At 47.0% G+C, this 57,671-nt stretch carries 53 protein-coding genes and 1 riboswitch (2 of these 54 only partly in view); of the genes, 39 read left to right on the top strand and 14 right to left on the bottom strand.

Annotation, left to right across the window (positions count from 1 at the left end; translation table 11 throughout):
• On the bottom strand, positions 1–768 hold the 5' portion of the coding sequence (locus tag ACH59B_RS24150) for a glycosidase (protein WP_017426153.1). The gene continues 432 nt to the left of window position 1, outside the view; 768 of the gene's 1,200 nt are visible here — the first part of the coding sequence; the start codon lies at positions 766–768; its stop codon lies beyond the left edge, outside the window.
• Positions 765–1,940, bottom strand: a complete 1,176-nt coding sequence (locus ACH59B_RS24145) for an AGE family epimerase/isomerase (protein ID WP_404302874.1) — start codon at positions 1,938–1,940, stop codon at positions 765–767. Before ACH59B_RS24145 ends, ACH59B_RS24150 begins: the two co-directional genes overlap by 4 nt.
• A 231-nt stretch (positions 1,941–2,171) precedes the next feature.
• Here ACH59B_RS24145 and ACH59B_RS24140 point away from each other — a divergent pair, with 231 nt between their 5' ends.
• From ACH59B_RS24140 to ACH59B_RS24075, 14 genes are all read left to right on the top strand, one after another.
• Complete coding sequence (locus ACH59B_RS24140) at positions 2,172–3,491, top strand: ABC transporter substrate-binding protein (RefSeq protein ID WP_016822700.1); 1,320 nt, start codon at positions 2,172–2,174, stop codon at positions 3,489–3,491.
• 67 nt (positions 3,492–3,558) lie between these two features.
• Positions 3,559–4,443 carry a carbohydrate ABC transporter permease gene (locus ACH59B_RS24135; protein WP_016822701.1) on the top strand — a complete coding sequence of 295 codons (885 nt, stop codon included), beginning with the start codon at positions 3,559–3,561 and terminating at the stop codon, positions 4,441–4,443.
• 2 nt (positions 4,444–4,445) lie between these two features.
• Positions 4,446–5,279 carry a carbohydrate ABC transporter permease gene (locus ACH59B_RS24130; protein ID WP_016822702.1) on the top strand — a complete coding sequence of 278 codons (834 nt, stop codon included), beginning with the start codon at positions 4,446–4,448 and terminating at the stop codon, positions 5,277–5,279.
• Positions 5,280–5,321: 42 nt separating this feature from the next.
• Positions 5,322–6,371 carry a glycoside hydrolase family 130 protein gene (locus tag ACH59B_RS24125; protein WP_045244715.1) on the top strand — a complete coding sequence of 350 codons (1,050 nt, stop codon included), beginning with the start codon at positions 5,322–5,324 and terminating at the stop codon, positions 6,369–6,371.
• A gap of 12 nt (positions 6,372–6,383) precedes the next feature.
• The gene (locus tag ACH59B_RS24120) at positions 6,384–7,343 is read left to right on the top strand and encodes an alpha/beta fold hydrolase (protein ID WP_017426155.1); all 960 of its coding nucleotides are present in this window, start codon (positions 6,384–6,386) and stop codon (positions 7,341–7,343) included.
• A gap of 55 nt (positions 7,344–7,398) precedes the next feature.
• A riboswitch (purine riboswitch) is annotated at positions 7,399–7,498 on the top strand.
• A 68-nt stretch (positions 7,499–7,566) separates the two neighbouring features.
• Positions 7,567–8,745, top strand: a complete 1,179-nt coding sequence (locus tag ACH59B_RS24115; protein WP_404302870.1) for an MFS transporter — start codon at positions 7,567–7,569, stop codon at positions 8,743–8,745.
• An 80-nt stretch (positions 8,746–8,825) separates the two neighbouring features.
• Positions 8,826–8,969, top strand: a complete 144-nt coding sequence (locus tag ACH59B_RS24110; RefSeq protein ID WP_016822706.1) for an RAxF-45 family protein — start codon at positions 8,826–8,828, stop codon at positions 8,967–8,969.
• Positions 8,970–9,072: 103 nt separating this feature from the next.
• Positions 9,073–11,157: a ribosomal protection-like ABC-F family protein gene (gene abc-f, locus ACH59B_RS24105; RefSeq protein WP_404302868.1), complete on the top strand. Its 2,085-nt coding sequence runs from the start codon at positions 9,073–9,075 to the stop codon at positions 11,155–11,157.
• Positions 11,158–11,459: 302 nt separating this feature from the next.
• A complete protein-coding gene (locus tag ACH59B_RS24100) occupies positions 11,460–12,188 on the top strand; it encodes an ABC transporter ATP-binding protein (protein WP_249506982.1) in 729 nt (242 codons plus the stop codon).
• Positions 12,185–12,985 (top strand): ABC transporter permease, encoded by an 801-nt coding sequence (locus ACH59B_RS24095; protein ID WP_249506981.1) that lies wholly within the window; start codon positions 12,185–12,187, stop codon positions 12,983–12,985. Before ACH59B_RS24100 ends, ACH59B_RS24095 begins: the two co-directional genes overlap by 4 nt.
• Positions 12,986–12,997: 12 nt before the next feature.
• Positions 12,998–13,765, top strand: a complete 768-nt coding sequence (locus tag ACH59B_RS24090; RefSeq protein WP_249506980.1) for an ABC transporter permease — start codon at positions 12,998–13,000, stop codon at positions 13,763–13,765.
• A gap of 202 nt (positions 13,766–13,967) precedes the next feature.
• Positions 13,968–15,200 carry an ABC transporter substrate-binding protein gene (locus ACH59B_RS24085; protein ID WP_016822710.1) on the top strand — a complete coding sequence of 411 codons (1,233 nt, stop codon included), beginning with the start codon at positions 13,968–13,970 and terminating at the stop codon, positions 15,198–15,200.
• Between the two features lie 16 nt (positions 15,201–15,216).
• On the top strand, positions 15,217–16,083 hold the full coding sequence (locus ACH59B_RS24080; RefSeq protein ID WP_016822711.1) for a carbohydrate ABC transporter permease: 867 nt from the start codon (positions 15,217–15,219) through the stop codon (positions 16,081–16,083).
• Positions 16,083–16,907: a carbohydrate ABC transporter permease gene (locus ACH59B_RS24075; RefSeq protein ID WP_016822712.1), complete on the top strand. Its 825-nt coding sequence runs from the start codon at positions 16,083–16,085 to the stop codon at positions 16,905–16,907. The genes ACH59B_RS24080 and ACH59B_RS24075 overlap by 1 nt, the downstream gene beginning before the upstream one ends.
• Positions 16,908–17,019: 112 nt before the next feature.
• On the opposite strand, the gene ACH59B_RS24070 is transcribed toward ACH59B_RS24075, so the two are convergent.
• The 3 genes from ACH59B_RS24070 to ACH59B_RS24060 form a co-directional block, all read right to left on the bottom strand.
• Positions 17,020–18,705, bottom strand: coding sequence for a DUF4179 domain-containing protein (locus ACH59B_RS24070; protein ID WP_257126430.1), 1,686 nt, complete (start codon positions 18,703–18,705; stop codon positions 17,020–17,022).
• The gene (locus tag ACH59B_RS24065; RefSeq protein WP_090888929.1) at positions 18,674–19,225 is read right to left on the bottom strand and encodes an RNA polymerase sigma factor; all 552 of its coding nucleotides are present in this window, start codon (positions 19,223–19,225) and stop codon (positions 18,674–18,676) included. The genes ACH59B_RS24070 and ACH59B_RS24065 overlap by 32 nt, the downstream gene beginning before the upstream one ends.
• A gap of 256 nt (positions 19,226–19,481) precedes the next feature.
• On the bottom strand, positions 19,482–20,489 hold the full coding sequence (locus tag ACH59B_RS24060; protein ID WP_404302863.1) for an acryloyl-CoA reductase: 1,008 nt from the start codon (positions 20,487–20,489) through the stop codon (positions 19,482–19,484).
• Positions 20,490–20,845: 356 nt separating this feature from the next.
• Here ACH59B_RS24060 and ACH59B_RS24055 point away from each other — a divergent pair, with 356 nt between their 5' ends.
• Together ACH59B_RS24055 and ACH59B_RS24050 are read left to right on the top strand one after the other, a co-directional pair.
• Entirely contained in the window at positions 20,846–22,255 is a 1,410-nt protein-coding gene (locus ACH59B_RS24055; RefSeq protein ID WP_404302861.1) for an MATE family efflux transporter, read from the top strand.
• 284 nt (positions 22,256–22,539) lie between these two features.
• Positions 22,540–23,553: a LacI family DNA-binding transcriptional regulator gene (locus ACH59B_RS24050; RefSeq protein WP_016822717.1), complete on the top strand. Its 1,014-nt coding sequence runs from the start codon at positions 22,540–22,542 to the stop codon at positions 23,551–23,553.
• Between the two features lie 181 nt (positions 23,554–23,734).
• On the opposite strand, the gene ACH59B_RS24045 is transcribed toward ACH59B_RS24050, so the two are convergent.
• Complete coding sequence (locus ACH59B_RS24045) at positions 23,735–24,691, bottom strand: sugar kinase (RefSeq protein ID WP_240753371.1); 957 nt, start codon at positions 24,689–24,691, stop codon at positions 23,735–23,737.
• Positions 24,692–25,031: 340 nt separating this feature from the next.
• Here ACH59B_RS24045 and kduI point away from each other — a divergent pair, with 340 nt between their 5' ends.
• From kduI to ACH59B_RS24005, 8 genes are all read left to right on the top strand, one after another.
• Entirely contained in the window at positions 25,032–25,862 is an 831-nt protein-coding gene (kduI, locus tag ACH59B_RS24040) for a 5-dehydro-4-deoxy-D-glucuronate isomerase (RefSeq protein ID WP_017428648.1), read from the top strand.
• Between the two features lie 74 nt (positions 25,863–25,936).
• Entirely contained in the window at positions 25,937–26,581 is a 645-nt protein-coding gene (locus tag ACH59B_RS24035; protein ID WP_013373614.1) for a bifunctional 2-keto-4-hydroxyglutarate aldolase/2-keto-3-deoxy-6-phosphogluconate aldolase, read from the top strand.
• Positions 26,582–26,630: 49 nt separating this feature from the next.
• Positions 26,631–27,407 carry a 2-dehydro-3-deoxy-D-gluconate 5-dehydrogenase KduD gene (gene kduD / locus ACH59B_RS24030; RefSeq protein ID WP_017428647.1) on the top strand — a complete coding sequence of 259 codons (777 nt, stop codon included), beginning with the start codon at positions 26,631–26,633 and terminating at the stop codon, positions 27,405–27,407.
• Positions 27,408–27,656: 249 nt separating this feature from the next.
• Positions 27,657–28,895 (top strand): MFS transporter, encoded by a 1,239-nt coding sequence (locus tag ACH59B_RS24025; RefSeq protein ID WP_025366103.1) that lies wholly within the window; start codon positions 27,657–27,659, stop codon positions 28,893–28,895.
• The gene (locus tag ACH59B_RS24020; protein ID WP_090888918.1) at positions 28,876–30,027 is read left to right on the top strand and encodes a winged helix-turn-helix domain-containing protein; all 1,152 of its coding nucleotides are present in this window, start codon (positions 28,876–28,878) and stop codon (positions 30,025–30,027) included. Before ACH59B_RS24025 ends, ACH59B_RS24020 begins: the two co-directional genes overlap by 20 nt.
• Positions 30,028–30,118: 91 nt before the next feature.
• On the top strand, positions 30,119–31,480 hold the full coding sequence (locus tag ACH59B_RS24015) for an MFS transporter (protein WP_025366101.1): 1,362 nt from the start codon (positions 30,119–30,121) through the stop codon (positions 31,478–31,480).
• A 70-nt stretch (positions 31,481–31,550) separates the two neighbouring features.
• Positions 31,551–32,138, top strand: coding sequence for a GNAT family N-acetyltransferase (locus ACH59B_RS24010; RefSeq protein ID WP_017428643.1), 588 nt, complete (start codon positions 31,551–31,553; stop codon positions 32,136–32,138).
• A gap of 315 nt (positions 32,139–32,453) precedes the next feature.
• Positions 32,454–33,614, top strand: a complete 1,161-nt coding sequence (locus tag ACH59B_RS24005; RefSeq protein WP_090888915.1) for a cation:proton antiporter — start codon at positions 32,454–32,456, stop codon at positions 33,612–33,614.
• Positions 33,615–33,725: 111 nt separating this feature from the next.
• Here ACH59B_RS24005 and ACH59B_RS24000 read toward each other — a convergent pair whose 3' ends face one another.
• Entirely contained in the window at positions 33,726–34,361 is a 636-nt protein-coding gene (locus tag ACH59B_RS24000) for an NAD(P)-dependent oxidoreductase (protein ID WP_016822726.1), read from the bottom strand.
• Between the two features lie 259 nt (positions 34,362–34,620).
• Between ACH59B_RS24000 and ACH59B_RS23995 the strand changes: the two genes are divergently transcribed.
• Positions 34,621–35,574 carry an alpha/beta hydrolase gene (locus tag ACH59B_RS23995; protein WP_031462426.1) on the top strand — a complete coding sequence of 318 codons (954 nt, stop codon included), beginning with the start codon at positions 34,621–34,623 and terminating at the stop codon, positions 35,572–35,574.
• A gap of 96 nt (positions 35,575–35,670) precedes the next feature.
• On the opposite strand, the gene ACH59B_RS23990 is transcribed toward ACH59B_RS23995, so the two are convergent.
• Positions 35,671–36,168: a DUF1036 domain-containing protein gene (locus ACH59B_RS23990; protein WP_016822728.1), complete on the bottom strand. Its 498-nt coding sequence runs from the start codon at positions 36,166–36,168 to the stop codon at positions 35,671–35,673.
• Positions 36,169–36,415: 247 nt separating this feature from the next.
• Here ACH59B_RS23990 and ACH59B_RS23985 point away from each other — a divergent pair, with 247 nt between their 5' ends.
• The 3 genes from ACH59B_RS23985 to ACH59B_RS23975 all read left to right on the top strand — a co-directional run bounded on the left by ACH59B_RS23985 (position 36,416) and on the right by ACH59B_RS23975 (position 40,448).
• Complete coding sequence (locus tag ACH59B_RS23985) at positions 36,416–36,973, top strand: glycerol-3-phosphate responsive antiterminator (RefSeq protein WP_031462425.1); 558 nt, start codon at positions 36,416–36,418, stop codon at positions 36,971–36,973.
• Positions 36,974–37,026: 53 nt separating this feature from the next.
• Entirely contained in the window at positions 37,027–38,517 is a 1,491-nt protein-coding gene (gene glpK, locus ACH59B_RS23980; RefSeq protein ID WP_029514464.1) for a glycerol kinase GlpK, read from the top strand.
• 227 nt (positions 38,518–38,744) lie between these two features.
• The gene (locus ACH59B_RS23975; protein WP_277508302.1) at positions 38,745–40,448 is read left to right on the top strand and encodes a glycerol-3-phosphate dehydrogenase/oxidase; all 1,704 of its coding nucleotides are present in this window, start codon (positions 38,745–38,747) and stop codon (positions 40,446–40,448) included.
• Between the two features lie 151 nt (positions 40,449–40,599).
• Here ACH59B_RS23975 and ACH59B_RS23970 read toward each other — a convergent pair whose 3' ends face one another.
• Together ACH59B_RS23970 and ACH59B_RS23965 are read right to left on the bottom strand one after the other, a co-directional pair.
• Entirely contained in the window at positions 40,600–41,277 is a 678-nt protein-coding gene (locus tag ACH59B_RS23970; RefSeq protein ID WP_016822732.1) for a CidB/LrgB family autolysis modulator, read from the bottom strand.
• The gene (locus ACH59B_RS23965; protein ID WP_016822733.1) at positions 41,274–41,645 is read right to left on the bottom strand and encodes a CidA/LrgA family protein; all 372 of its coding nucleotides are present in this window, start codon (positions 41,643–41,645) and stop codon (positions 41,274–41,276) included. Before ACH59B_RS23965 ends, ACH59B_RS23970 begins: the two co-directional genes overlap by 4 nt.
• Positions 41,646–41,776: 131 nt before the next feature.
• Between ACH59B_RS23965 and cidR the strand changes: the two genes are divergently transcribed.
• Positions 41,777–42,682 (top strand): cidABC operon transcriptional activator CidR, encoded by a 906-nt coding sequence (gene cidR / locus ACH59B_RS23960; protein WP_349365379.1) that lies wholly within the window; start codon positions 41,777–41,779, stop codon positions 42,680–42,682.
• A gap of 63 nt (positions 42,683–42,745) precedes the next feature.
• On the opposite strand, the gene ACH59B_RS23955 is transcribed toward cidR, so the two are convergent.
• Positions 42,746–42,919, bottom strand: a complete 174-nt coding sequence (locus tag ACH59B_RS23955; RefSeq protein WP_013373596.1) for an aspartyl-phosphate phosphatase Spo0E family protein — start codon at positions 42,917–42,919, stop codon at positions 42,746–42,748.
• 134 nt (positions 42,920–43,053) lie between these two features.
• Positions 43,054–44,130 (bottom strand): diguanylate cyclase, encoded by a 1,077-nt coding sequence (locus tag ACH59B_RS23950; RefSeq protein WP_126666466.1) that lies wholly within the window; start codon positions 44,128–44,130, stop codon positions 43,054–43,056.
• A 168-nt stretch (positions 44,131–44,298) separates the two neighbouring features.
• On the opposite strand from ACH59B_RS23950, the gene ACH59B_RS23945 reads away from it, so the two are divergent.
• The 3 genes from ACH59B_RS23945 to ACH59B_RS23935 are packed head-to-tail and all read left to right on the top strand — an operon-like array spanning position 44,299 to position 47,817.
• Positions 44,299–46,671 carry an ATP-dependent DNA helicase gene (locus ACH59B_RS23945; RefSeq protein WP_126666465.1) on the top strand — a complete coding sequence of 791 codons (2,373 nt, stop codon included), beginning with the start codon at positions 44,299–44,301 and terminating at the stop codon, positions 46,669–46,671.
• Positions 46,661–47,170, top strand: coding sequence for a MarR family winged helix-turn-helix transcriptional regulator (locus ACH59B_RS23940; RefSeq protein ID WP_016822737.1), 510 nt, complete (start codon positions 46,661–46,663; stop codon positions 47,168–47,170). Before ACH59B_RS23945 ends, ACH59B_RS23940 begins: the two co-directional genes overlap by 11 nt.
• Before the next feature lie 38 nt (positions 47,171–47,208).
• Positions 47,209–47,817 (top strand): pentapeptide repeat-containing protein, encoded by a 609-nt coding sequence (locus ACH59B_RS23935; RefSeq protein ID WP_126666464.1) that lies wholly within the window; start codon positions 47,209–47,211, stop codon positions 47,815–47,817.
• Positions 47,818–47,893: 76 nt separating this feature from the next.
• Here the strand turns inward: ACH59B_RS23935 and ACH59B_RS23930 are convergent, their stop codons facing one another.
• Positions 47,894–48,487, bottom strand: a complete 594-nt coding sequence (locus ACH59B_RS23930) for a hypothetical protein (RefSeq protein ID WP_285693503.1) — start codon at positions 48,485–48,487, stop codon at positions 47,894–47,896.
• A gap of 214 nt (positions 48,488–48,701) precedes the next feature.
• Here ACH59B_RS23930 and ACH59B_RS23925 point away from each other — a divergent pair, with 214 nt between their 5' ends.
• Positions 48,702–49,658, top strand: a complete 957-nt coding sequence (locus tag ACH59B_RS23925) for a nucleoside hydrolase (protein ID WP_013373589.1) — start codon at positions 48,702–48,704, stop codon at positions 49,656–49,658.
• Positions 49,659–49,789: 131 nt separating this feature from the next.
• On the opposite strand, the gene ACH59B_RS23920 is transcribed toward ACH59B_RS23925, so the two are convergent.
• Positions 49,790–50,974, bottom strand: a complete 1,185-nt coding sequence (locus tag ACH59B_RS23920) for a HAMP domain-containing sensor histidine kinase (RefSeq protein WP_126666462.1) — start codon at positions 50,972–50,974, stop codon at positions 49,790–49,792.
• 368 nt (positions 50,975–51,342) lie between these two features.
• Here ACH59B_RS23920 and ACH59B_RS23915 point away from each other — a divergent pair, with 368 nt between their 5' ends.
• The 6 genes from ACH59B_RS23915 to ACH59B_RS23890 form a co-directional block, all read left to right on the top strand.
• Entirely contained in the window at positions 51,343–51,948 is a 606-nt protein-coding gene (locus ACH59B_RS23915; RefSeq protein WP_126666461.1) for a hypothetical protein, read from the top strand.
• A complete protein-coding gene (locus ACH59B_RS23910; protein WP_016822743.1) occupies positions 51,932–52,444 on the top strand; it encodes a hypothetical protein in 513 nt (170 codons plus the stop codon). Before ACH59B_RS23915 ends, ACH59B_RS23910 begins: the two co-directional genes overlap by 17 nt.
• A 14-nt stretch (positions 52,445–52,458) precedes the next feature.
• Positions 52,459–52,836, top strand: coding sequence for a DUF4280 domain-containing protein (locus ACH59B_RS23905; protein WP_017428631.1), 378 nt, complete (start codon positions 52,459–52,461; stop codon positions 52,834–52,836).
• 48 nt (positions 52,837–52,884) lie between these two features.
• Positions 52,885–55,632, top strand: a complete 2,748-nt coding sequence (locus ACH59B_RS23900) for an NlpC/P60 family protein (RefSeq protein WP_285693498.1) — start codon at positions 52,885–52,887, stop codon at positions 55,630–55,632.
• Positions 55,633–55,720: 88 nt separating this feature from the next.
• Complete coding sequence (locus ACH59B_RS23895) at positions 55,721–57,190, top strand: discoidin domain-containing protein (protein ID WP_016822746.1); 1,470 nt, start codon at positions 55,721–55,723, stop codon at positions 57,188–57,190.
• 26 nt (positions 57,191–57,216) lie between these two features.
• Positions 57,217–57,671, top strand: the beginning of a protein-coding gene (locus ACH59B_RS23890) for an NADase-type glycan-binding domain-containing protein (protein WP_285693493.1). Its footprint extends 961 nt past the window's final position; only the first 455 of its 1,416 coding nucleotides appear in the window; its start codon is at positions 57,217–57,219; its stop codon lies off the right edge, out of view.

The following is a 57,671-nucleotide window of genomic DNA, read 5'->3' as shown; positions in this document are numbered from 1 at the left end:
GCCGTTCTTAACTTCGTATACCGTATGATAGTAGCGCTCGTCAATGACTGTCTCATGTTCAATCACGGGCTGTGTAATATCTTTGCAGAGACCGAACGCGATGCCTCCGCCTGATCCGGTCGAAATAAACCCATCTTGGGGACGAGTATAGAAGGCATATTGGCCGTCCACAAATTCGGGATGCAGGACAACGTTACGTTGCTGCGGGGACTGGGTAGTGATGTTGGGGAGCCGGGTCCATGTGCGGAGATCACGAGTGCGGACCAGTCCAGCCTGAGCGACAGCGCTGGAGGTATCGTGGGATGGCGCGTCAGGGTCCTTTTTCTCCGAGCAATAAATACCGTAAATCCAGCCGTCCTCATGCTTCACCAGCCGCATATCGTACATATTGGTTTCTTCCGGGTCGATATCATCCCATACTAAGGGAGCGTCAACGAATCGAAACTGATCAATGCCGTTATCGCTCTCTGCTAAGGCAAAAAATGACTTTCGGTCCAGTCCCTCGGTGCGCGAAACAAGAATGTATTTTCCTTCATGATAGATCGCTCCAGGATTCAGTGCTGCATTGACACCCAGTCGTTCCATGAAAAAGGGATTGGTTTGTGCATCCAGATCAAACCGCCAGTGAATGGGAACATGATGGCGTGTGAGCACCGGATAGAGGTAGCGTTCATAGATACCATTGTAAAAGGAGGTTTTAACCTCATTGGGGCGCGTAATCAGTTCTTCTTGCTGCGCTAGCAGCTCATCGTATTTGTTATGAATCATTGTTTATCCATCCTTTCCAGCATTTCAATGCAAAATCGGCTGTTATGATATGGGCACTTCCAAGGGCCTGCAATCTCTCTCGCGTCAGGCTTACCGTCCGCTTGAACCGACCAGAACCATTCGCCTCCGGTGCGCGGATCAATGATATACTGCCGGGTATAGGTCCATAGATTTCGCACAATTTTCAAAAATCGTTCATCCTGTGTCCGCTGAAACGCATTGTAAAAACCAACCATTGCCTCGGCCTGTACCCACCAGATACGTGTGGTGTCTACCCGCTCTCCCTCCCGTTCATTGATGAGCGATCCGTCTGGCTGAACAGCCCGCTCAGCTACCGCGCTGGCAATATCCACCACCATATTCACATACTCGGATGGATGATAACCCAGCACATTCATGGCGTCCTCCATCAACCAGCTGGCTTCGATATCGTGACCATATGAGGTCAAATCAAGCAGAGAGTGCCATTCGCGGTCGAAGAATACTCCCAACCGCCGGGCGGAAGCATCGTAAACACGCTGGTATAAAAGGTCCAGCACGTTCTTCAGTGCGTCTCGAACCTCTTCGTTTGGGTAGGCGCGCAGCAATTGGGTATACGCTTCCAAAACATGAATATGCGTATTCATGGTAATATGCGCGGTAACTCCATTTTCGCTGAGTAGCTCATTAGGCTGCTCGTTCCACGATCGATCATATTGTTCTCCGTATGCTTGGAGAGCAGGATCATACCCTTTTTGCTCCACGAGGTGAAACAGTTTCATTGCCAGTGGCAATGCATTCGGGTCATCCGTAGCTCGTGCATATTCTGCCAACGCATAGATGGCAAATGCCTGCGCGTATACATGTTTACACGTATCCACAGGTTGCCCGGTGTAGTCCACCATCCAGTACATTCCGCCATGTAACGGGTCGAGCAGATGATTTTGCAGAAATGTAAAGGCATGTCGTGCCGCATGTGCATAGGCACGTTCCCCTGTTACACGGGCTGCTGCTGAGAAAGACCAGAGTAACCGCGAAGTGGCGATGCCACCTTTGTCCGCTTGTTTATGGATGTGCAGATCTGCGTCTACCTCGCCATAAAATCCGCCATGCGCTTCATCTTTCAAGCCGAGCCAGAATGGGAGTATGTGTTCCTGCCATTCCTGTCTAATTTCGTGTACTAGTGTTTCCAAGAGACAAGCCTCCTTCGGAAAATGAATTATTAGCTTATCGTTAACCTTACAAAAGGTATCTTATCTATGTATTTATAAACTGTCAACTATACTTAATTTGTGTTTCTGCATAACATTCGGGTGTTGTTATTACAAAAAAATATTGTAATTGACACAGTAAGCGCTAACATAATAAAATGATTTTGTTAGTTTAACGATAACCTTATTCAAAACAACAGGAGGGGTCGTCTCATGAAGTTGTCCAAGGTTTTAATGTCATTACTATCCGTGCTTTTGTTAGCGGGACTGTTTACTGGCTGTACCTCAAAGAAGGATGCGCCAGCTACCAGCTCTGATCCGAAGGGACCGGAAGGGGAAATTACGGTGATCACACAGCGGACAGATATTGTGGATACCGTATTTCAGGATTACGCCAAGGAATTTAACAAAATTTATCCGAACGTGAAGGTCAATTTTCAGGCATTGGCCGATTATGATGGTCAAATTAAAATTCGGATGGGGACTCGGGATTACGGAGATGTCTTGCTGATTCCTGGCAGCATTCCAATTGAAGAGTTACCCAATTTTTTCGAGCCTCTAGGTACTTATGAGGAGATGAAAAACAAGTATACCGGCATTGAAGAACGTACAGTGGATGGTAACAGCTACGGTATTCCGATTGCGATGGTTTACTCGGGTGTGATTTATAACAAAAAGGTGTTCAAGGAAGCAGGAATCACACAAATTCCTAAAACACCGGATCAATTCCTGAAAGCGTTACAGCAAATTAAGGACAAAACCAAGGCAGTGCCGCTGTTTACCAACTATGCCTCTGGTTGGGCACTGACTCAGTGGGAGTCTAGCCTGGCAACAGTAGCAGGTACGAAGGAATACGTGAATGTCACACAACCGACTACAGATGATAATTTCACGAAGGGTCAGCCTCACTATGAGCTGTACAAGGTCCTGTACGATGCGGCTAAAAATGGTCTGATTGAAAAAGATCCAACGACTACGGATTGGGAGACCTCCAAGGCGGATCTTGCTCAAGGCAAAATCGGTACGATGGTGCTTGGCTCATGGGCGATTGATCAGATCAAAAGCGTAGCTTCTAACAAGGATGATATCGGTTTCATGCCTTTCCCAACGAATGCCTCCAAGGTACTTGTACCGCTGGCTGGTGATTTTAACCTCGGTATTAATGTAAACAGTGAAAATAAAGAGGCGGCCCGTGCCTGGGTGGATTGGTTTACCGAAAAGTCCAACTATGCTGTAGAGCAGGCAGGCAGCATTAGTCCGCTGAAGGGTGCCGCAATGCCTGCCATTTTGAAGCAGTATGAGAATGAGGGAGTTGTTTTTGAAGCGCTCACTCCGTCACCGAAGGGGCAGGAAGGAATTGTCGATAAAATCGACAAAATGGGAGAAATCGGCTTGTGGCAACCTGATTTCAAGAAACGAATTATTGAGGCAGCGGTGGGTAACCGCCCGGAATCGTATGACACCATTATGAAGGATCTGAACGATGCATGGGTGAAGGCGCGTGCTGAAGTGGCAGCCAAGGAAGCAAAATAGCCATCTGAACTGACCATAAGAAGAGATTGAAGTGGCAGTTGATGGACGGATAGCCAGGAGGTGCAGCATGTTTAAATTTTCGAATCTCAGCTACTCCAAACAAAGATTAGCGATTATTGTTGCCTTTTCATTTATTCCGCTGGCGCTGCTGGTCACTTTTGCGTACTTGCCGGTGATCAATATGTTTAAATACAGCTTTTCGGACTGGAATGGTTATAGTAAGCGTCTGGAATATGTGGGCTTTGAAAACTATATCAAAATCTTTACCGACCCCGAGTATTTCTCGGTGTTTAAGGTCAGTTTGTATTACTTTGTAGCTACGTTTGTACAGATGGGTTTGGCCCTTTATTTTGCAACCATTCTCAGCTTTCAGACCTGGTTTAAAAATTTCTTTAAAGGCATTTTGTTCTTTCCCTCCCTGATGAACGGGGTGGCGATTGGTTTTATTTTTCTATTCTTTTTTAAGCCAGACGGTACCCTTGATACACTGCTTCAGGCAATGGGATTGGGTTCGTATGTCAAGCTGTGGCTGGGCAACCCGGAGATTATTAATATTTCGCTGGCTGGTACGTCTATCTGGAGATACATGGGCTTTAACTTTATTGTGTTTCTAGGTGCGATTTCTTCCATATCCAGTGATCTGTACGAAGCAGCCGATATCGACGGAGCCAACCGCTGGCATCAGTTCCGCTCTATCATTTTGCCGACTATTAAGCGAATTTTGCAGCTGAATCTGATCTTGGCGATTAGTGGCGCGATCAGTGCATTCGATATTCCTTACATTATGACTGGTGGCTCCAACGGCAGTAAGACGTTCGTCATTCAGACGATTGATGTGGCATTTAAATACAGCAAGGTTGGTTTAGCCTCAGCGATGGCGGTTGTTCTGCTACTGATCGTAGTTGCTGTTACACTGCTTCAGCGGTTGCTGATTCGGGGGGAGGAGGACTAATCATGTATAAGCTAAAAAGATTACTGGCAAACACCATCAAGTATGGTGCGCTATTGCTAGGTGCGTTCATTGCTCTACTGCCAATTGTTGTGATTTTGTTTGCATCTTTGAAGACGAAGGCTGAATATGCGGCAACCAGTCCTCTGACTCCCCCGGTGAACTGGCTGAACTGGGCGAACTACGCCAAGGCCTTTGTGGATGGAAATATGCTAACCGGATTTTTGAACACAGCCTTTATTTTGCTGATTTCCATCATCGGGGCTACGTTGACCGGTTCCATGATCGCGTATATTTTGAATCGCTTTAAATTTAAAGGTAAAAGTCTCATGCTGGGTGCGTTCTTACTCGCCACGCTCATTCCGGGGGTGACGACACAGGTATCGACATTCCAGATCATTAACAAGCTGGAACTGTTTAACACACCTTGGGCAGCCATTTTACTGTATTTAGGAACCGATATTATCGCGGTGTATATTTTCCTTCAGTTTCTGGATTCCATCGCGGTGGCGCTGGATGAGTCTGCCATGCTGGATGGGGCCTCCTATCTGACCATCTACTGGCGCATTATTTTGCCGCTGCTGAAGCCTGCCATTGTGACGGTAATTATCATCAAGGGTGTTAATATTTACAACGATTTTTACACCCCGTTCCTGTATATGCCCAAAACAAGCCTTCAGGTGATATCGACGGCACTGTTTAAGTTTAAAGGGCCATACGGTTCGCAATGGGAAGTCATTAGCGCAGGCATCATCATTGCGATTATTCCGACGCTGGTTGCATTTTTATCATTACAAAAATATATCTATAACGGATTTGCACAGGGTTCAGTGAAATAGAAAAAAATAAAATGAAGTGTCTAGGTGAGAGGAGAGTTAAGTATGAGTAAATTGAATGTGGATTTGGATGTAGGTAACGTACGAATTGTAGGAGACAGCTTGTCGAAAATGCCTTGGCAGGATAAGCCGGAAGGCAGTGAGGCTCCAGTATGGAGGCATACTGAGAATCCGGTCATTGGACGAAATCCGGTGCCTGGCATTGCCCGTATTTTCAACAGTGCCGTAGCTCCGTATGAAGGACGGTTTGTAGGGATATTCCGTGCTGAAACGATTAATGGACGCCCGCATTTGCATCTCGGCTGGAGTGACGACGGGCTGGCTTGGGACATTGAGACAGAGCGTCTGCATATGGTCGATGAGGAAGGAAATGAATATCAGCCTAATTATGCTTACGATCCGCGTCTGGTTCGAGTGGAAGACACGTATTATATCATCTGGTGTACAGATTTCTATGGTGCAGCGCTGGGAATCGCACAAACGAAGGATTTCAAAAGCTTTGTGCGCTTGGAAAATCCGTTCTTGCCGTTTAATCGCAATGGAGTGCTGTTGCCTCGTAAGCTAAATGGAAACTTTATGTTGCTATCCCGTCCGAGCGACAGTGGTCATACTCCGTTTGGTGATATTTTCCTGAGCGAAAGTCCTGACTTGGTGTATTGGGGCAAGCATCGTCATGTAATGAGCAAGGGTGGTCAGGGCTGGTGGCAATCGGTGAAGATTGGTGGCGGACCAGCACCGATTGAGACGACAGAGGGCTGGCTGATGTTCTATCACGGGGTGACAGGCACATGCAATGGACTGGTATACAGCATGGGTGTAGCTGTTCTTGATCTGGATGATCCTTCCAAAGTCAAATATCGTTCCTCCAACTTCGTGTTGACCCCAGAGGAATGGTACGAAGAGCGGGGATTTGTGCCAAATGTGGTGTTCCCGTGTGCTACACTGCATGATGCGGACACCGGAAGAATTGCGATTTATTATGGAGCCGCTGATACGTATGTAGGTATCGCATACACGACAGTATCTGACATTATAAAGTATGTCATCGCGACGGATGAAGTAGTCGCAGATGATCGTGAGTCCGGCCGGATGTAGGAGGAATTTTACATGCCGGAGGATATGTCTTTACAGCAGCTACAGTCATACATGGGAAGTAATCCAAAGCCGCAGGATTTTGATATGTACTGGGAACGGGCGCTACAGGAGTTGGAACGACAGCCACTGGAATATACACTTGAGCCTGCCGAATTTGTCTCTCCGCTGGTGGAGTGTTACCATCTGTATTTTACTGGAGTGGGCGGAGCGAGGGTTCATGGGAAGCTGGCTCGTCCCAAGCATCTTACGGAACAAGGTCCAGCCTTGGCGATGTTCCATGGGTATTCCTGCGATAGTGGCGACTGGTTCGACAAGGTGAGCTATGCGGCACACGGATTCACTGTGCTGGCTATGGATTGCCGAGGGCAAGGCGGACTGTCCGAGGACAATTTGCAGGTTCAGGGAACGACGGTTCGCGGCCATATTATCCGCGGGATTGACGACCCGGACCCGGATCGGTTGTATTACCGCAACGTATTTTTGGATACGGTACAGACGGTGCGCATTCTAATGTCTATGGAGCAGGTTGACCCTGAACGGATCGGTGCATTTGGCTGCTCCCAAGGCGGGGCACTAACGGTTGCCTGCGCTGCATTGGAGCCGCGTGTCCGTGTGGCGGTACCGGTATATCCGTTCCTGTCGGATTATAAAAGAGCTTGGGCGCTGGATGCAACGACATCGGCCTATGAGGAACTGGTTTATTATTTTCGCTGGTTTGATCCCAATCATGTACGTGAGAGCGAAGTGTTTCACCGCTTAGGCTACATCGACATTCAACATTTAGCAGACCGTATTCGAGGACGGGTGCTATTCGTGACAGGGCTATCTGATGTGATTTGCCCACCTTCCACACAGTTCGCAGTGTACAATAAAATCGTATCGGACAAGGAATTGCTTGTGTATCACGAATATGGTCATGAGTATTTACCCTATCTGTCGGATCGTGCCATGAGCGAATTTTTGCGGCTCTAGGGGTTGAACTTAGCTAAAGGCTCCTTTATAGTAATAGCTATAACCTTCGTGAAGCGTAATAAATGAATGCCCCATTTGTATAACCTCAATAATATGGTTTGAGGGTCTCTACCAGGAACCGATAAATCCTGATTACAAAAAGTGTACGTCTTGTACATTTCTTGTGGTCAGGATTTTTTTGCGTGTTACGAGGGATTTACATGAAAGCAAAGGAGCTAATGTAATGAACTTCAAAGTAGTTATTTTAACCATTGCGACCTTTACGGTAGGTCTGGTGGAGTTGATTATTGGTGGTGTGCTGCCCCAGATTGCACAGGATTTGAATGTCTCTGTGAGCACGGCAGGACAGCTTATCATGATCTATGCGCTTGTGTACGCTATTGCCGGGCCGACTTTGTTAGCGTTGACCGCCAAAATTGAACGAAAACGACTGTATTTGTGGTCGATGTTTATCTTTATCCTGGGAAGTCTGCTGGCTTTCTGGAGTCCGAACTATGCTGTGTTGTTTATATCTCGTATCGTTACTGCTGCAAGTGGGTCGTTGATCGTGACATTGTCACTAACCATTGCGGTTAAAGTGGTGTCCAAAGCTTATCAGGCCCGCGTTCTCGGTGTGATCTCCATGGGGGTCAGCTCCTCTATCGTGCTAGGCATCCCAGCCGGGGTGCTGATTGGAAATGCGTTTGGCTGGCGGGTGCTATTTCTGATTATTGCCTTGTTGACCGTAGTTTCTATGATCATTATGAACTTGTTTATGGAACGGATTCCGACAGAGCATGTTGTGCCTATGCGTGAGCAATTGAAGTCCTTGAAAAATGTTAAAGTGATCAGTGCCCATCTGGTCACTACGCTGACACTGGCGGGACACTACACGTTGTATGCGTATTTCACACCGTTTTTGGAAAACCTGATGGGTTTGAACGCCTCGTGGGTGAGTGTCGCCTATTTTGTCTTTGGATTGGCGGCAGTGAGCGGCGGCTTTATTGGCGGCTCTTTGGCCGACCGATTCGGTACAGCGAAAAGTATTCTCATTGTCGTAGGTGTGTTTATCGCTGTGATGTTCCTGCTGCCGTTCTCGATTCACTCGATGTATGTGTTTGTGCCGCTTCTGATCATCTGGGGAATCCTGAGCTGGGCCTTGTCGCCCCCAATGCAAAGTTATCTTATTGAAAATGCGCCCGAATCGGGTAGTATTCAGCAAAGTTTTAATTTCTCCGCACTCCAGGTCGGGATCGCTCTCGGTTCTGCCTTAGGTGGGGTAGTGATTGAGAATAGCGCTTCTGTTGCCACGAACGCTTGGGTAGGCGGGGCATTTGTGATTGTTGCTTTTGTCTGCGGCGTTTTTTCGATTACCAGAGCGGGCACATCGCAGACAATCAGAGGACACCACTCCGTGTCATAGCCCAGTAGGATATTTTTCCCTTTTGTTATTTGAAAAAACATGTTATACTACTTCCAATTATGAAGAAGGGGGTGAGGTAGGTGAATCACGAGATGCTGAACAACCGTATTAGCCAGCTGCCGATTGCTATGGCTGGCATTGTTCATGCTTTTCCATACAACGGGAGAAGTCTGTCCAATTTTAATCATACGGTTGTAAACATCGCGAGAAGACGCCTACCTTAACTCGAACGGATTGCTGTACCTTCCGAAGAGTCGCGGGGTTGCTCCTGCGGCTCTTTTTGTGTTACCTGGGTAAGGGTCTTCCTAAATAAAGGAGAGCCTGAACATGTATATTGTAAACGGTCAACAATTGAAAAAATACCACGCTGCCAATCTGATTTTAGATGGAGCAACGTTTGATATCCATAAGGGAGAAAAGGTGGGGCTTATCGGTCGCAACGGAAGCGGCAAAACCACCCTATTACGCCTAATTGCACGTTTGTCCCACCCGGATGAAGGACAGCTCGTTATCGCCAAAGATACGAAAATCGGCTATTTGCCGCAAATCCCGGCAGAGTTTGAAAGCTTCACCGTATACGAAACGCTGGCTTACGCCTATCGTGAACTGAAGGATTGCCGCAATCAGATGACCACACTGGAACGGGAAATGTCAGATCTGGTTGTGGCAGCGAATCCCGAGCTGTTAGAGAAGCTGTTGCAAACGTATGCTTCTCTACAGGAGCGGTTTGAGCGTAACGGCGGCTACGAAATGGATGCCAGTATGGATCAGATAGCGGATGGGCTAGGTATTCCCAAAGCTATGTATACGCGCAACTTCGAGTCACTTTCAGGCGGAGAAAAAACCAAAATAGCGCTGGCATCACAGCTCATTGGACGACCAGATCTGCTGTTGCTGGATGAGCCGACCAACCATTTGGATTTGAAAGGATTGGAATGGCTGGAGCAATTTTTGCAGGGCTACGCAGGTGCGTGTGTGGTTGTATCCCATGATCGCTATTTCCTGGATCGAGTTGCCGGCAAGATGATCGAACTGGAGGATGGCGAGGCCTTTACGTACTATACGAATTACAGCGGCTACGTTAAGGAGAAGGAAGAACGTCTGCTGCTGCAATTTGAGGATTATAAGGAGCAGCAAAAGCGGATCAAAAAGATGAGAGAGACCATTCGCCGTTTGGAAGAGTGGGGACGCAATGGCGATAATGAAAAGTTTTTCAAAAAAGCAGCCTCAATCCGCAAGGCGCTGGAACGAATGGAGCTGGTGAAGCGACCTGTACTGGACCCTCAAGGTGCGGAGTTTCACCTAAAGTTGGAGGATCGTTCCGGTCGCAGGGTGCTTCAATTCGAGGACATCACCAAAGCCTATGGAGAACGTCAAATATTAAACGGGGCAACAGGCAGCCTGGAATTTGGTGAAAAGGTAGCCTTGCTAGGCGATAACGGTGCAGGCAAAACGACGCTGCTCAAGCTGTTGCTTGGTCAGGAAAGCGTAGATGCAGGCACGGTCCAATGGGGCGCACGCGTCGAGTACGGATATTTGGCGCAGCAAGAGAGAGAACGGGATAGCCGGGCGACGGTGCTTGCTTACTTCAAGGAGGAAGCAGGGCTGGAAGAAGGCGAAGCACGCGGGCAGCTGGCGAAGTATTTATTTTATGGTGCGGATGTGTTTAAACCTGTGAGTATGCTGTCCGGTGGGGAGTGGTCTCGCCTGCGGCTGGCGTTGCTGGTTATGAAAAAGCCGAATTTACTGGTGCTGGATGAGCCGACCAACCATCTGGACATCGATTCCCGTGAGGCCTTGGAAGAAGCGCTGGGCACCTACACGGGAACGGTGCTAGCCATTTCCCATGACCGCTACTTTGTGAACAAGCTGGCTGGGCGCTTGTGGGAGCTGGAGAACGGGAAGTTGTCCTTTTATCTAGGCGGCTTCGATGAATACCGCGCGAAGAAGCGGGAGCTGGAAAACGCCCACTCGCAACGTGGAGCGGATGCAGGAGTACGCTCGGCATCTGCAGGTAGAGCCGCATCTGGTGGCGGCTCGGGCGCGGGCCTAGCTACGCCCGCCAGTGCAGCGAGCAATGATGCGGGAACGGCTGCGCGGACAGGGGCGACCACCGGAGCCGATGCGAGCCGTGCTCGCTCCGGGGCGGCAGGTCAATTGGGGGCGCCCGATGCCCGGAGTGGGGCACGCGGAGCGAAGTCCGCGAAGCCGTCCCGCCCACCCGCTGTGTCCCGCGAGCGGTTGGAGCGGGCGATTGCCGCCAAGGAAGCAGCATTGGCGGCGACAGATGCCGAGCTGGAACTGCTCGGCACAAGCAGCGACACAGCACGCATGGCGGAGCTGTGGGACGTGCGTGAGCGACTGCAAGCGGAGCTGGACACGTTGCTCGGCGAGTGGGTTGAACTGGAGTAGATGATAGGCTGGTTGCTGAAGATAGGCAACGTATATTTGCATAAAGAATAGCCCTGAGGTAGCGCGTCTGCCGAGGGGCTATTTTTGTATGGTAAAGGCATGAGAGAGTGGGAAAAGAATAACCATATATTAAAATAAATTGGTATTAATGATTTATTATCTTTTTATTTTACATAGAAAGTAATTCGTTTACATTTCGCAACATATGATACTTTCTAATTTGTGCATGCGATATTACCCATATTTAAAGGGGTTATCCATATTAATATCATGCCTATCAATTATACGATGGAGGGAACGATATGTCGGACTTCTTACTGGAGGTCAATCAGGTAACAAAAAAAGTGGGGAAAAGAAATTTATTGAATGATATTTCATTCAAGCTTCAGAAAGGGAAGATTTATGGATTCATCGGACCCAATGGAGCGGGAAAAACAACAATAATGCGTATTATGACTGGGTTAATGAAGCCAACCAGCGGCTCTGTACAGATAGCTTCATATAATGTACACACGGATCGGGAAAAAGCGCTGTCCAAGGTGGGGGCCATTATTGAATCTCCAGTCTTTTTTGATTATATGACAGGCAGGCAGGTTCTACGTAATTTATCACGGCTGCACTCTGAAATTACATCTTCAAATCGGGAGGCACATATCGAAGAGTTGCTCACAAAGGTGAGGTTAGAAACGAGGGGCGATGACAAGGTAAAAACCTATTCGCTTGGAATGAAGCAAAGACTAGGTATTGCACAGTCCATGCTGGGTGCTCCTGAGCTTCTGTTGCTGGATGAACCGTCCAACGGTCTTGATCCCATGGGGATGAGAGAGCTGAGAGATATTGTACTTCAGCTGCGTAATTCAACCAATTATGCCTTTTTTATCTCCAGTCATCTGCTAGACGAATTGCAACAGATGTGCGACGAACTCATCGTAATTAAAGAGGGCAGGCTAGTTTGGCAGGGGCCTGCTGATCAGCTGATAAAGGAAGGTCAACGTCTGGAGGATGCCTTTATGGGGTTAATGGGGTTATGAAGCGATTGATACACAGTGAATTCGAACGATTGTGGAAGCGAAAGTGGTTCTGGCTTATGGTTTTATGTACACCTGTGCTAGCCTATTCGACAGGATTATATTATTTGCGTACTCGGAATGTTCCAATAGAGGTATTACACCTGAATTTTATCGTCACCAGTCTGCAGGAGAATTTGTATTTATTTTGCAACAGTGCTGTGGCTGCTTTAGCTGCTGCTGTGTTTACTGAGGAATTTCAAAGTGGACGGCTGCGGCTATTATTCATGCGCCGATTTACTCGCGGTCAGATTTTTTGGAGCAAGCTGCTGGTTTTAAATATTTCTATCTTACTTCTTCTTATTGTGTATGCCTTATCCTCACAGTTGATCGCTGAAGTATGGAGATTTTCATATGATTTAAGCGATACAGGCCTGTCTGGAGTTCGACTGCTGCTCACCCTTGAATACTATGGCTGGGCATTTGCTTCTCTATTAGCTATAAGTTCCTTGTATTGCTTTTTTGCTATGTATAGCAAGAGTGTTACATATGCTATCGGTATTTGCATGGTATACAATTTGGGTTCTCTGTTATTTGATCCGCTGTATCTAAAATTAGCGTCCTTTGTTTCTCATATTCCATACCTATATGATGTGGTGACATTTATGATTATTCCATATTTACAGCATACGGGACTGAATAATTCCTTAGTAGGAAGTTTATCTGTGAATGGGGCAATTGCGACCGTCGTTAGTGTATACCTTATTTTGTTTACTTGGGGCGCATACCGTCGCTTTGTAGCCGATGACTATTTGTGTTAGGAGGAAGACTTGATGCTGGGAATCTGGAAAAGCGAAATGGAACGGATTTGGAGTCGAAAATCTACTTATTTGTTGTACGTAGCCTATATATTAATAATTGTAGCGATTATATGGAGTTATAAAATGACGGGGACAAAGATTTTCCGTTTTGGTGAAGGAACGATGGTCGTAAATAATTTGAATCTGCCATGGCTGATGATGAGTGAAGTTGCTCTCTTTCTAACTACGGCGATGTTGCCTATTCTATATGTAGATCAGTTAAGTGGTGATCTCTATTCAGGGGCGTATAGGCTATACATGTTGCGTCCGTATCGCCGTTTGTGGTTTTGGCTTGCCAAGATGCTCGCACTATCGGTCACGACGGTCACTTTCGTTGGGACAGGTTTGTTTATAAGTGTGCTTGCAGGATGGTTTCTTTTCCCGCATAGCTCTACTTTCTTAAAATATGGTGCATCAACACCTTCTACCTCATCTGATGCTGTAACCTACATACTCGCATTTTATCTCATACTGTTTATCGTTTGCTTGGTGAAGCTCATGTTGAGCAGCGCCGTATGCTTATTTGTATCTCGACCCCTGTTTGCTTATTTATCAATTCTGGTTTTATCTGCATTTCTCTTTAAATTGTCTAGGCCGCTCATTATGTTAATGGACCCGTTTCGGGAAATATTACTTGCTCTAAGGGTCCAAAATTCATTTGAATTTTGGGTGTGTACAGGGGCAATGTTGGTGGTGTGCCTTATTATTAGCTGTGTACGTTGGCAAAAACGAATTTTTTAACATAGATTTTGCAGTTGACACTATACAAATAAAAAAAGGATCCACGCGACCGTTTGAAGGTTAGCTGGATCTTTTTTTAATACGAACGGTGTTGGACTTCGGGAAGGCGTTTGCCTCTACGGTATCGTTTCTTTTTCGCCAGGGACGGGTATTAATTGTCTAGCCCCGCATAGATTGACATAGGGGAAAAGGAGGTATGAGCATGTGGAATGGGGTCAAAAGGCTGTCTGCACTAGCGGCGATCCTGCTGCTAACGATCGTTGTAAGCGCATGCAATAAGGGCGACGCTTCAGGCAAGGTGCAAATTGAGTTTTTCCAAAATAAGCCTGAGGCTAAGGGTTCATTCGATAAGCTGATCGCTCAATTCAATCAGGAGCATCCTGGTATTGAAGTGACACAGGTTAACCCGCCAGAGGCAGAAACGGTGTTATTGACACGGGTTGTCAAAAACGATGTACCTGACATTGTGGGGCTTGGGGCCACAGATACCTACTCCATTTTGGCGCAAAGCGGTATTTTTACGGATCTGGCAAATACAGAATTACCACGTACGGTGGACCCGATTTACCTCAAAATGCTTAAGGATGTGACCGGGGTCGATCCTGTGTATGGAATTCCTTATGCTGCGAATGCGAATGGTGTGATGTATAACAAGACGCTTTTTAAGGAAATGGGATTACAGGTGCCCAAAACATGGGATGAACTGATTGCAACGGCGCAAAAAATCAAGGCCGCTGGCAAGATCCCATTCTATTTTACATATAAAGATGATTGGCAAACGAACCTTCCTTTTAACGCACTGGGTCCGAACCTGGTGGGTATTGATTTTTTCCTGCAACGGCGTGAGAATCAGGTCACCTTTCAGGACAAGTACCGCGAGGTTGCGGAAAAGCAGCTGGAGCTGCTGAAATACGGACATAGTGATAACTTCGGCAAAAACTATGCTGACGGGAACCGTGCTTTCGCTAACGGGCAGGGACTGATGTACATTCAGGGCTCGTGGGCTATATCTGAAATTCGCAAAGCCAACCCGAAAGTGGAACTCGGATTTTTCCCGTTCCCTACAGGGAATGACGCAAAGGCGGTCAAGCTAGTGTCTGGAATAGATACGCTATTAGCTGTTTCGGAAAGCACCCCGCATAAAAAGGAAGCTGAAGAGTTCATTGCCTTCCTATTGAAGCCAGAGAACAGCAAGCAATACATTACGGAACAAACGTTGTTTTCAGCGGTGAAGGGAGTCACACAGGATGACCCGAGTGTGGCAGAGTTGTTGCCGTATTTTAAATCAGGCCGTGTCATTGATTTTGCCGATCATTATATTCCCAAAGCAGTCCAATTGAATTCTATTGTGCAGGCTTTCCTGCAAAATGGAGATATCGACGCCTATCTAGCCAAGCTCGACCGTGAGTGGAATAAGGTAGCTAACCGCCGATAGGGGAGGAGGATGAGACATGAATAAGCGACTGACGACTTTTTACTGGATGACGGTGCCGGCGGTGCTATTGTTTTTTGTATTTTTGACCTTACCTGCCTTGCAGGGATTTTATTATTCGCTTACCAATTGGAACGGATTCGGGCATCAGTATCACTTTGTCGGATTTAAGAACTATATTAATTTGTTTCAGGACGACAATGTGGGCAATGCTTACTGGTTTACTTTCAAATTTGCGATTGTGGTTACCATTGCGATTAATATTCTCAGCTTGTTGATTGCCATGGGGCTGAACGCTAAAATACGTTTTCGTAATTTCTTTCGAGGAATTTATTTTTTGCCTAATATTTTGAGTGTATTAATTGTAGGTTACATATTTAATTACCTGTTCTCGAACGTGTTTACGATTTGGGGACAAAATCTGGGCATCAGTTCACTATCGACCAACATCTTGGGTAGCGAGCAGTTGGCTTGGGTGGGGGTGGTCATTGTAGCCGTATGGCAGGGCATTGCCTTTAATACGATCCTCTATCTGGCAGGGCTGCAAACAATTCCGACCAGTCTGTATGAGGCATCCAACCTGGACGGTGCAGGTAAATGGCGTGAATTCTGGAGCATTACCTTTCCGTTGATTGCTCCATTTTTTACGATCAATATGGTATTGGCGATGAAAAATTCCCTAATGGTATTCGATCAGATCGTGGCCTTGACGAACGGCGGACCGGGACGGGCCACGCAGTCGATTTCTCATCTGATATACACCGGAGGCTTTAGAGGAGGAGAATTTGCCTATCAGTCAGCTAACTCTGTGATTTACTTTATTGTGATCGCGATCATTTCCATCTTACAGCTGCGATTCCTCCAAAGAAGGGAGATGGATAACTGATGAAAACAAGCAGACGTACCAACTGGCCTGTGCTGATTCTGGTAGCGTTGGGGACAATATTTATCCTGTTTCCCCTCTATATGACGGTGACGATTGCACTCAAAAATCCCGAGCAGATGGCGCATTCCGCCTTTGCCTTTCCGACGGAGCTGCATTGGGAAAATTTTAGTCGTGCAGTGGAAATGACCCATTTTTTCAGTGCTTTTCAGAATAGTGTGATGGTGACAACATCGACGGTCATACTCACTTTGCTCACCAACTCGATGGTTGCTTATGCCATTGCTCGCAATATGCAGCGGCGTTTTTTCAAAGGATTATATTTTTACTTTGTCAGCGCCATGTTTATTCCGTTCCCGATCATCATGCTGCCGATTGTAAAGCTGGCCTCGGGGCTGCATATGACCAATCTGTTGGGCCTCATTGTGCTGCATACGGTGTATGGATTGGCGTTTAATGTCTTCGTGTATGTCGGTTATATTCGGTCGATTCCAGTGGCATTGGAAGAGGCAGCCACGGTAGATGGTGCGACGACATGGGGGACATTTTGGCGTATTATATTTCCGCTGATGGCGCCGATTAGTGCTACAGTGGGGATTCTCACTTGTTTGTCCACATATAATGACTTTTTGCTGCCGCTCATTATTATCAGCGATGCGGAGCAATATACATTGCCGCTCGTCCAGTATGTGTTCCAGGGACAGTTCAATACTGACTTTAATCTGGCCTTTGCCTCGTACTTGATGGCCTTGCTGCCGATGATTATTGTCTATCTGATTGCACAAAAATGGATTATTAATGGTGTTACGCAAGGTTCTGTAAAATAAGATGAGAATACAACAGCTTCAAGCAGCAGGCTGTGCCTTACTAGGCGAATAAAAAGGGGGTTCCTATACTGTGAATCACACAGGTATAGAGAACCCTCCTTTTATAGCATGGTTATTTAGATGCTTGGCTGTTGCTAGTCAGTGGCTGCAAGGGTACGCTCGTCTCTGCTTCAGGTTCGTTCGTTGTATAGTAGAACATATAAATAGAAGCTTCCTTTCCCTTGAAGTTCTTGTAGACATCGACTGCCTTATTATTGCCGTCTCCGGCGAAGTTGGCTGTGATCGGCTTGCCAATCATCCGTTCTTTCCCCAGACCAATATGCGTCTGGTTGATCCCTCCAAAGTGAGTATCCTCACTTTCGGTTTCTACGAATAAATCTGCTCCTTGTTTGTAGTAGGTCCACTTCACAGGATAGCCGCCGATTTGCGTCGTTATCGTCTGCTTTTGCTCAGAAATATCAGTCAAATGCTGCGGCGTTTTGTCATCCGAATGAGTCGTAACCTTGTATTTGCCTGTAAAAGTAATGGGAGTATCTCGGGTAATCGCAAGATGGGCCGGCCGTTCAAAACGGATCGTATTCAGATCGTGGTCCTGATCTGGTGAAGACCAACGATTACCCTCTAACGTTGTGCCGTTCACAGAAAGAAAATATTTTTGATAAGGCAACATGGCAAATTTCTTTTCGCTTCTGATCGTGACACGGATTTGTGTCGGTGTGACAATCATTTGTTCCAGCATGAAATTCGGATTACCGTTCTCCAAGGGGGTATTCAGCACACTTTTAATCGTCCCGCTCTCCATTTTCTTCTTGCTTAGCTGCAGGTCAAAGTTTAGGGGTTCATGTATACTTTTCTCCGTTTGTGCATATTGCAGTTTAAAAGTAGTCTGCCCTTCTGGTATATCCCCTTTAGTAAAATACTGCTGAGCTGTGTATTCTCCGTTCTCACCGGGTGTACCAAATGTCCCTCCAGATTGGGGGTTCACAGGCTTCCCATCTTTGTAGGCAATAATTTGCGGATTGTCCCATTCTTTTGGTATGGAGGAATCGAAGGTAATTGCTGATGACAGCATCAGCTTGTCCTTACCTTGTTCGAATACCTGTATCTTCATATCTTGTAGACCGTTACGATCTAGCCTGAAAGTCTGTTTCTGAGGCGATGTGATATCGAGCGGCAAATCCAATTCCTGAACGCTGGTAAGCTCAATATGATCCACGGTCAGCCGCACGTTTTCTGTTTCTTGCTGCGGTGTCCAATCGCTTTCAAAGTAGCCGTTATAGCGTTGGTTTTTCTCATCCCATTGTTGGAAGCTATACTCCCCTTCACTGCTTTTTCCCGCAGCATTTTTAAGCGATACCCCTTTGACATTCCAAAACTCGTTGTCTGCGCGTTTTCCAACCTCCAGGCTGTACAGAATTACAGTCCGGTTCTCATCGACAATAGCGGTATGCAACGTCAGCTTTATTCCGTCTTTGGTGACAGACTGTTCTAATGGCTGTCCCAGGTCTTGAGCTAATGCTGTCTCAATTCCACTTCTTCCGTGCAGCAGATTGCCCCAATTATAATGAATGGCAGCATAGACGGGAACGGCAACGAGAAGTGCGCTCAGGGAAGCAGCGATGGCTATTTTGCGCCAATTACTATGTTGGTGTGGAGTGAATGAATCGGAAGCATTGGTTAGCGTAGGGGCAGTATATCCTGCCTGTTCCATCCGGTTCCACATCTCATCGAAGTCAGGATAGGCTATTTCCGAATCTTCATTTAGCTTACGCTTCAATACCTTTTCTACGTTGTTCATAGTTCTCTCCTTCCAGCTTGGGAATCTGTGCACCAGCCTCCCGCAGTATTTGCTCCATTAACTTTAGTCCTTTGTGTGTCCTGGATTTGACGGTTCCCAGCGGGATTTCCAGCAGTTTCGATATTTCCGCTAGCGTGAAATCATGCATATAGCGAAGTGTCAGCACAGCACGGATTTTGGCCGGAAGGCGGTTCATGTAAATGGCCCATTCCTCAGCCGACTCGCGTTCCTCCACCTGCCTGTCCACAGGCTTGCCTTCTGTTCCAGTAAAGAGATGGGGATTAGCCGCTACCTTCAAATGCAGGCTTTTTTGGCGTTTAAGATGGTTCAGACAATGATTGACCGTAACTTTCATGATCCAGGCTTTTAGTTGCTCGATGTGCTCGCGATTACTGCGAAACAGAGTAATAAACACTTCCTGCGTTAAATCCTCTGCATCCGAAGCATTATGGACCATGTAATAGCAGGTTCGGTATACATCCCGTTGATATAGATCAAACAACTCTCGATTACTTTGCAATGATGGCTCTCCTTTCTCGTGCAGTTTACCTATATAACAACTGGAGTCCTCAAAAGGTTCATTTGGTTGTGAAAAATAGATCGTCCGCTTCGAATGTGTCCACTTTTTCTCCAATGTACCACACAAAAAAAGAAGCCTGTAATCTCAAAACTGCAGATTTACAGGCTTCTTATATGTTTCATTGCTAGCCCCTACGGGATGAGCACTCCTTCGGGGCAAAAACACGCTAACGGATAGCTTGCGGGCATAATCCCGCTTAATCAGCTAGCCGTACAATCGTTCTACCCTGTGAGCGGGCTGCCAGGATGTCTTCGAGCGCGCTTGGCAGGTCAGCCAAGCCAATTTCGCGCTCAACGAGCTGCTCCAGCTGCTCCGGCTTCCAGTCACTGCCGAGCTGCTTCCAGATCGCTACGCGGGTGTCATAGGGGCAAAAGACAGAGTCTATGCCCAGCAGATTTACACCGCGCAAAATAAACGGTAGCACCGTCGTAGGCAGCTTGGTGCCTGCTGTCAGGCCGCTCACGGCAACAGAGCCGTTGTAGGCGATCTGGCTAAGCAGCGAAGCGAGCGGCTTTCCGCCTACAGGGTCTACAGCCGCTTGCCAAAGCTGCTTGCCTAGCGGTCGGATGCTCTCGGCACCGTCGTAGACCTCCTCACGCGAAATAACCTCGGCTGCTCCGAGCGCCTTGAGGTAATCATGCGATTCGGCTTTGCCGCTGCTGGCTACGACATGGTAGCCCCTCTTGTGCAGCAAGGCAATGGCTGCACCGCCTACGCCACCCGTTGCTCCGGTGACGAGTACCTTGCCCTTCTCCGGTGCAACGCTGTTTTGCTCTAGCCGATATAACGACAGGGCTGCGGTAAATCCGGCTGTCCCGAAAATCATCGCCTCTCTCAGCGTGAGTCCGTCTGGAAGCGGAACTACCCAGTCCGCAGGCACACGCGCGTATTGGCTGAATCCTCCGAATTGAGACACACCCAGCCCGTAGCCTGTAACGAGTACCGCTTGTCCCTCGCTAAAGCGGCTATCCTCCGAGGAGACGACAGTTCCCGAGCAATCTATGCCGGGTACGAATGGATAGGCTTTGACAATATTGCCATCCTTGCGGGCGGCAAGCCCGTCTTTATAGTTGATACTGGAATAAGCGACACGAATCAATACCTCTCCAGCAGGTAAACTGTCAGTTTCCAAAGAACGCACTTCTGCTTGAACTTCACCGTCCTGCGTCTGATCGACGACAAGGGCATGAAATGACTGAGCCATCTGTAAAAGCCTCCTTTATTACCGTTTAAGCTTATGAATGGTCTATATATTCCATCTCTAATATACAAATTATGCTTATGCAGCATACAACAATCTGCACAGCCTGTCAGCGGCAATGCTCACAAGCTCTTAATCTATTATACCCTTTAGCTTATAATTACGTCGAAAATACCGGATTATGGATATATTCTTGCAACAATCTATTTCAATAAAGTTCGATAATCAATTATAAAGAGAGTGATAAATGAATTCTTACGCATTTTTCAAATCATTTTACGTAAACGGGATGTATTTTCAGAATGACTGTGCTAACATACCCTTTGATCGTTAAATATTCTATGAAGAAAGGTGAATGAATGACAACCAGAGCACTAAAAAATGGTTCGGTATTGTCCGAAGCCAAGGAACTGAATTTGTTCCGTTTGACATGGCCTATTTTCCTTGAATTGTTCCTGTTTATGCTAATGGGAAGCGTCGATACATTCATGCTCAGCTCTGTATCTGATAATGCAGTGGCGGGTGTGGGCGCATCCAATCAAATTATTTCAATCGCTATCCTTGTACTGGAGGTTATCGGCAACGGCGCTGCTATCGTCGTAGCTCAATATATCGGTTCTAAGAAACTAGTCGAAGCGGCCCAGGTGACGGGTACGGCCATTACTCTGAATTTAATGGTAGGTCTTTTGCTAAGCGTCATTTTTCTTGTGTTTGGTACTCATATGTTGCAATGGCTGAATGTCCAGGGTGATATTCTGACTTACGCGGAATCCTATATGAGTATCGTCGGGGGGGCCATTTTCCTTCAGGCATTGATTAACTCGCTGGCGGCGACCATTCGTACGCACGGTTTTACCAAAGAAACGATGTATGTATCGGTTTTTATGAACGTGATCCACGTGGTCGGCAACTATGTTTTGATTTTGGGACATTGGGGAATGCCTGCACTCGGTGTAGAGGGTGCTGCTATTTCTACAGTAGGTAGCCGCTTTATTTGTCTCTTGATCTTCTTCTGGCTGATGTACCGGGTAACTGAGGTCCGTGTCGAGTGGAAATATTACGTCCATTTATCCAAAAAATTTATCTCAAAAATATTGCGTATTGGTGTACCATCCGCGCTGGAGTCCATCATGTATCAGTCGTGTCAGCTCATATTCACACTGTACGTGACCTATCTGGGCGCAGAAGCAATGGCGACACGTCAATATGCCAATAATATTTCGAGCTATATTTATTTGTTCAGTATGGCAGTTGGTATGGGAACAGCTATCGTAGTGGGAAGACTCGTGGGAGCCAGAGAGAAGGATACGGCTTATAAACGTGTATTGAGCAGTGTGAAATGGGCGCTGCTCGTGACTGTGATCATTGATGCGATAGTTATCTTTTTCCGTGTACCCCTGCTCGGTTTGTTTACGGAAAACCCTGAGATTATTCGTTTGGGTGCACAGGTTATTTTACTTAGCATTCTGCTGGAAACTGGCCGGACGACGAATATCGTCATTATTAACTCGTTGCGTGCTGCTGGAGATGCCAAGTTCCCGGTCTTTATGGGCCTGATCTCCATGGTCTGCATGAGCTTGCCGCTGGGTTATCTGCTGGTATTCAAGCTGGATATGGGACTGGCTGGTGTGTGGCTGGCGATTGCTGCTGATGAATGGACTCGTGCTGTCATCATGTATGCCCGCTGGAGAAGCCGGTTATGGGAGAAGCATTCGCTGGTCGAGCACGATACACCAGATCAGCCTGCAACGCCTGTTCCGGCGCACTAATCCAAGTAATAATTCGGGTTAGCTAGAATCTAGCTTTTCGATAGAGTTGTATACGTGGAGGTAGTTCAAGAGAACATCTTGAGCTGCCTCTTTTTGCTGCATAGAGAGGAAATAGCAGAGAACCAGGAACTGTTATGAAAAAAACGCGCAGTGGCGCCACAGGTAAGTTTTAAGCTCAGAATATATCATAATGGCATTCATAAATAGAAGTATGGTAAATTTACTAAAAGAAAGATATACTTTTGTTGCACTAACGCAGTACATGAAAGACAAGGAGTGTACCGATGAAGAAGCCGACGATTGAAGATGTTGCCCAGAAGGCGGGAGTGTCTAAAAGCACTGTCTCGCAATTTCTGAACAAACGATATAAATATATGAGCGACCAAACCAAAGACCGGATCGCCGAGGTTATTCAAGAGCTGAACTATCAGCCTAACGGACTAGCCCGCAGCCTGAAGCAAAACCGGACGTTTATGGTGGGAGTCATTGTAGCCAACATTGATTATACGCTGTCGATTCAGTCTATCCGTGCGATTGAGGAGGAATTGCAGCGCTTTGGCATTCAGGTGATCATTTGCAACGCCGATGAAAACCCTGACAAGGAAAGTCAGTATATTGAGATGCTCAAGGCCCGTCAAGTGGACGGCCTAATCATCTTCCCAACAGGAAAGCATGCAGACATTTACAACCAGCTCATTCGTGAAAAATATCCATTGGTGTTTTTGGACCGCTTGGTGGACGGTGTCAATACACGTAGCCTGCTGTTGGATAACGAAATGGCGATTAAGCTGGCGATTCAGGAACTTGTGGCTCACAAGCATGAACGAATTGCGTTGATTACCTTGCCTCTTGGCTTGAATCGGATTACTCCACGAGTGGAGCGGCTCAGCGGATATAAGAAGGCGCTGGAGGAGCATGGCTTGCCATTTCGTGAAGAATATATGCACAGCGTGCCGAGAGAAGAAATCCAGCAGACGCTGAAGGAGCTGTTCCAACTGCCGGAGCCGCCGACTGCACTGTTGGCCGGGAATGATATCGTGTTGGCTGAGGTGTTGAAGTATGTGAATGCTCGCCGTATACGCATTCCGGCAGAGCTGTCCATTATCGGGATTGACGATGCGGAGTTTGCTCATATTTACAATCCGCCAATTACGACCATTACACAACCGATTGCGGATATGGGGAAACAGGCGGCAAAAACGTTGTTGTCCAGCATTGAGGAAGGCGGCGAGTCGGTTCCGATTATTTACCGATTTGTGCCGGATATCAATCGAGGAGAATCTGTCAAAACGCTGTAGATGAGCACCATGCCACATATTATAAAAATAGCCCGTATTCCTTTGTGTGACCTGAGTATGCGCATGCTGCTCAGGTCACACAAATGTGAATACGGGCTATTGGAAGTTAAGGCTGACTTGGATGCGTCCTTGTTGAGCTTGCGCTCGTAGCGGTGAAGGTTATGCGGGGAATGAGCCCAGACTAATTCGTGCTGGCGCTGAGCAAAAAAGATTCCAATTCGGCTCGTGTCGGATAGCCGTCCATGTCTCCAGCCGACATGACAGCCAGCGCACCAAGTGCATTACCACGCTTGACCGCTTCAGCCAGGGGTAATCCTTCCAGCAGCGCGCTGATCACACCTGCGGCAAAGCCGTCACCTGCGCCGACAGTATCCACGACATGATCTACGCGGAAACGCTTGACATATCCCTCTGCATCTGCGGATTTGTAATAGGCGCCTTCGGTTCCCAGCTTGATGATCACCAGCGAGGTGCCGCGATCGAGGTAGAACGAAGCGATGTCTTCAGGCGAAGTATAGCCTGTTAGTATTTTACCCTCATGGATGCCTGGCAACAGCCAATCGCAACCCTCGGATGCTTCGTTAATCGCCTCCACCATCGTTTGTGTGTCAGGCCATAACTTGGGTCTGAGGTTAGGATCGAAGGATACGGTTTTGCCTGCCTTTTTCATAAACTGCTTCGCATGTCGAGCGAAGTCGCGGCATTCAGGGGAAAGTGCGACAGAAATACCTGTAAAGTGTAGGTGGCGAGCCCCGGCAAAATAAGCTTCGTTAAAATCAGCAATGCATAGTGTGGAAGCGGCGGAATGCCTGCGAAAATATTCGACCTCAGGGTCGCCGCTGGTAACTTTGGATTTAATCAGCATCCCGGTAGAGTGGTCTTTGGTAAACATGACATTTTGGGTGTCAATCTTCTCCTGACGCAGTGCATCGGCAATGAACTTGCCGAACGTATCCTCGCCAAGCTTGGTCACGAGTCCAGCTCGTAGCCCCAAACGCGACAAACCGGCCGAAACATTCGTCTCCGCCCCGGCCAGCGCTTTGGTAAATGAACGCACCTCATCCAGAGAGCCTGCTTCATTGGCGTAAAACATAGCCATGGGTTCTCCAAAGGTAACAGCATCCAATGTTGCGGTCATTTGAATTCCTCCTTATGTTTAGTAAACTAAATCTGTAAGCGTATGCACCGCTTGAATAAAATGAAATTATCACATAAATCGGTTTTTCACAATGAGTAAGTTGATATATTTGCTAAAAACTTTTTGGGCAATGTAGATAAAAAAATATGATTTTGTTTATCAAAAGGTAAAAATCGTGTAAAAATCCGCGAATATTAAGGCTTTTTCTAGGAATGATGAAGTTTTGGGTTGACACACTCTTAGATAATTATTACAATTCTAGCTAAGAAGTAGAGTTAGAAACCGCTTTTATAACAATTCCGTTGATAAAAAAGTTTATCTAAACAGGAGGAATGTTTTTATGGAAATGCGTTATTCAACTCATCCCGAACATGCCAAGCATTTTACGACTGAAGAGTTGCGTCAGCACTATCTGATCCAGGAGCTTTTTGTACCTGAGGAAGTAAAGCTGGTCTATACGCATGAAGATCGTGTCATTATCGGGGGCATTCATCCCGTGAATAAATCTGTTGCACTGGAAGGTAGCGATCAAATCAAAGCGGAAACTTTCCTGGAACGCCGTGAACTGGGTGTTTTTAATGTCGGCGGCAGCGGTACGGTCAAGGTGGATGGTGAAACTTACGAGCTGGCCACAAAAGACTGTCTCTACGTAGGTAAAGGTGCTAAGAAGTTGATCTTTGAAAGCGATTCCAGCGAAAAGCCTGCGAAATTTTATATCGTTTCAGCCTTGGCTCATACCACGTATCCAACGACGAAGCAGTCTTTTGCCGATGTGCCGTCTGAAAGTCTGGGTTCGCAGGAAACAGCCAATAACCGTACGTTACGTCGCTTTATCCATGACGAAGGCATTCAAAGCTGCCAGCTGGTTATGGGGATGACCACGTTGGAGAACGGCAGTGTGTGGAACTCCATGCCGACACATGTTCATGACCGTCGCATGGAAGTGTATTTCTATTTTGAACTGGACGAAAACGCCAGAATGTTCCACCTGATGGGTGAGCCGAACGAAACACGCCATCTGGTCATGAAAAATGATGAAGCCGTTATTTCTCCGCCTTGGTCTATCCACTGCGGTGCGGCTACAGGCAGCTATACCTTCATTTGGGGCATGGCCGGTGAAAATAAAACATACAAGGACATGGATCAGGTAGCCATGAGCGAGTTGCGTTAATCATTGCATTGGAACGTAGACCTGCAAGCGGCTGAGGAACCATGGTCATCCCATTCGTGGAAAGGATCAGGAACATGACGAAAAAGAAAGTTTTGGAACATATTACTTCGGTTGGTGTTGTCGCAGTCATTCGGGGAAACACAGCAGAGGAAGCGTATCAAATGTCCAAAGCCTGTATTGAAGGCGGCTTGGATAATATTGAGCTTACGTTTACCACGCCAGATGCGGATCAGGTCATTCGAAGATTGAGAGACGAATTTAAGGATCGGGCCGTTATTGGTGCAGGAACTGTACTGGAGTCACTGACGGCAAGAATTGCTATTCTGGCCGGAGCAGAATTTGTCGTAAGTCCTTCTTTTGAAGAAGAAACAGCGAAGCTATGCAATTTGTATGCGATTCCTTATATGCCTGGCTGCATGACGCTGAATGAGATCAAGGAAGCCATGAAATTGGGTAGTGATGTTGTGAAGTTGTTCCCGGGCAATACGATGGGGGCGGACTTTGTTAAGGCCGTGAGAGGGCCAATGCCTCACGTGCAGATTATGCCAACCGGTGGCGTTGATCTGGATAATATGGAAACCTGGCTGCGTAACGGCTGTGTGGCCGTGGGAATTGGAGGCAATTTGACGGCTCCAGCCAAGGAAGGTCGCTACGACTTGATCACAGAAAATGCAGCGCGTTATGTGGCTAAATACAAAGAAGTACGTGCAGCGTTGTAGGCTTCAGAAAATATAGGTTTTTATACTAATTTGTGATGGAGGCGTAGGCATGGGTCTGGACGATTTTTCATTGGATTTTTTTAGTCTAAAAGGTAAAACGGCGATTGTAACAGGGGGCAACAGTGGATTAGGTCAAGGATATTCCGTAGCTTTGGCCAAAGCAGGCGCAAACCTGTTCATTGTAGCTAACAATGATGATTATGAAGAAACAAGACGTCTGCTGGAGCCAACGGGTGTGAAGATTGCTTTTCACCAGGCTGACCTGACTGAAAAAGCATCCATTAAAAAACTTGTAGAAGAGTGTGTCAAGGAATTTGGCAAAATTGATATCCTTGTCAATAACGCGGGTACGATCCGCCGCGCTCCTTTGCTGGAGTATAAAGATGAAGATTGGGACGCTGTTATGGAAATCAACCTGAATGCTGTATACCATTTGAGCCAGGAAGTGGCGAAGATAATGGTAGAGCAAAAAAGCGGGAAGATTATCAATGTTGCTTCTATGCTTGCTTTCCAGGGCGGCAAGTTCGTTCCGCCATATACAGCAAGCAAGCACGCAGTAGCTGGTATAACCAAGGCATTTGCGAACGAACTGGCGGTCCATAACGTTCAGATTAATGCGATTGCCCCTGGTTATATTGCTACGGCGAACACGGCTCCAATTCGTGCGGATGAGAATCGCAATCAAGAGATTTTGTCACGTATTCCTGCGGGTCGTTGGGGTGATCCGTCTGACCTGATGGGGGTTGTTGTTTTCCTCGCCAGTCAGGGTTCGGACTACATGAATGGTCATATCTTGGCGGTGGATGGCGGCTGGCTGGTACGTTAATCAGCGCCAATCACATCGAAGCTATGAACTGAAAGCTGCCTCAAAAGGAACTTGTCCTTTCAGGCAGCTTTTATTTGTTTGATGAACCTGTAAGCTGAATATGAAGATTTGGGGCGTTGTGTCGATCCGTCCTATGCATATGGCACGAATGCCTTTATAATTTAATGAGATAAAAATTGCCTAGGCTCCAGCCGTTACACTTGGTTGGAGCCTTTGAGCATAATACAGAATGGATTGGAGAATGGAGAGATGAGTTCACAGCAACACCAACGAGCTTTGGTATACAAATCGTTGTGGCATGCAGGTCCTTGGGTGCTTGCCGCAGGGATCATCCTGGTAGGTGCCAATCTGCGCGCCTCGATTACTTCGGTAGGACCTCTTATCGGTTTGATTAAGGATTCTTTGCATATTTCGAATACACTAAGTGGTCTGTTAACGACGTTCCCACTGCTTGCTTTTGCACTGTTGTCGCCTTTTGTAGCCAAACTGTCGCGGCGCTTCGGGTCTTCCCTTATTATTTTTGCGGCCTTGCTGCTGTTGACCGCAGGTATTGTAGTGCGCTCGACGCTGGGGGTGACTGCATTATTTGTCGGGACTGCGATGCTGGGACTGGCTATTGCTGTGTGCAATGTTTTGCTGCCCAGTTTGATCAAAGAGGAATTTCCCCGCAACAGCGGACTAATGACCGGCGTATATTCCGTATCCATGAATGTCGTCGCTGCAACAGCATCCGGTCTGAGTATACCGCTGGCTCTGAACGGAGGAATGGGCTGGCGTGGTGCTTTGGGGATTTGGGCGATTGTCGGTGTCCTAGGTATTTTACTCTGGGTGCCGCAGCTTCTTAAGGCGCGCCGAACGGCTAGTCAAGCGGTAGTATCTGCCCGAACGGTGAATGTGTATAAATCGTCTTTGGCTTGGAAGGTAACGCTGTTTATGGGGCTGCAATCTGCCCTGTTCTATGTTCCTGCTGCCTGGTTTCCCGAAATGATGAGCGGACAGGGAATGGATTCAGAGACTGCGGGATGGATGCTGTCTGTGATGCAATTTTCGCAAATGCCATTTACTTTTATTGTGCCTATTTGGGCGGCGCGAGTGAAGGATCAGCGGATATTGGTTCTGATTATGGCTGCGCTCTATTTTATAGGTCTGGGTGGATTTCTGCTCGGGGCTACACAGTGGAGTGTGATTTGGGTCATTTGTATGGGTATAGCGGGTGGTTTTGCTTTTCCGCTAGTTATGATGTTCTTTAATTTGCGGACGCGAACACCGCAGCAGGCAGCAGAGCTGTCAGGTATGGCGCAATCCTTTGGTTATTTGCTAGCAGCGACTGGGCCGACGCTGTTCGGTTATTTGCATGATGCGACACAAGGCTGGACAATTCCGCTGCTTTTACTCTTGTGCCTGAGTGTTCTGCTTATGTTTACAGGGCTGGGTGCAGCTAAGAAACGATATGTCGGAGGCGAGGTGGATGATCAGGCTGCAATTTGATGCAGATGGCTACAGTGTGGTCTATAATGCAGATCGTGTTATGTTGTTGGCTAAAGAGTTTGCATTGTTGCGCTTTTTATACGATAACCGGAATCAGGTGTTCACCCGGGAACAACTGCTGGATCGTGTGTGGCCACTGGAATATCCAGTGGAGCGTACAGTGGATGATCATATCTATAGATTGCGCAAAAAACTTAAGTCATGGAATGGACTCCGTATTCATACGGTCAGAGGATATGGCTACAGCTTGACCTTGACTGCCATACAACCACGAAATCATCCTTCTTTGCACGATCAGGAAGTACAGGACGCCGTTCATGGACTTTTTCGAAAGTATCACCTGCTGGGGCAAGGCGATTCCATCGTAGCGCTGGCTGAACAGCAGGAGCAGATGGGTTTTCAAATGTCTGCCTATTATCAAATGTATACCCGTTTTGTACAGGCGGATGTAGCTTGGTTTTTGAAGCAAGAGGATTTTGCACCCGCAGACCGTTTGTATTGGATGTTGCTGCTTTATACGTGCACCGCAGGGGTAACGGATCAAGGGCTTGCCCTATGTGAGCGTGCGCTTGCCAGCGGATTGCTGTCCAGTGATCAGGAGCGGGAATTACGTATCCTCAATATTCTGGAGGCTTATGTGGAGAATGGACAACCTGAACGCGCACATGAAGGTCTACCACTGACCTTCATGGTTATGGAGCGGGATGATCTTGATAAATTTGTGATGCCAGTTGCGCTCATGGAGATGTACATGCATCTGGTCGCCAATCATATGGAAAAGGCTGCCGAACTGTCTGATCGTCTGGAAGGCATGCTGTCAGAGGCTCCGTATTTGCGCGAACTGGGCCGTTATCGCTTGCTGCGCGGACTTATGCTGTTGCGTACTGGAGATGTGGACCAGGCCGAGCGGCTCATGGATGAGGGGCTGGTCACCCTTGATATGGCGAAACAGGAGCTATTAAAAATCAAAGCAATAAGTCAAATTCGCAGTTTCTTAAAGTTGTGCGGCCCGTATCCCATGCTGGAAGAGAAGTATGCGGCTCAATACGATCAACTTGATCGGGACAATAGCTTAACACTGCGTCGTTCGGCGCTGAGGTGTTGGCTGGAGCAGATCCTTTTTGTGGCCTGATTTTTTTAGCTGTCTGATTTTCCTCTGATATAGGCCCGCTAGAATGTTCTTATTGCTAAAGAAGCAGATAATGAGAGCAGGGTGAGTAGAAATGAAGGAAAAGAAAGAATTGCAGTCCACGCCTAGCATTTGGCGTAATGGCCATTTTCGGCGGATGTTTGCGGCACATACGGCTGCTTCCTTTGGTGATTGGTTTGATGCTATCGCCATTCAGGTGCTTGTTGCTTACCGCTGGGAAGCTGACCCGATGCTGATTGCGCTGATTCCGGTAGTTATGGCGCTACCAGGTCTGTTGCTCGGTTCCATTGCAGGCACGTTAGCCGACCGGGTACATAAGGCCCGACTGATGATCGGCTGCGATGTAGCTGTCGCCTTATTGACGCTGACGATTCTCGCCGTCCCTGGTCCGGTGTGGCTGTTGCCTTTGCTCGGCTTGCGCGCGGCGGCTGGCGTATTCCAAATGCCGTCACAGCAAGGTTTGACTCGTACAGTAGTCGCCAGTGGCGACCTATTCCGTGCAACCTCACTGAATGGCCTGGTCAATCAGGCCTCCAAAGTGGCGGGACCATTGCTGGGCGCCATGACCTTGACTGTGCTGTCCCCGCAAGCATGCATTATCCTAAATGCACTGCTGCGCCTCTGCTCCGGCCTCTTGCTATGGCCGCTGCGCGGAATCGGTCCTGCGCTGGCCAGCACAGACCAGCAAGCGATTGCTGACGAGCAGCTAGAAAAATCGACATCGGTTACAGCGCATGGGGCTGATGATGCCAAGGTGCAGGGAGAGCCTGCTCACGTATCCCGTTTTTTCAGCCAGTGGCGGGAAGGTTGGGCGTTCCTCTGGCGCAGTCGAATGCTTTTGCATACGCTCATATTCGGGCTGTTCGGCTTGATCGCCATTCTTATGATCGACTACCAGTTCCCAACGTTGCTGCGAGTGCTCGCTCCGGGCAACGAATCGCTGCTTGGCTGGCTGGTTTCCGCCATAGGTGCTGGCGCTGTTGGTTGTATGCTTGTGCTTAATCGCTTGAATCGTATAAGCGCAGGCTGGGGACTCGGTGGAGGCTATGTGCTGATTGGCGGAGCGATTGCCGCTTTAGGCTGGGCGCAGCCCGGGACAGGACTACCCGTACTGCTTACGATCGGGGCCATGCTAGGTGTGGGGAATGGTCTGTACATTATCACCCAGAATTACATATTACAAGCCAAAACCCCTGCTGATATGGTGGGGCGTGTCTTCGGTATTCAAAGTACCGTGATTGGAGCGATCATGGTCATTTCGCCGCTTACCGGGGGAGTATTGATCCGAATAGCAGGGGCAGGAACGGCTTTTGTCTGGATCGGGATGTCTGTTGGAATCCTGGGTTTGGCAGGACTTCTGCTTCAATCTGTAATTTGGCGCGAGTCTCTTGCTGATCCTACCCCTTCGACTGAACAAAATGTCGATCTAGCGTAATCGTTTGCTTCCATTTAAGACAATTTATATTTTTGTAGCAATTAATATTTTTAGCATAGGAGAGATCACGTTGACTCAAAATTATTCGCCCGCAACGCCAGTGGCACGACTGCTTGAAGGATCACGAGTGTACTTGCGTCCCATTAACGTGGAGGACACCGAGCTGTATTATAATACGTTGTTTCATCAGGAAGTGCGGAGGCTGACGGGCACACAGCGAAGCTTTACCAAAGAGCAAATTGCTCGTTATATAGAAGCTAAAGGACAGGATTCCTCAAGCCTGCTGCTGCTCATTGCACTTCAGGAAGATGATCGTGTCATCGGGGATATTGCGCTACAGGATATGGATAGCCTGAATCGCAGCGCCAATATCCGTATTGCGATCAATGAGCATGGGGATCAAGGCAAAGGCTACGGCACCGAAGCGCTTGTGCTCATGCTAGGCTATGGATTCGGTATTTGTAACCTGCATCGGATTGAGCTGAATGTATTTGATTTTAATGAACAGGCCATCCGTTGCTATGAAAAAGTAGGCTTTCAACGTGAAGGTGTGCAGCGGGATGCTTTATTTTACAATTATGAATACCATGATTCGATTCTGATGAGTATGCTGCAGCATGAATACTGTGCACGGTACGTGGAAAAAGCCGAGAGTTGACTCAATGACGTTTACATGGGTTTGCAGAAGAGGTATAATTAAAAGATAAAGTTGCTTGTTTGCGCAAGGATGACCGACAACATCAAATGAATATATGAATTATCGGAGGAGCCTGTCACCAAGGCTCCTTTATGTCTTTTTAGGGGAACCTGTGCTGTATGTAGGGTTTCCCTTTTTATTTTGCGAGTTGTGGTCTGTTTAAGGTCAGACACATATTTTGGACGATTGTTCTGCATTTTATGATTATCCGTTTTCTTCAATTGTAGATGATGCGCAAATGAGTTCAAGGATTAAATAAAAGGAGGTTATTAACCTATGCAATTTATATTGTATCTTCTTTTGATTCTATTGTTTACAAAAGTAGCCGGTCATTTATCGGTTAAGCTCGGTCAACCTGCGGTATTGGGGAAGCTGATCGCTGGTATCGTGCTGGGCCCGGCAGTTTTGGGATGGGTACAAAATGATTCGCTGATTCATAATATGTCTGAAATCGGCGTGTTGCTGTTGATGTTCATTGCCGGGCTGGAGACGGATCTGGATCAGCTTCGGCGCAACTGGAAGCCTGCGGTAGCAGTGGCTGTCGGGGGTATTATTTTGCCGTTACTCTGTGGTTTTGGAGTTGGGGAAGCCTTTGGATTTTCCGTGCATGAAGGATGGTTTTTGGGGATTGTCTTGAGCGCTACTTCCGTAAGCATTACGGTGCAGGTGCTCAAGGATATGAACAAGCTGAATACCCGAGAAGGCTCGACCATTTTGGGTGCGGCAGTGCTGGACGATGTGCTCGTCGTGGTGCTGCTTGCGGTCATGATGAGTATATTCGGTATGGGCGGAGAAACTTCGCTGGGACTTCTTGTTGGCAAAAAGCTAGTTTTCTTCGTAGTAGCTATTTTGGGTGGCTGGTTCGTTGTTCCATGGATTATGAAAATACTTGCCCCCCTCAAAGTGACCGAAGCTGTGATTACTGCTGCGTTGGTCATTTGCTTCGGTTTTGCGTATTTTGCAGATTTGATGGGTATGGCGGGCATTATCGGAGCTTTTGCTGCCGGGATTGCCATTTCGCAAACAAGCTTTAAGGCTGTCGTAGAAGAAAAGGTGGAGCCCATCGCTTATTCCATCTTTGTGCCAGTATTTTTTGTCAGCATTGGCTTAAATGTATCTTTTGAGGGAGTGGGGCAGCAGCTTGGGTTTGTTGTTGTTTTGACCCTGATAGCACTGGTGACGAAGTTGGTCGGAGGAGGCATCGGCGCGCGGCTGACAGGTTTTAATACCCGTTCCTCGCTTGCGATTGGTTCTGGCATGATATCTCGCGGAGAAGTTGCGCTTATTATCGCAGCCACCGGGCTGCAAACAGGCCTGCTGGCACAACAGTATTTTACATCAGTCATCATTGCCGTTATTTTGACGACTTTGGCTGCACCTCCAATTCTTAAGCTAAGTTTTAGTGACAGGAAGACTGTAAGCCGAGTTAAACAGTAGAAGATTGGACGAACCAGACATACAGTAAGACCCTTCTGATTCATTTTCCAAGCAGGATGGAAAGTGGTCGAAGGGTCTTTTTATGTTGGAATGTTCGGTTCGGTCGTAGAATTAGGACTCGGATACGACGGTGAAACGTTGATTCAAATGTTGTGGTTTTTCAATTTCGTCTACTACTGCAACTGCATAATCTTCATAGCTGACATAGCTTGCACCTTTGGAATTAACCAGTAGTGTGTCTTTGCCCACTTGGTAAGAGCCTGTACGTTGGCCGAGAGCAAATTCCGCGGAAGGACTAATAAACGTCCAGTTCAGGTCGCTGGTACCGCGTAGAATGTCCAGGTTCTTCCCTTGGTTATGAGCTGTTGGATATACAAAATCAGGGAAGTCGGGAGTATCCTTGACCAAGAGTGTCTGGGATTCATCCGTAAACAAGCTGCCTGCACCACCTACGACAATCAGGCGAGTACCGGATACATTGCGGAGAGCCTCAATTAGCACGTTACCTGCATCTACATGCAGATGCTCTTGTCCGAACGGAGCGGCAAAAGCATTAACAACGGCGTCAAAACCTTTCAGATCATCTGTTTTCAGGTCAAAAACGTCTTTTTGTACTACAGCTGCACGATTATCCGTTACTTTAGCTGGGTCACGGACGATGGCGGTTACTTCATGCCCTCTGTCTAATGCTTCTTTTACGATATTACTTCCTGCTTTACCGCCTGCACCAATAACTGCAATTTTCATAATAGAATAGCCTCCTAAAAAATAATTTGGATGATTTATTGGCTTAATTCATGCGTTGTATGATGTTCATACTTGAATTTTAATATGTAACCATTATAGTTACAACATAAAATAAAAGTCAAGCTCTTCTTTGGGCAAAATAGAGTCCTCCGATTGGAAAGAGAGGAACTCGTTTAAATATAAGGTGATACTGAATGAATAAATGTAAACCATATTGAATACATGTAGACCGCAAATAAGAAAGGAAGAGTGAAACGATATGAGTAAAAAAGTACAGTTGGAGCCCGCAGCGCAAAAATTCGCAGACGATAATGCCAAGCCTCCGTTTCTGTATGATTTGGGTCCTGAAAAAGGACGTGAAACGGTCAATGAGGTTCAATCCGGTCCAGCAGATAAACCTGCCGCAGATCTGGAGGATCTGTCGATTCCAGGTGGCCCTGGCGGTGAGGTGAAGGTCAGAATTGTTCGTCCACAACAGGTGACAGGTGATCTCCCGGTCATTGTATATATCCACGGAGCAGGCTGGGTATTCGGTAATGCTCATACGCATGACCGTCTGATTCGTGAATTGGCAGTAGGCTCACAGGCAGCTGTTGTATTCCCTGAATACAGCTTGTCACCTGAAGCTAAATATCCGACGGCGATTGAGGAAATTTACGCGGTCGTTCAATGGGTGGCACAGCATGGGCGCGAGCATGGGCTGAAGTCCGATACGCTGACGATCGCCGGAGATAGTGTCGGTGGTAACATGACTGCAGCTGTAACTCTGCTGGCCAAAGAACGCAGTGGCCCTGCCATTCGGCAACAGTTGCTGTTCTATCCGGTGACGGACGCTTCTTTTGATACGGAATCGTACCATGAGTTCGCCACAGGGTATTTCCTGAGCCGTGAAGGGATGCAATGGTTCTGGGATCAATATACGACAGATCCTAACGAACGGGCGCAGATCACGGCGTCCCCGTTACGTGCTACCACGGATCAGCTCAAAGGGCTACCACGTGCGCTGGTTATTACAGGCGAGGCTGATGTGTTGCGTGATGAAGGGGAGGCTTATGCGAACAAGCTGCGTGAAGCTGGGGTAGATGTAACCGCTGTACGCTTTCAGGGCATCATACACGATTTTGTGATGTTGAACCCATTGTCGGAAACCGCGGCCAAGCGCGGTGCGATCACGCTTGCTACCTCGTGGCTGCGCCAAGGGTTTGGGGGCTAATTGTATAGACGAGTGAAGGAATACACAGTTAGTATGTAAGGAAGCGCCTCCCAGCTCATGGCGGGAGGTGCTTCTTTTGGTTCTGTTTATATAATTCTATTTGCGTTTACCATATAGCGGTTTTCTATTCTTGCCTAACTTCCCTAATTTTCCAGGTGATTTTATAAAGCTGAACTTCCCTAATTTAAAATTGGTTTTTCTTTTTTTCGCCACTAGAGTACGTCTTGACTTAGATGCACTTTGGGTACTATCTACAAGGTTTAGAGTGTAGTTTTCAAAATTGCCAACATTGATCTCCTCGAACCCCACGCTTCTACAGCCCTGGCCCTGGCAACTTGCTATCCAGCATCTTGTGAAAGCCTCTCTAGGAACATCTGTGTAGAAATCACCGCCCCACGAATTACCAAAACTGTCATGTCCGTAGACATAAAACGTTTGGTTTGCGGCTGATCCAGCTACAAGAAATGCGCGTCTACCGGGTTCTATACGGTACCACCCTCTCTTAGCATAGGTGATAGGACTACAACCAGAATCATAGTATCCAACGGCAACTGAAATAGGGTTAGACGTACTGTTACGAACATAAAAACCCATTCTATTCACTCCATTCTTTGAAAGATTAATATCAATCTATGCGAATTCTCTGAAAAAGTAATAGACATACGGACAACCAAAAAGTACAAAAAAAGAACATGAGATGATCCATGGATGTGGTTTATAAATAAAGGAATATATGGAGTGTAAAGGGATATTCTTATGGAACCGCTTCACGTTCGTCGACCAGAGTGATAATATAAAATTTGAACGAATTTGACCGCCATTCGGCCTAAGGAGGATATCCATGCCATTTCAGGGACAACGCATTTTACCTGCAGCTAAGCACATGAAGCAGTTGGAGGATATTTTGGACAGCTCTTATGAGTATGCTGTTTTTCTGGATACGCATGTAGCGCAGTTGCGCAACTTGTACCAGATGGCAAGGAGCCGCAACAAGCAGATGCTTCTGCATGCCGACCTGGTGCAAGGTTTGAAGAATGACGAGTATGCCGCTGAGTATTTGTGTCAGGAGATTAAGCCATTTGGGATTATCTCGACCCGTTCCGGGGTGATTGCAACCGCCAAAAAAAAGGGAATCCTTGCTGTACAGCGAGTGTTCCTGCTGGATACGATTGCGCTGGAAAAAAGCTACGCACTGGTGGAAAAAACGCGCCCCGATTATATTGAGGTGCTGCCTGGTGTTGTGCCACCGATGATTGCGGAGGTCAGTGAACGTACAGGGATTCCCATTTTGGCTGGCGGACTTATACGTACCCCTGAGGATGTGGAGGCGGCGTTGGCAGCGGGAGCTACAGCAGTTACCACCTCCAATAAACAACTGTTTGAGCACTATAAGCGATAGCTTCTATTTGAATCAAGTAGGCAACATACATAAAGCAAGGAGACTGAAAAATGATGGAACAGTACATTCTTGCCTTGGATCAGGGCACAACTAGTTCGCGGGCCATCTTGTTTGATCGGCAGGGGAAAGTGGTGTACAAGGCACAACGGGAGTTTCCGCAGTATTTTCCCCAGCCGGGATGGGTAGAGCACAACGCGAATGAAATATGGAGCTCTATTTTGGCTGTCATCGCCTCTTGTCTGTCGGAATCAGGTGTGAAAGCCGGTCAAATTGCTGGAATTGGCATTACCAATCAACGGGAAACTGTGGTGGTGTGGGATAAACATACAGGCCTGCCGGTATATCATGCGCTGGTATGGCAGTCACGGCAAACGGCCGGGATTTGCGAGGACTTGAAAGGCCGTGGACTTGATCAAACTTTTCATAGCAAAACAGGGCTGCTCATTGATCCCTACTTTTCGGGTACCAAAGTCAAATGGATACTCGACAACGTTGAAGGAGCGAGAGCCCAGGCGGAACGCGGAGAGCTGTTGTTCGGTACAATCGATACCTGGCTGATCTGGAGACTGTCTGGCGGTAAAGCGCATGTAACGGACTATTCCAACGCTGCTCGTACGCTAATGTACAACATTTATGAGCTGAAATGGGATGAGGAGCTGCTGGATATTCTCGGCGTTCCTGCGTCTATGCTGCCGGAGGTGAGGTCATCCTCCGAAATATATGCGAATACGGTGGATTATCATTTTTTTGGACAGGAAATTCCCATTGCCGGAGCGGCGGGCGATCAGCAAGCAGCTTTGTTCGGTCAGGGATGCTTTGACAAAGGCATGATTAAAAATACATACGGTACGGGCTGCTTTATGCTGATGAATACCGGAGATGAACCCTGTGAATCAAAGCATGGACTGATTACTACCATTGCATGGGGGTTGAACGGTCAGGTGAAGTATGCGTTGGAGGGCAGCATTTTTGTAGCCGGGTCTGCTATTCAGTGGCTGCGTGACGGGCTGCGTATGTTCCGCGAGGCCAAAGACAGTGAAGCGTATGCGGCGCGGGTGACCTCAACGGAGGGTGTATATTTTGTCCCAGCCTTTGTGGGTCTTGGCAGCCCGTATTGGGACAGTGATGTGCGCGGCGCGACCTTTGGCTTAACACGGGGAACATCCAAGGAGCATTTTATACGAGCGGTACTGGAATCGCTGGCCTACCAGACCAAAGATGTTCTAACCGCCATGGCGAGCGACTCGGGTGTACCTGTGCGCTCATTGCGTGTAGATGGGGGCGCAGTGATGAACGAGTTCCTGATGCAGTTCCAGAGCGATATTCTCGATCTGCCTGTGGAACGACCTGCTGTGAACGAGACAACGGCACTGGGGGCGGCGTATTTGGCAGGGCTGGCAGTCGGCTTCTGGGACAGTTTGGATGAAGTCCGGGGATATGCTCAGAGTGACCGAACCTTCACTCCGACCATGAGTGAAGAAGTGCGGGCTGAACGATATGGCGGCTGGAAAAAGGCGGTCCATGCCGCGATGGCATTCAAGTAAAGGTGGTTTTACGACAGTAGGCAGTCAGCTGACAACAGGCAGATTCCCCTTTTCATCGTGTACTGTGTATGCTACGATATAGATAAGTTAATACTCGTCAGGAGACTTGGAGAGACCATGAACCGCTCGGCATCCGCCGCAGCGATGTTCGTGGTCTTTTTTTGTATCTTTTGGTGATTCGGTGTCAGATGGCAAAGCAGACATGTACGAAATTGGAGGGATAGATGATGGGAGAACAGGGATTTGCTGCACAGGAGAGAACGGCTGTTTTGGAACGTATGGGGCGTGAGCATTTTGATATTTTAATTATTGGTGGCGGCATTACAGGGGCGGGAATTGCGCTGGACGCTGCGGATCGTGGTTTGAAGACGGCTCTGGTGGAAATGCAGGATTTTGCAGCAGGCACATCCAGTCGTTCTACCAAGCTGGTGCATGGCGGTCTTCGTTATTTGAAGCAATTTGAGGTTAAGATGGTAGCCGAGGTCGGGAAGGAACGAGCTATCGTATTTGAAAATGGCCCTCATGTGACCATTCCGGAGCGTATGCTGCTTCCTTTTCACCAGGGTGGCACATTTAATGCGTTCACCACCTCGATTGGTCTGCTGGTGTATGACTTCCTCGCTGGCGTGAAGCGTAGTGAGCGCCGCCGCATGCTGGACATCCAGGCTACGCTGGAGCGCGAGCCTTTGCTGAAGAGAGAAGGACTGAAGGGAAGCGGGAGTTATGTGGAGTACCGCACAGACGATGCTCGCCTGACGATTGAGGTGATGAAGGAAGCCGTTACACGAGGGGCGCTGGCCGTGAACTATGCCAAGGCTGACAAGCTGCTGTATGACAGCGGACGAATAAGCGGCGCCAGTGTAACCGATCGGGTAACGGGAAAGCCATACGAGATCAGGGCTTCGCTGGTCATTAACGCTGCCGGGCCATGGGTAGATACGTTGCGGGAAATGGATCGCTCCAAAGAGGGAAAGGTGCTTCGCCTGACGAAGGGTATCCACCTGGTATTCGATGCTGAGCGCTTCCCGCTTCAACAGGCAGTGTACTTCGATACACCGGATGGACGCATGGTATTCGCGATCCCGCGTGATGGCAAAACCTATGCAGGTACGACCGATACGGTATATGAGGGGGATACGTCGCATCCCCGGATGACCGCCGAAGACCGGGCGTATGTGCTTCAAGCGATCAACGGGATGTTCCCGGATGTGAAGCTGACGGTTGCAGATGTGGAATCCAGTTGGGCAGGAGTACGCCCGCTCATTTATGAAGACGGTAAAAGCCCTTCGGAAATTTCACGTAAGGACGAAATTTGGGAATCCCGTTCAGGTCTGATCACGATTGCAGGCGGCAAGCTGACAGGCTACCGGAAAATGTCCGAACTCGTCGTGGATCGCGCGGTACGGGAGCTGGGCCGCTTGCATGGGCAAAGCTTTCGGGCATGCCGCACAAGGCATATCCCGATTTCGGGCGGCAATGTAGGCGGCTCGGCGGGTTGGGACGCTTTCGTGAGCAAGCAAGCCGCAGCGGGTGCCGCGCTCGGTCTGTCGCCAGAAACCGCCAGAGCATGGGCTGCTCGCTATGGCTCAAATGTGGAGCGACTGTTCGCCATAGCGACACGGAGCATGAAGAACGCCACCGAGACGGAAGCGGCGTTGCCTATAGAAGTGCGTGTTCCGCTATTGTACGCGATGGAACAGGAAATGACGGTGACACCGTCTGACTTTTTCATACGTCGCACTGGAGCACTGTTCTTTCAGATTGACGAGGTGAAGCGCTGGAAGCAGGCTGTCATTGCATGGATGTCCGAGTACGCAGGCTGGAGCGCCGAGCAAGAACGCCAATATACGACTGAGCTGGATGCTTATCTGTATGAAGCTGTGACACCTGTAGAGGTAGAGGCGGAACCCAGCGCTGTTAAAGCCATCTGATACAGCGTGAGGGATGCGTATCCTTTACCGCTCCGCTTCTCTACAATCGTTTCGTTTCTCACCACTGCTTTAAGCGAAAAAGGGTCCTACAAAACAAAAGCAGCGATTCTCTATTCATAAGAGAATCGCTGCTTCATTGTATACAGATGGCTTACAGCATCAGGTGGAACAGGAATGGGGCAGCCGCCAAGGTAAAGAGAGCGGCGAGCACCATCGAGATGCTGGAAATCGTACCTGTCAACGAACTGAACTCGAACGCTTTGGAAGTACCCGTACCATGAGCACCGGTACCAAGCAATACCCCGCGTGAAACCTCATTTTCAATCCGAAATAGTTTGACAATCATCGGGCCGATAATAAGACCGCTCAATCCGGTCAGAATAACGAATACAGCCGTGACCGTCGGATTACCGCCAATCGTTTGCGATACATTCATCGCAATAGGTGTCGTAATGGAGCGAGGAATCAGGCTGCTTAGCAGCGAGGAGTCCAGGTGCATCCACTTGGCGAGCGCCATGGAGGACAGCACGGCTACGACAGATCCAGATAACACGCTAAGCACGATTTGAGCCGCGTGTTTTTTTAACACAGGGAAATATCGGTACAAAGGGACAGCAAATGCAATCGTAGCTGGCTGTAGCAGCATGGATAGAAAATGAGCGCCTGAATTATAAGAACGGTAGTTCACACCCGTCAGCGTCAAAATCAAAATGATAACCACAGGTGTAATGAGCAATGGGGACAAATACACCTTGGGCAATGTGCGGTACATGCGTTTGGCCATCCAGTAAATAGCAAGTGTTAATATAATACATAGAAGACCGGTCATGATGATTTATGCTCCTTTCGTTTGCCAAGCAGACTGGCGATCATACCTGTGCAGGCCATCACCAGGAAGGTGCCGAGCAGCACGACCAGCATAATGCTCATGCCATCGTGTTCCAGCATTGGCCAATAATTCATAACACCAACAGCAGAGGGAATAAAGAATAATAGCAGCTCGGCCAGCAACCAGTTAGCGCCAACCTCGATCCAGCTTAGTCGAACCACGCCCGTTTGCAGCAGAATAAAGAGAATCAGCATACCGATGATACTACCGGGTACAGGCAGGTGGAGCCAGGAGACCACCGCATTCAGGATGAGCGAAAAGGCCATCAGGACGGCGATCTGAAGGACACCGCGTATGAAGCTTTTCATATATAAAGTCTCCTATCTTCGAGATCCGTTATTTTCAAACTGTAATGAAATTTTACATCACAAGCTTTCATGAGTAAAATGCATATAAAGAATGAAGTCTATTCCGTTTGTCTATGGAAGAAGGTGTAGCTTTGGATATCCGACATTTGCAATATTTTCTGGAAGTCGCGCGGTTGCGCAGCTTTACGAAGGCAGCCCAGAGCATGTTTATTACTCAGCCGACGATCAGTAAGACGATTAAAAGCCTAGAAGAAGAATTGGGAGTTACTCTGTTCGATCGGATTGGCAAAAAAATCGAACTGACGGATGCGGGCAAGGTCATTGAGCTTCAGGCCCAAGCGATTGTGAAGTCCTTTCAGAGCCTGTCCTCGGAACTGAGTGATTTGATGAACCTGAAAAAAGGACATATCCGTATTGGTCTGCCTCCTATGGTCGGATCGAGCTTTTTTCCGCGTGTCATTGGAGAATTTCACAAGGCCTTTCCCGATGTGACGATTCAATTGTTCGAGGATGGAGCGAAGAAAGTGGAACAGGACGTAGAAGCTGGCGCGCTGGATATCGGGGTGATTGTGCTGCCACCGGTTGGAGATATGTTCGAGACATTCCTATTTGTGGAGGAGAAGTTGAATCTGCTCGTTCATCCTACGCATGCATTGGCTGAGTGCAAGGAGGTGCAGCTATCTGCGTTAGCAGAGGAGGCGTTTGTGCTGTTCCGTGAGGATTTTACGCTGCATGACCGTATCATTGCCGAATGTGTTCGTGCCGGCTTTCAGCCGCGTGTAGTCTACGAAAGCTCTCAATGGGATTTGATTAGCGAAATGGTTGCTGCCAACCTGGGAGTAGCGTTATTGCCAGAGGCGATATGCCGGGATTTGGATTCCGAACGTTTGCGTGTTCTTCCGCTGGTGGACCCTGTCATTCCTTGGCATTTGGGGATGATTTGGCGGAACGATCGGTATCTGTCCTTTGCGGCCAGAGAGTGGATATCCTTCACACAGCGATTGTTGCGGACAGAATATGGCGGAAGTCGTCGGTGAGAAGGACGGAAGTGGCTTACATCATAAAAAAGCTGCCCTGAGGGGCAGCGAAGTAGCTTGCTTTTATGAGTGTGTTTGGTTGATTGCGCGCTTGGTGTGAAGGTACTTGTCCATAATACGGTCAAGCCTGGAGGATTTGTCCAATACACGTTCATCTCTTAATCCGTGTAAGTCAGCCATGCGATTCAGTTCACGGCGTTCTTTTTCCATGAGTTTTTCCAATTGTTCGAGGTTCACAAAGCCCACCCCCCATGTCGATTGTAAGGCATGTCTCCACTAGCGGCAGAAGTTTTTTTGATAACGATGTTATTTCCATTTTACCACTTTTTATTAACATTAATCCAGCTTTCCTGACATTTAGCGACTAATAATTATGGTTTTGCCAACTTTACCCGATTGCGTCCTGACCGTTTAGCTTCATATAATGCTTCGTCTGCTTTTTCGAGTATGTGCCTTGATGCAATGACAGGAGAACTGCCTGCTCCGATGGATACGGTTAAAGAGATTATGGTTCCGTCATTCAAGAGAAAACATTCATTTTCCACAGCTTTCCGAATCTTCTCAGCAAAGCTTGCCGCCTTTTCGGTATCACAATCTCCGAGTAAAATTGCAAATTCCTCTCCGCCCTTACGGGAGGGATATGCTCTTGTTGTAGATTCCCGGTTTAACAGAATTCCCAGTTGGCTTAAGACGGTGTCTCCGTTCAAATGGCCATACGTATCATTAATTTTTTTAAAGTGGTCAATATCTAGCATCACGAGTCCAAAGGGTTTTTTTGTAGTCTTGGAAGCATGAAGTACCTCTTCGAACAGCGCATCAAAAGCACGCGGACTGTATAACCCGGTTAAATGATCCCGGTTTGCAGCTTCTTCCAGCAGATGAATAGCCCGTTCTGTTTTTTTGATATGGGACATCATAAAATAAGTGAACAAGCCGCCAAGCATCTTAACGGTTGTGATTATTATAATAGTTTCCGAATTCGGAGGATTAGCCACAAAGAAAGTAGATAACAGCGACACAACAACAGCTCCAAGCACGGCTGACATCCATTTGCTGAGTGTTAGTCTTTTTTCTCGAATAAAGATAAGTGAAACGACTAATGTCATGAAGCAATTGACAGTAGCAGTCAAAGAAATATCCGTCCAACCTCCAGTGATGTAAATACGGTACAGGCTTATGATCAGAGTGGTCAGCAGACCGGATACCGATCCCCCCATATAAACAGATATGATAATCGCCAGTTGGCGCAGATCAACCACAAAGTGCCCACGGATCCATAAACCGGTCATCATTAACAGAATGCCAAACAGACCCAGCATTAAACCGTTCATTACCCGATGAATGAGTGCGTGGTTTTTCAGGTAACGTTCATATTTCCGGGAAAATAAATTTCCAAAGAATAAGAAGTTCGTTAATAACGCAAAATTGTTAATTAATTCTTTTAACATATCCCTGTCCTTTATGCTGTAATGTGAGTTGTAGTATCGTTGGGAATAAAGTAAAAGGCCTCGTTTCTATATTTCGGTAAAAAGTAGATATGAATGAATACCAATCGACCACAAACGATTCTTATGTCCCTTACGTTTCGTTGATCTACGTGGTACAGTGTAAGGACTATGACCGGAACGGGTGATCGTATGAAGGAACCAATTCACATTTCGGTGCGTCCACTTGTGGAATATGTGCATCGAAGTGGCAGCATTCAGAGCGGCTTTCGTTCGAATAGCAGTATGCAGGAAGGAACTCGCGTGCATCAGGTTATTCAGAAAGGTTACAAGGAGCATGACCGCAAAGAGGTGCATTTACGTACAGAAATTTTGTATGAGGGCGAATTGTTTATCATTGAAGGCCGCTGTGACGGATTGATTGAGCTGGATGGCGTATGGACGGTTGATGAAATTAAATCAATCTCTCAGCCCCTCGAAGATATTCAGGGGGACGGCCAGCCGGTGCACTGGGCACAAGCATTTCTGTATGCCTATATGATTGCTCGTGAGGAACAGCATCATTCCATGCAAGTTCAACTTACTTATGTACAAGCACACAGTGAAAATATTCGCCGCTTCAGACGGATGCTAGCTTTTGCAGAGCTGGAGGCTTTCGCTCAGGAAATGATTGCTGGTTATGCGCCGTATGCATTCCTGCTGAGAGCACATGCGGAGAAGAGGGATACCAGTATTGCTATGTTGGAGTTTCCTTTTGACACGTATCGCTCAGGTCAACGAACTCTAGCGGGTTCGGTGTATAAGACGATTGCCGAAGGGGTTAACCTGTTTGCCAAAGCACCCACAGGTATTGGTAAAACGGTATCCACTTTGTATCCTGCGATTAAGGCGATTGGCGAAGGACTGGCTAGGCGAGTATATTATGTAACGGCTCGTACCACCACTCGGGCAGCAGCTGAAGAGGCATATGCCCGAATGCAGGCCCGAGGGCTGCACATGCATGTGGTAACGTTGACGGCGAAGGATAAAATTTGCTTCAAGGATGAAAATGATTGCGATGCAGGAGCATGCAGCATGTGCGAGGGCTATTACGACCGGATTAACGGTGCGGTGTCCGATATTTTGGCGAATGAGACGTTAATGACGCGGGCGGTGATTGAGCATTATGCGCGCAAGCATAAGGTATGTCCCTTTGAATTTTCACTAGATGTGGCGTATGCCTCGGATGGTATAATCAGTGATTATAATTATGTTTTTGATCCACGGATTTCTCTGAAAAGATTGCTGGAGGAGCACAAGCGAAAAGGTGTTGTGCTGGTGGATGAGGCGCATAATCTGGTGGAACGCGGTCGGGACATGTTTTCGGCGGAAATCCTGAAATCTTCTTTTTTGGAACTGAAGAGAGAATTTAAGTTGCTTAGCCCTGAGATTGCTGCGGCTGCGAGTGCAGTGAACGCACATATGATTACGCTGCGCAAGCTGCATGCAGATACAGAAAAAGCAGTGGAAACATCAGCACCGCAAGGGGTGCTAGAGCTGTTAGTGCCTTTTGTGGAGGCAGCTGAACGTGAACTGGTGGCGGGGAGCAGTACAAGCCGCGCAAGCAGTGAGAGGACGGCCTACGCATTGCTTCTGGATACGTATTTTACCGCTCAAAATATGCTGCGAATCGCTGCTCTATACGATGAACGTTACGTTACTTATATTGAAGCGGGGCGCAGTGAGGTGAGGATCAAGCTGTTCTGCCTCGATCCTTCGCATTTGCTGGGACAGGCTGTAAAGAACTACCGCTCAACTATATATTTTTCGGCGACATTGACACCGCTTGCTTATTACCGGGACATGCTCGGAGCAAGCGAGGAAGACTATACGTTACAGGTCCCTTCCCCTTTCCATCAGGAGCAATGGGATGTACGCCTGCTGCCGCTCTCCATCCGTTATCGGGATCGTGAGCGTTCCAAAGGGGCGATTGCCGATATGCTGGCTGGATTGGTTGCGGAGCGGAAAGGGAACGTCCTTGTGTTTTTCCCGTCTTATCCGTATCTGCGTGAGGTATACGAGGAGTTCATGCTTCGGGACGTGTCTGCAGATACGTTGGTACAAAGTCCAGGTATGACCGAACCGGAGCGTGATCGGTTCCTGGACACCTTCCAGCCTGGGCAAGAGCGTACCCTGCTTGGGTTTGCCGTACTGGGGGGTGTGTTTGCTGAAGGCGTCGATTTACCGGGTGATCGCTTAAACGGGGTAGTGGTCGTCGGCGTCGGCTTGCCGCAAATTGGAGCAGAGCGGGATGTGCTGCGGGATTATTTTTCGGAACAGGGACGAAATGGTTTCAACTATGCGTATGTATATCCGGGGATGAACAAGGTTCTTCAGGCAGGAGGCAGACTTATTCGCACAGAGCATGACGAAGGGCTGCTGGTCCTGGTAGATGATCGTTTTGCCAAGGAGCCATATGCTTCTTTGCTGCCAGATGAATGGAAAAGCTACCGTTTGACGGAACAAGCGGATTTAAGGAAGGAATGGATGGACTATGAATTTTAATTTTCATAATGACTCCATACGCGGGGTGCTGCGTAGCTTTGGACATGAGGATGCCGAAGTAGATAATATAGAGACTTTTGTGACATTTGCGCGCTTGGCTAACGGTATTTTCAGGGAAATGGATACAGATTTGACCAAGTTGGGGGCTTCTCAGGGCCGGATTATTGTTCTTAGTCTGTTGCATTGTCATGCGCCGCATCGCATGACACCATCGGAGTTAGCGGAAAAAGCGGATGTCACGCGTGGAACCATGACGGGGCTGATCGACGGTCTAGAGCGAGATGGAATGATTGAACGTGTGGCTCATGAGAGTGACGGACGGATGGTGACTGTCGGCTTAAAAGAGGCAGGACGAGAGCTATTAAGTAAGATAGTCCCTTATTATACGAAGCTGATTCGGTCATGCATGTCTGAGTTTACGCCACAGGATCATAAGATGATGAAGGGTTTGCTTGGAAAAATGAAAAACGGTTTTGAGCGGTCGTTGCCGAAAAGCTGAATTCCTAGTGTCGGGAATAAGGAATAGGAGAGGGAAATATGTTCTTTTATACAGATGAGGTCTATGAATCCCGTGATTTTGGTTCGATGGATGCCAGAGAAGGCGAATGGAGAAATTGCGAGTTTACCCGTTGTCGCTTTCGGGGTGTAGAGATGAATGAGTCTCTTGTAGAAGGCTGTACCTTTGTGGACTGTGATTTTACCGGAGCTATCCTGAATGCATCTCACTACAAGGAGTCTGCTTTTACCAATTGTCTATTCACCAGCGCGAATCTGTTTGTAGTCCGGTTTGATAACTGTAAGCTGGTAGGTTCAGACTTTGCGGGAGCAAATATGGATGGGATCACGATTACGGGCGGAGACTGGTCTTATACGAACTTACGTCATGCAGATTTAAGAAAACAGGATTTGCGAAAAATACGCTTCAAGGAAGCTGATTTATCCGAATGCCATCTGGAAAAGGCAGATTTGCGGGAGGCGGATCTTACTCGGGTAAGGCTGCACAAAGCCCACCTTCAAGGAACAGACCTGCGCGGTGCGAAGATGGATGGCGTGAATTTTAAAGATTTGGACATCACCGGAGCTAAGCTAGATATCGAGCAGGCCGTAGCAGTGGCCCGCTCCTATGGAGCCAAGATAGATGGTTAAAAGCACGGAGATACAAGGGCTGTCTCGACCTGTGTTACCCCGTGCTGGAGAATTGGAGAATACTAAGTCTGAAAAATTATTCTTTATGGGATGCCGGCAGTAGCGGAATCGCTGCTGCCGGATTTTGATTTGGCAACTGATCAACTCCCGCGGGATCTAGAGGCTGCTGTGGTACCGTCCAGTTGCGTGCCGTATCTGCGGCAGTTTGTTGCTCCAGCAGGCGTTTGGCCACTTCGTAGCACTCATCGATATGCCGATTCCCAATGGTTCGCATCGCAGTAAAGCCAATCGCTGCGGCTAGTCCTTGCCCCAGTAGAGGGACAAACTTGCTAACCTGCTTGGTGGCGATGCGAATGCCCATTTTCTGCAAAATCTTCACGATGGCTTCTCGGGTGATGAGTCGTCCGATTAGCTTGCTGCCAATTGAAGTGATAAAGCCATACACCATCGACTTTGTTTCTGCATCCAGACCCTCCAACTGCTGCTCAGATAATCCGAATTTTTCATTAATGGCAGGCAGTAGCTGCATCAAAATGCCGACATCAGCAAGAACGTCAGCCCCTGGAATGGGGACCAATACAGCTCCCCCTGAAGCTGCGGCCCTTTTCGTCACCATGGATTTACACTCTTTGCGGATCTGCTCCAACTCTTCTATTGTTCGGACTGTCATATGCATCTCTCCTTCCTACGCTTCCGATTAGGACCCATGCCTCTACCCTGTTATTACACACAATTCTACCTTTTTTAAGCATGGAGCAGATAAAAAAATCCCTGATGCACGTACTATCACACATTTACTCCTGTGTAGCGATCAGGCATAATGAAGGATGGTTGCCGATAAAAGAACAAGCCTGTTTTACGGGGATAAAGGAAGGAAGAGACAGATGAGTCAGACAAACGTTTATTTTAATCATGATGGTGGAGTGGATGATCTAGTATCCCTGTTTATGCTGCTTCAGATGGAACAGGTTCATTTGACCGGAGTATCGGTTATTCCAGCAGATGGTTACCTGGAGCCGGCGACGGATGCCAGCCGTAAAATTATTGATCGTTTTGGACAAAATAAAGGGCCTGTTGAAGTCGCCAAGTCTAATTCACGCGGTAAAAATCCGTTTCCTGCCGCTTGGCGTTTACATTCCTTCTATGTAGATGCATTACCTGTGCTGAATGAATCGGGGCGAATGGAAGCACCGCTTTCATCCCTGCCAGCTCATCAGCATCTAATTGAAAAGGTACGCGGAGCTGAAGGTAAAACGCTGTTGCTATTCACTGGACCGCTAACCGATCTGGCACGGGCGCTGGATGAAGCACCGGATATTGAAGCCAAGATTGAAAAGCTGGTATGGATGGGCGGCACCTTTGAAAAAGGGAATGTGGAGGAGCCGGAGCATGACGGTACCGCAGAGTGGAATGTATTCTGGGACCCGGAAGCGGCCTATCGAGTATGGCAAAGCGGCATCACAATTGATCTGGTAGCGCTGGAAAGCACAAGCAAAGTGCCTTTAACTCCAGCCGTACGCAATCGTTGGGCTGCCGAGCGCCGATATGAAGGCGTTGATTTCCTGGGCAATTGTTACGCAGGATGTCCTCCGCTCGTGTATAGCGAGACCAACTCAACATATTACCTGTGGGATGTACTGACCACTGCATCTGTAGGACGCCCGGATATTGTCAAGAAAAAGACGGTGCATTGCAGTGTTATCGCAGAAGGCCCAAGTCAGGGCAGAACGGTGGAACAGGCGGATGGACGCCCTGTGAACCTGGTATATGATACAGACCCGGAAGCCTTCTTTACGTATATGGCGGATTTGGCCAAGCAGGCTGCTCCCAAACGTTACTAAGTCCAACTGTCCACAAACGTGTGGCATACAGTGATCATACTACCTAGTGCGTATGCATAGCTAAAACCCGTGACGCTATCTGTCACGGGTTTTATTAATTGGCCCAATATGATCGCAAGCCTACCGTTTGTTCAGGCTGACTCCTGGTATATTTTCAGGGTAAACTGGAGCGTAATCTCCGTCCCTCTACCAGGTTCGCTAATCCCTGTCATTTTACCATTCATTCGTTTCAACAGCTGTTTGGTAATCTGCCAACCCAAGCCGGGATTGTCATATGAGGGAGGGTACCCATGGTCATGCTCAAGCCACAATTTCAGCTTATTCGGAGATATACCAATTCCGGTATCCTTCACCCGTACTTCCAATTCAACCTCAGGCGCATCGGTCACAGATTGAGTGGTTGCAGATAAGATGACTGATCCTGTGCTTGTAAACTTCACTGCATTATCCACCAAATTAATCAGCATACGCCGAATTTTAGCCTCATCCCCGATAAAAATAGGCGAACTGGCAAGATTCCAATCCAGCTTCAATTCTAAATTCCGTTGCACAGCTACTTCTGTGTACAAGCTCAACACATTTTCCATCATCGTTCTCAGGTCAAATGGGTCCTCAAGATCATCAATCTGTCTGGATTCAATATTGCTATAATCCAAAATATTATTCAGCAGCATCAAAAGTGAGCGACTGCTCGACTCCATGATACTCATATATTGCTGTTGTTCTTCTGTTAACTCCGTGGTCAGCATGAGATCCGTGGCTCCCCAAATTTCAGTGAGCGAAAACCGAATTTTATTACTCAGGGAAGAAATCAAATCCAGCTTGTTCATAGAAGAGACTTCAGCATCGAACTTGTCTTTTTCCAGTTCTACCACATAACCCAGAAATACAGCCATAGCCTGAAGAGCCTTTATTTCCGTTTCTGTCAAATGGGCAGATGGCGCATCCAAAACACAAATGGTTCCGTAAGCCTGACCATCTTTCATGCGAATAGGAATTCCTGTAAATGAGTGGTTCCCAATGGTTTTAGTCACATCTAAACCACATGTATACGGGTGAGTAGACGTTTCCGAAATGGTGAGATAATCGGCGGAATGGTTCAGCACCAGACTGCAATAGCTAAGCTCAAAAGGAAGCTCCTCACCATTGCGAACCAGTACCTCTTCCCGGTTAAATGAATCTAAAATCACATTGGTAACCCCATCATTAGCGGCAATAAAAATGGTATTTACATGTAAAATATCACTCAGCACATCAATGACGTGTGCGGTAGCTTCTTGAATACTATTATAAAAACCTGTAGGTGAAGTAGTCATGTGTCTCCAATCCTGATGCAAAGTGGTGGTTATCAAAACTCTAGTAGTTTGTGTACCCCATTCCTGGTTCTCTGAAAGTGTTGTTGGAGCGTATCGTTAATTATACATGATTATTTCATTATAAACCGAGCTTTCTACTTCGATTTACCTATTCATTTGCACAAACCTTCATCTCCTAGGTCTAGTCTACAGTTTTTCTAAGAGGTATGGGGTATGCGAGTACACATTTATGAAATCATAAAATGATTTTTTTGGGTTTTTATACATTCGTTTGCAATCTCATCATATGAAAAAAGTGTAATTAAATAGGAGAATAGAACCAGTAAAATCATGTAAATATTCTATATAATAGGTTCAGAGGTGGAATTATGAATAGACTGGAAGCCCTAGATCACTTCCATAAGACCTATGGGGAAGCTGTGTTGAATCAGAAATTACATCAGGTGGCGTCTTTGTATGAGCACAGAAAAGAAGAGCTCATCTTCTCTTTTATCCATTCCTTTCAATTGATCTGCCTGCAAGCGAATTCTGCAGAAATGGCCAAAATAAGAATCGGATATATTACCTATTCTATGCGGCGCACATATCTGATGGATCGCAATTATAACTATGTCATCGAGATGTATGGTAAGGATTGGTACTTTGACCCTCAACCTTGGCATGGAACCTATGATGCAGGCTGGGCGTTCAGCTTGTTGGCAGAAATGGAGGACGAACTGAATCAGCTTCGAAAACCTTATATGAATAAGGTTATTCAGCCTGATGTCGAGCGATATGTCCTTCAGGCTGCGTGGGAATTTCATCAATACATTTTGAAATTAGCTAAAGACGCTATACAGCAGGCTGTACAACTCCCTGAATTCCAAGCATTGAAATGCGAGAACGATTTGGAAATAAGAATAGGAGAGTATAAAGGAATCAGTGAGGTGGTGTATCCAACAGCTTATGGAGTACTACATGATTCAACAGGATAATCGTATTACAGAGTATATGTTTCCAGTAGAGACAAATCGTAGACAAATGTTGGAATGGGCAGAACGCTCATTGTGTACTGATGAAGAGTCTATTTTGCAATGTTATGTATCAGGCGATGCGGACTATATTGATTTTATAGAGCAACCAGTAGCCATTGTTTCTGAGCAACTAAAGGAAATCTTTGATATATACCAAGCCGGATTACGCTGGAAGCTGATTGTTTTTGCTGATATGCAGCGTATGCAGCAAACGAGGTATTGGCTGGCTCATCCGCCTAGCCTGATGTGTTTATCACCACTTAGCGAATGTCATAGGGACGGTACACTGAAGAAAATCATTTTAGATGAATATGCAGTCGAGAATCATAAGATATTCAGGGTTCAGCATGCCAATCAGCATATCATTGTGGACCTAGATGTAGCTGAATGTATTTTGAAGTTTAATCTGGCTGGCTTGAAATTACAAAAGGTTGATACGGAGAGGCCGTCTATATAAAGGAGAGTCCGATCATGAGTGAGAGCTATGTAGTGGACGGGGCACAGATACAGTGTACCTATGGAAGTCATTCGGGCAGGTTTAGTGTTTCAGCTAACAGGGGGATTAGTATTGGTGATAAATTGCAGGGGAATATTCAGGATTTTCACCCGCAGACGCATATCCCATCTTTCGGCATGTGCCGTAGTATGCACAATCCTACAGTTTCTTCTGCTAACAAGGGCAATTCTGGAAGAATCATTCCGCAACCCTGCATACCCAGCGTGTCTATGCCTTGGTTGAATGGAAAGAAGGATGTATACGTAGATCAATCTCCGGCTCTGATGAGCTGCTCCACGAACCTATGCATGTGGTGCGGGAAAATTTCATTCACGTCAGATGGGCAGGAATAGCTACTCATTGTAGAAACATCACATGTTAAGACAAATGGGGGGAGTAAGATGGGACTGGCAGGAACTGTGCTGACTTATGGAAATATTAGAGTGAATGCGCCGTATGAAATTGTCCGTCTACTGGATGTTCAATTGACACTGAAGGTAAATGAGCACGGCAAAGTGTACATCACTGCTCTCATACCGGATGAAGATCATGCGAAATATGATGGTTTAGCGCATGATGAGGATGTGCTAGAGGTATACGAGATGGATGAAGATCGAGGCACAGTAAGCATCTTTAAAGGAATCGTCACCCATATTAGAATTGGATTCACAAATGGTGTATATCACATGTACATAGAGGCAGCCTCTTTTACATATATGCTGGATCGACAACGGAAAAATCGTTCGTTTCAAAACAGCAGCTTGACGTATTATCAATTGTTTCGGGAGCTTATAGATAGCTATCCACACGGCGATTTTATTGACCTGACAGACAGCAACCAAAAGCTCGGCGGCTTTACTATTCAGTATGGGGAGAGTGATTGGGAGTTTCTGAAAAGGATGGCCTCTCATCTGCACACTGGACTGATTGCCGAGATTACATCCGTATTTCCGCGGCTATGGTTAGGTACCTCAAAAGAACAGGTGAAAGGTGAACTGAGCAGCATTAACTTTTCCCTCCAAAAAACAAAGTCAGGCCCCCAGTATACGTATGCTGAAGTGGAGGACACGAAACGTTTTGAACTTGGAGATGTGGTCTTGTTTCGACGAAAGCATTGGGTTATTGATCAGATTCATGCAGAGATGAAGCAGGGCATTATGACATATGACTACGTTCTCGTTCCAGAAGCGGGCATTCCGAGGGAGGTTATACATAATCAGTTTATCAAAGGTGCTTCTATTGAAGGGAAAGTTATTGAATTAAATAGCGAAAACGAATCCGTTAAACTTCACTTGTCCGTAGATTCCACGCAGTCCAAAGCTGAAGGGTGCTGGTTTGCTTACCCCACTATGTATACCGGTGATGGGATCGGCTGGCATTGCATGCCCGAGCTTGGGGATCATGTCCATTTGTATTTTCCATCCAACAAAGAAAAGGAAGCTCGTGTAGTTCAATCCCTGCGTAAGAGAGACTACACAGGAGATGAAATCAGCCAGCCATCCAGAAAGCTGCTTCATACCAAATCACAAAAAGTGGCGAGATTCGATGATAAGGAATTGGCCCTCTCCACCCAGAAAGACAAGATACTTGTACGCTTAAATCCTGCATCTGGTATTCACGTGTACAGTCATCACGATCTTACCTTTCACGCCGATACAGACCTGGTGCTGCATGGCAAAAAGGTACAGATGACCGCTACTCGCGAAATATCTCTGACGTGCAAAACCAGCTATATCCGAACCGATGGAACACTTCATATCAAGGCTAGTAAGTTCATGAAAAATCAGATGCCTGATGCCGAATTGAAAGCTTATCAATCCCTGATTCAAGAATTGAAGGGGAAGGGATATCCACAATGGGTACAGGATTTGCTGCTTCAGTACAAAGCCGACTACTACAAGGCCGTGGCAGCAGGGGACAAAAAGGGGGCCAAGGAAGCAGCGGCCAAGGCCAAGCAATTGCGTCAGCAGGTGGCAGAAATAGATCGTATGCCTGCCTGGGCCAGAGCGCAAATGCATGGATACACGTCCCAATGGTGGGAAGCGCATGGCGCAAACGACAAGGCCAAGCAAAAGCAGATGCATCTTCTCGCCAACCAACTGCGTGACAACGTGCTAATCAACGAGCTGATTCGTGGTCATTCAGCCAAATCCTATCTGGATGCGAATCGGCTGGAGGAACTGTCCGGGCAATACGCAGATGCGGCCCATAAGCTGACCGTTGCCGACCAAAAGGCTATTGCTAAGGAAGCGGCCGCTCTGCGGAGTAAGTACGGGGTGAACAGTCAGCTTGCCAGAGAGAATTTGAACAAGCTTGCCAAGAAGTATCCAGACAGCTTCTCGTACAAGCTACCAACTACAGGCAATTGGGATAAAGAGCTTAACGCCGCACTGCATGATTTTGCGAAAAAATACGGCCTGGAGAATAAGGGCTATGGTCGGGATGTACTGGCCGTATACCTGCATCAAGTAGCCAATGGTATTCTTCCATGGCCTAAGGTTAATAAGGCTGCAACGCCAGCAGCTCCAACAACGAAAACGGAACCGGGCAAGAAGACGCCGACTACTCCTGATAAACCGTCGAAAGAGGAAACGAAGCCTACACCTTCCAGCAGTTCTGCCGAGGAGAAAAGGAAAGCCATTGTAGAATTCGCCAAGAAGTTTTTAGGCAAAATTCCTTATTGTATGGATACCAAAATTAGAACGATGAAGCTAGACCCTAATAATCCCCCTATATATATGGACTGCTCTGATTTTAGTTCCTCGGTGTACTTGACCATATTAGATGTGCATATAGGCGGTACTACAAGAGACCAAATCAATCGGGGGATAGAGGTTGACCACCAAAGTTTACGCACTAAGGGGGATTATAAAAACCTGAAGTTAGGTGACTTAATATTATTTGACTGGAAAAAAAGGGAGGGAAGACAACCAAATCATGTAGGTATGTATATCGGGAATGGGGAATTTATTCACGAGCATGGTAACGCAACTAAGCCTAGTGAAATGGATTCAGATATAAAGCCTTCTCATAATGTAACGATAGATAAATTAAGCAAAGATTGGAAGGGGTCTTACGGTCGTATATATACAAACGTAATAGCAGTTAAGCGTATTATTCAAGACGATGGATCAATTAAAAATAAATAGGGATAAGGAAGTACAGAATCACATAAAGGAATTGGGACAACCCGCTTAATGAAGGGGATTTTTGGAGAGTGTAAAGAGAGGGGAAATCATGCGTTATATAAAAGTGGCTTTGATTATTGTATTTTCAGTGTTGTTGTCTGCATGTACAGCAACCACAGATGGAGACATTGTTACATCTTCGCAGTCTCCCAATATACCATCAAGTAATGAAATTAAGATAAATCAGGATGCCGCAAAGGGGACTGAAAAGAAAGAAAGTTGGCTTTTGAATGGCCAAGAAGGCGTAGAAGATCGAGTTCAATTCTTGACCGATTTAGATGATCCTACTGGAAAAACTAATATCCGTATCGACGACCTGATTGACACTATGCAAACTCGTGAAGAACGTATAAAATATCGCGGCTCACAGGTAGATGTCGGGAGAATAACAAGTGACGGCAGTCGTATGGCGATTATAAGAGATGTTTATGGGGAGCAACCAGAGGAGCCACTTATTATTGAAGTGTACAATCTGGATACGGAAGAAAAAGAGCAAGAGTTTAAATTGCCGCCAGCTGCCCAATATCCTGTTGTCTCTTCTGATTTAAGTAAATATTTATATGTAATGAATGGGCATTTGTGTTTATATGATGCAATAAGTAACCGAACTACAGAAGTGAAGAATGAAAAGGGTGAAGCAGACGTGAGCAATATTTCTCATGGGCAAGGAGTTTTTTCACCGGATAACACCAAGTTTTATTTTGTGGATGGTCAGTCAGGAATCGTAATGCTTGATCTGTCTGGCAATAGTGGTGCAAAGCGCCTGCTTGTAGGAACTGGTGTCTCCAGCGTTATGCAATGGGGTCAGGGGAACCAACTTATTTATACAACTTATAAAAAAGATAATACTTTCATAAACGATATTTATTCACTAGATATATCCACTGGAAAAGTACAGTTTATAACTAAAAATGAGGGCGACTTTATTCTATCTCCAGATCAAAAAAAATTAGTACTGGCAGATGATGAGGTTGTAAAAATGTTCATGATTGATATAGCCAGTGGAAAAAAAGAAGATATCTCGTCCATTGTAAATGGAGAAGGTACTTGGGTAGTACCAATACAGTGGATAAATACAAAAACCGATTATATGAAGTATAGCAACAAGGTCGAAGTGGAAAAAATAACGGCCTCTTCCACATTGCCTAATCAGGGGAATCGTTCTTTTCGTGTGGACAATTTAACGGATGATAATAATTTAACCCCTTGGTGTGAAGGATCTAAGACAGGTGGAGTAGGGGGAACGGTAACTATAGATTTGGGTTCAGCTCAAGAGGTCAGAGGTATAGAGATGGTTGATGGAATTATATGGGTTAACAATAAGTATATAGACATGAATACCATCCAGAGGATGAAACTTGATTTCTCGGATGGACAATCGACAGTGCTTGAGAACAGTGACACACGTTTTAAATTCGATGAACCTATACGAACTTCTTTCGTAAAGATTACTATCCTAGAAGTAAAAAAAGGCGTGGACTTCCCAAATACATGTATAGGTGAGCTGAAGTTATTGTGATGAATTGTAGAAAATGAGGAAAATCTATGATGCAGATAAGTAAAATCGCGTTATTAGTCATAATCTTTTCCATGCTATGTAGCTGTATACGATCGAACGAGAGCCAAAAAGTAGGACCAGAGCGAGATGAAACCCATGCTGCTGTCTCTCAGTCCAAGAAGCTTCCCCCACCAAAAAAGTCCGTAAATTGGTTGTTGTTTGAAGCGGAAAATGGAAACATGCCTATGGATTTTTTAGCTGACATGGATGATCCTACAGGCAATACCTATATTGATTTAGACGACATTATAGGTAAATTACATGCAAGTGAAGGTGAGGCGTATCCTGAATCTGAGTTGTATCTGGATAGGTTCTCGGATGATGGCAGGCGTATTGCCTTATGTAGAGAGTCAACCGAATTGAATTATTTAGTGATCAAAATCTTTGATCTGTCTACCATAAAGAAAATAACTGAATTTAAGGTGCCGAATAGGGACTACGC

It is taken from the genome of Paenibacillus sp. DP01 (assembly GCF_044784315.1).
GTDB lineage: Bacteria > Bacillota > Bacilli > Paenibacillales > Paenibacillaceae > Paenibacillus > Paenibacillus polymyxa.
Note: the sequence above shows the minus strand (reverse complement) of the source record. Positions and strands in the feature narration are given on the sequence as shown.

Coding starts and splice junctions, on each gene's coding strand:
- ACH59B_RS24140 (WP_016822700.1), top strand. CDS start 2,172: ATGAAGTTGTCCAAGGTTTTAATGTCATTACTATCCGTGCTTTTGTTA.
- ACH59B_RS24135 (WP_016822701.1), top strand. CDS start 3,559: ATGTTTAAATTTTCGAATCTCAGCTACTCCAAACAAAGATTAGCGATT.
- ACH59B_RS24130 (WP_016822702.1), top strand. CDS start 4,446: ATGTATAAGCTAAAAAGATTACTGGCAAACACCATCAAGTATGGTGCG.
- ACH59B_RS24125 (WP_045244715.1), top strand. CDS start 5,322: ATGAGTAAATTGAATGTGGATTTGGATGTAGGTAACGTACGAATTGTA.
- ACH59B_RS24120 (WP_017426155.1), top strand. CDS start 6,384: ATGCCGGAGGATATGTCTTTACAGCAGCTACAGTCATACATGGGAAGT.
- ACH59B_RS24115 (WP_404302870.1), top strand. CDS start 7,567: ATGAACTTCAAAGTAGTTATTTTAACCATTGCGACCTTTACGGTAGGT.
- abc-f (WP_404302868.1), top strand. CDS start 9,073: ATGTATATTGTAAACGGTCAACAATTGAAAAAATACCACGCTGCCAAT.
- ACH59B_RS24100 (WP_249506982.1), top strand. CDS start 11,460: ATGTCGGACTTCTTACTGGAGGTCAATCAGGTAACAAAAAAAGTGGGG.
- ACH59B_RS24095 (WP_249506981.1), top strand. CDS start 12,185: ATGAAGCGATTGATACACAGTGAATTCGAACGATTGTGGAAGCGAAAG.
- ACH59B_RS24090 (WP_249506980.1), top strand. CDS start 12,998: ATGCTGGGAATCTGGAAAAGCGAAATGGAACGGATTTGGAGTCGAAAA.
- ACH59B_RS24085 (WP_016822710.1), top strand. CDS start 13,968: ATGTGGAATGGGGTCAAAAGGCTGTCTGCACTAGCGGCGATCCTGCTG.
- ACH59B_RS24080 (WP_016822711.1), top strand. CDS start 15,217: ATGAATAAGCGACTGACGACTTTTTACTGGATGACGGTGCCGGCGGTG.
- ACH59B_RS24075 (WP_016822712.1), top strand. CDS start 16,083: ATGAAAACAAGCAGACGTACCAACTGGCCTGTGCTGATTCTGGTAGCG.
- ACH59B_RS24070 (WP_257126430.1), bottom strand. CDS start 18,705: ATGAACAACGTAGAAAAGGTATTGAAGCGTAAGCTAAATGAAGATTCG.
- ACH59B_RS24060 (WP_404302863.1), bottom strand. CDS start 20,489: ATGGCTCAGTCATTTCATGCCCTTGTCGTCGATCAGACGCAGGACGGT.
- ACH59B_RS24055 (WP_404302861.1), top strand. CDS start 20,846: ATGACAACCAGAGCACTAAAAAATGGTTCGGTATTGTCCGAAGCCAAG.
- ACH59B_RS24050 (WP_016822717.1), top strand. CDS start 22,540: ATGAAGAAGCCGACGATTGAAGATGTTGCCCAGAAGGCGGGAGTGTCT.
- ACH59B_RS24045 (WP_240753371.1), bottom strand. CDS start 24,691: ATGACCGCAACATTGGATGCTGTTACCTTTGGAGAACCCATGGCTATG.
- kduI (WP_017428648.1), top strand. CDS start 25,032: ATGGAAATGCGTTATTCAACTCATCCCGAACATGCCAAGCATTTTACG.
- ACH59B_RS24035 (WP_013373614.1), top strand. CDS start 25,937: ATGACGAAAAAGAAAGTTTTGGAACATATTACTTCGGTTGGTGTTGTC.
- kduD (WP_017428647.1), top strand. CDS start 26,631: ATGGGTCTGGACGATTTTTCATTGGATTTTTTTAGTCTAAAAGGTAAA.
- ACH59B_RS24025 (WP_025366103.1), top strand. CDS start 27,657: ATGAGTTCACAGCAACACCAACGAGCTTTGGTATACAAATCGTTGTGG.
- ACH59B_RS24020 (WP_090888918.1), top strand. CDS start 28,876: ATGATCAGGCTGCAATTTGATGCAGATGGCTACAGTGTGGTCTATAAT.
- ACH59B_RS24015 (WP_025366101.1), top strand. CDS start 30,119: ATGAAGGAAAAGAAAGAATTGCAGTCCACGCCTAGCATTTGGCGTAAT.
- ACH59B_RS24005 (WP_090888915.1), top strand. CDS start 32,454: ATGCAATTTATATTGTATCTTCTTTTGATTCTATTGTTTACAAAAGTA.
- ACH59B_RS24000 (WP_016822726.1), bottom strand. CDS start 34,361: ATGAAAATTGCAGTTATTGGTGCAGGCGGTAAAGCAGGAAGTAATATC.
- ACH59B_RS23995 (WP_031462426.1), top strand. CDS start 34,621: ATGAGTAAAAAAGTACAGTTGGAGCCCGCAGCGCAAAAATTCGCAGAC.
- ACH59B_RS23990 (WP_016822728.1), bottom strand. CDS start 36,168: ATGGGTTTTTATGTTCGTAACAGTACGTCTAACCCTATTTCAGTTGCC.
- ACH59B_RS23985 (WP_031462425.1), top strand. CDS start 36,416: ATGCCATTTCAGGGACAACGCATTTTACCTGCAGCTAAGCACATGAAG.
- glpK (WP_029514464.1), top strand. CDS start 37,027: ATGGAACAGTACATTCTTGCCTTGGATCAGGGCACAACTAGTTCGCGG.
- ACH59B_RS23975 (WP_277508302.1), top strand. CDS start 38,745: ATGGGAGAACAGGGATTTGCTGCACAGGAGAGAACGGCTGTTTTGGAA.
- ACH59B_RS23970 (WP_016822732.1), bottom strand. CDS start 41,277: ATGACCGGTCTTCTATGTATTATATTAACACTTGCTATTTACTGGATG.
- ACH59B_RS23965 (WP_016822733.1), bottom strand. CDS start 41,645: ATGAAAAGCTTCATACGCGGTGTCCTTCAGATCGCCGTCCTGATGGCC.
- ACH59B_RS23950 (WP_126666466.1), bottom strand. CDS start 44,130: ATGTTAAAAGAATTAATTAACAATTTTGCGTTATTAACGAACTTCTTA.
- ACH59B_RS23945 (WP_126666465.1), top strand. CDS start 44,299: ATGACCGGAACGGGTGATCGTATGAAGGAACCAATTCACATTTCGGTG.
- ACH59B_RS23940 (WP_016822737.1), top strand. CDS start 46,661: ATGAATTTTAATTTTCATAATGACTCCATACGCGGGGTGCTGCGTAGC.
- ACH59B_RS23935 (WP_126666464.1), top strand. CDS start 47,209: ATGTTCTTTTATACAGATGAGGTCTATGAATCCCGTGATTTTGGTTCG.
- ACH59B_RS23930 (WP_285693503.1), bottom strand. CDS start 48,487: ATGACAGTCCGAACAATAGAAGAGTTGGAGCAGATCCGCAAAGAGTGT.
- ACH59B_RS23925 (WP_013373589.1), top strand. CDS start 48,702: ATGAGTCAGACAAACGTTTATTTTAATCATGATGGTGGAGTGGATGAT.
- ACH59B_RS23920 (WP_126666462.1), bottom strand. CDS start 50,974: ATGACTACTTCACCTACAGGTTTTTATAATAGTATTCAAGAAGCTACC.
- ACH59B_RS23915 (WP_126666461.1), top strand. CDS start 51,343: ATGAATAGACTGGAAGCCCTAGATCACTTCCATAAGACCTATGGGGAA.
- ACH59B_RS23910 (WP_016822743.1), top strand. CDS start 51,932: ATGATTCAACAGGATAATCGTATTACAGAGTATATGTTTCCAGTAGAG.
- ACH59B_RS23905 (WP_017428631.1), top strand. CDS start 52,459: ATGAGTGAGAGCTATGTAGTGGACGGGGCACAGATACAGTGTACCTAT.
- ACH59B_RS23900 (WP_285693498.1), top strand. CDS start 52,885: ATGGGACTGGCAGGAACTGTGCTGACTTATGGAAATATTAGAGTGAAT.
- ACH59B_RS23895 (WP_016822746.1), top strand. CDS start 55,721: ATGCGTTATATAAAAGTGGCTTTGATTATTGTATTTTCAGTGTTGTTG.